The 57,671-nt window shown below is 59.8% G+C and carries 51 protein-coding genes and 2 pseudogenes (1 of these 53 running past the window's edge); 7 read left to right on the forward strand and 46 right to left on the reverse strand.

The features are described from left to right. Positions 1 to 8: 8 nt before the first annotated feature. The 10 genes from GGR00_RS26245 to GGR00_RS26290 form a co-directional block, all read right to left on the reverse strand. The gene (locus GGR00_RS26245) at positions 9 to 704 is read right to left on the reverse strand and encodes an urease subunit beta (RefSeq protein WP_055976000.1); all 696 of its coding nucleotides are present in this window, start codon (positions 702 to 704) and stop codon (positions 9 to 11) included. Between the two features lie 12 nt (positions 705 to 716). Next, entirely contained in the window at positions 717 to 1,400 is a 684-nt protein-coding gene (locus GGR00_RS26250) for an urease accessory protein UreF (RefSeq protein ID WP_184702307.1), read from the reverse strand. Continuing rightward, the gene (ureE, locus tag GGR00_RS26255; protein WP_184702309.1) at positions 1,397 to 1,849 is read right to left on the reverse strand and encodes an urease accessory protein UreE; all 453 of its coding nucleotides are present in this window, start codon (positions 1,847 to 1,849) and stop codon (positions 1,397 to 1,399) included. The genes GGR00_RS26250 and ureE overlap by 4 nt, the downstream gene beginning before the upstream one ends. 50 nt (positions 1,850 to 1,899) lie before the next feature. Further along, positions 1,900 to 2,595, reverse strand: coding sequence for an urea ABC transporter ATP-binding subunit UrtE (urtE, locus tag GGR00_RS26260; protein ID WP_055975991.1), 696 nt, complete (start codon positions 2,593 to 2,595; stop codon positions 1,900 to 1,902). Continuing rightward, the gene (gene urtD, locus GGR00_RS26265) at positions 2,588 to 3,382 is read right to left on the reverse strand and encodes an urea ABC transporter ATP-binding protein UrtD (protein WP_184702311.1); all 795 of its coding nucleotides are present in this window, start codon (positions 3,380 to 3,382) and stop codon (positions 2,588 to 2,590) included. The genes urtE and urtD overlap by 8 nt, the downstream gene beginning before the upstream one ends. Positions 3,383 to 3,385: 3 nt before the next feature. Next, positions 3,386 to 4,543: an urea ABC transporter permease subunit UrtC gene (gene urtC / locus GGR00_RS26270; protein ID WP_184702313.1), complete on the reverse strand. Its 1,158-nt coding sequence runs from the start codon at positions 4,541 to 4,543 to the stop codon at positions 3,386 to 3,388. A 25-nt stretch (positions 4,544 to 4,568) separates the two neighbouring features. Further along, complete coding sequence (urtB, locus tag GGR00_RS26275) at positions 4,569 to 5,459, reverse strand: urea ABC transporter permease subunit UrtB (protein WP_055975988.1); 891 nt, start codon at positions 5,457 to 5,459, stop codon at positions 4,569 to 4,571. 74 nt (positions 5,460 to 5,533) lie between these two features. Next, complete coding sequence (locus GGR00_RS26280) at positions 5,534 to 6,781, reverse strand: transporter substrate-binding domain-containing protein (RefSeq protein WP_184702315.1); 1,248 nt, start codon at positions 6,779 to 6,781, stop codon at positions 5,534 to 5,536. Positions 6,782 to 7,281: 500 nt separating this feature from the next. Then, on the reverse strand, positions 7,282 to 7,890 hold the full coding sequence (locus GGR00_RS26285) for an ANTAR domain-containing protein (RefSeq protein ID WP_184702317.1): 609 nt from the start codon (positions 7,888 to 7,890) through the stop codon (positions 7,282 to 7,284). 13 nt (positions 7,891 to 7,903) lie between these two features. Beyond that, positions 7,904 to 9,058: a transporter substrate-binding domain-containing protein gene (locus GGR00_RS26290; protein ID WP_184702319.1), complete on the reverse strand. Its 1,155-nt coding sequence runs from the start codon at positions 9,056 to 9,058 to the stop codon at positions 7,904 to 7,906. A 1,460-nt stretch (positions 9,059 to 10,518) separates the two neighbouring features. Between GGR00_RS26290 and GGR00_RS28405 the strand changes: the two genes are divergently transcribed. Continuing rightward, a complete protein-coding gene (locus GGR00_RS28405; RefSeq protein WP_377863510.1) occupies positions 10,519 to 11,208 on the forward strand; it encodes a sce7726 family protein in 690 nt (229 codons plus the stop codon). Here the strand turns inward: GGR00_RS28405 and GGR00_RS28730 are convergent. The 10 genes and pseudogenes from GGR00_RS28730 to GGR00_RS26340 all read right to left on the reverse strand — a co-directional run. Continuing rightward, positions 11,149 to 12,078 (reverse strand): annotated as a pseudogene (locus tag GGR00_RS28730) (beta family protein); the annotation flags it as partial. The gene GGR00_RS28405 and the pseudogene GGR00_RS28730 sit on opposite strands and share 60 nt — an antisense overlap. A 543-nt stretch (positions 12,079 to 12,621) precedes the next feature. After that, on the reverse strand, positions 12,622 to 13,650 hold the full coding sequence (locus GGR00_RS26300; RefSeq protein ID WP_184702323.1) for an amidohydrolase family protein: 1,029 nt from the start codon (positions 13,648 to 13,650) through the stop codon (positions 12,622 to 12,624). A gap of 75 nt (positions 13,651 to 13,725) precedes the next feature. Continuing rightward, positions 13,726 to 14,724 carry a Bug family tripartite tricarboxylate transporter substrate binding protein gene (locus GGR00_RS26305; RefSeq protein ID WP_184702325.1) on the reverse strand — a complete coding sequence of 333 codons (999 nt, stop codon included), beginning with the start codon at positions 14,722 to 14,724 and terminating at the stop codon, positions 13,726 to 13,728. Between the two features lie 76 nt (positions 14,725 to 14,800). After that, the gene (locus GGR00_RS26310; protein ID WP_184702327.1) at positions 14,801 to 16,312 is read right to left on the reverse strand and encodes a tripartite tricarboxylate transporter permease; all 1,512 of its coding nucleotides are present in this window, start codon (positions 16,310 to 16,312) and stop codon (positions 14,801 to 14,803) included. Beyond that, on the reverse strand, positions 16,312 to 16,785 hold the full coding sequence (locus GGR00_RS26315) for a tripartite tricarboxylate transporter TctB family protein (RefSeq protein ID WP_184702330.1): 474 nt from the start codon (positions 16,783 to 16,785) through the stop codon (positions 16,312 to 16,314). Before GGR00_RS26315 ends, GGR00_RS26310 begins: the two co-directional genes overlap by 1 nt. 65 nt (positions 16,786 to 16,850) lie before the next feature. Further along, positions 16,851 to 17,852 (reverse strand): aldo/keto reductase, encoded by a 1,002-nt coding sequence (locus GGR00_RS26320; RefSeq protein WP_184702392.1) that lies wholly within the window; start codon positions 17,850 to 17,852, stop codon positions 16,851 to 16,853. 13 nt (positions 17,853 to 17,865) lie between these two features. Next, positions 17,866 to 18,597 carry a 4-carboxy-4-hydroxy-2-oxoadipate aldolase/oxaloacetate decarboxylase gene (locus GGR00_RS26325; RefSeq protein ID WP_184702332.1) on the reverse strand — a complete coding sequence of 244 codons (732 nt, stop codon included), beginning with the start codon at positions 18,595 to 18,597 and terminating at the stop codon, positions 17,866 to 17,868. Between the two features lie 27 nt (positions 18,598 to 18,624). Beyond that, positions 18,625 to 19,500, reverse strand: a complete 876-nt coding sequence (locus GGR00_RS26330; RefSeq protein ID WP_184702334.1) for a hypothetical protein — start codon at positions 19,498 to 19,500, stop codon at positions 18,625 to 18,627. An 11-nt stretch (positions 19,501 to 19,511) separates the two neighbouring features. After that, the gene (locus GGR00_RS26335) at positions 19,512 to 20,354 is read right to left on the reverse strand and encodes an amidohydrolase family protein (RefSeq protein ID WP_184702336.1); all 843 of its coding nucleotides are present in this window, start codon (positions 20,352 to 20,354) and stop codon (positions 19,512 to 19,514) included. Positions 20,355 to 20,392: 38 nt separating this feature from the next. Further along, a complete protein-coding gene (locus GGR00_RS26340) occupies positions 20,393 to 21,367 on the reverse strand; it encodes an ABC transporter substrate-binding protein (RefSeq protein ID WP_184702338.1) in 975 nt (324 codons plus the stop codon). A gap of 189 nt (positions 21,368 to 21,556) precedes the next feature. On the opposite strand from GGR00_RS26340, the gene GGR00_RS26345 reads away from it, so the two are divergent. Then, on the forward strand, positions 21,557 to 22,468 hold the full coding sequence (locus GGR00_RS26345; protein WP_184702340.1) for a LysR family transcriptional regulator: 912 nt from the start codon (positions 21,557 to 21,559) through the stop codon (positions 22,466 to 22,468). A gap of 30 nt (positions 22,469 to 22,498) precedes the next feature. Here the strand turns inward: GGR00_RS26345 and GGR00_RS26350 are convergent, their stop codons facing one another. The 9 genes from GGR00_RS26350 to GGR00_RS26390 form a co-directional block, all read right to left on the reverse strand. Next, the gene (locus tag GGR00_RS26350; protein WP_184702342.1) at positions 22,499 to 22,711 is read right to left on the reverse strand and encodes a hypothetical protein; all 213 of its coding nucleotides are present in this window, start codon (positions 22,709 to 22,711) and stop codon (positions 22,499 to 22,501) included. A 430-nt stretch (positions 22,712 to 23,141) separates the two neighbouring features. Continuing rightward, complete coding sequence (locus GGR00_RS26355) at positions 23,142 to 23,957, reverse strand: maleate cis-trans isomerase family protein (RefSeq protein ID WP_184702344.1); 816 nt, start codon at positions 23,955 to 23,957, stop codon at positions 23,142 to 23,144. A 33-nt stretch (positions 23,958 to 23,990) separates the two neighbouring features. Then, on the reverse strand, positions 23,991 to 24,746 hold the full coding sequence (locus GGR00_RS26360; RefSeq protein ID WP_184702346.1) for an ABC transporter ATP-binding protein: 756 nt from the start codon (positions 24,744 to 24,746) through the stop codon (positions 23,991 to 23,993). Further along, positions 24,743 to 25,504: an ABC transporter ATP-binding protein gene (locus tag GGR00_RS26365; RefSeq protein ID WP_184702347.1), complete on the reverse strand. Its 762-nt coding sequence runs from the start codon at positions 25,502 to 25,504 to the stop codon at positions 24,743 to 24,745. The genes GGR00_RS26360 and GGR00_RS26365 overlap by 4 nt, the downstream gene beginning before the upstream one ends. Further along, positions 25,497 to 26,390 (reverse strand): ABC transporter permease subunit, encoded by an 894-nt coding sequence (locus GGR00_RS26370; RefSeq protein ID WP_184702349.1) that lies wholly within the window; start codon positions 26,388 to 26,390, stop codon positions 25,497 to 25,499. Before GGR00_RS26370 ends, GGR00_RS26365 begins: the two co-directional genes overlap by 8 nt. After that, positions 26,383 to 27,276: a branched-chain amino acid ABC transporter permease gene (locus GGR00_RS26375; protein WP_184702351.1), complete on the reverse strand. Its 894-nt coding sequence runs from the start codon at positions 27,274 to 27,276 to the stop codon at positions 26,383 to 26,385. Before GGR00_RS26375 ends, GGR00_RS26370 begins: the two co-directional genes overlap by 8 nt. Positions 27,277 to 27,377: 101 nt before the next feature. Then, positions 27,378 to 28,469: an ABC transporter substrate-binding protein gene (locus GGR00_RS26380; protein ID WP_246441670.1), complete on the reverse strand. Its 1,092-nt coding sequence runs from the start codon at positions 28,467 to 28,469 to the stop codon at positions 27,378 to 27,380. A 292-nt stretch (positions 28,470 to 28,761) separates the two neighbouring features. Then, the gene (locus tag GGR00_RS26385) at positions 28,762 to 32,241 is read right to left on the reverse strand and encodes an indolepyruvate ferredoxin oxidoreductase family protein (RefSeq protein ID WP_184702355.1); all 3,480 of its coding nucleotides are present in this window, start codon (positions 32,239 to 32,241) and stop codon (positions 28,762 to 28,764) included. 204 nt (positions 32,242 to 32,445) lie between these two features. Next, positions 32,446 to 33,150, reverse strand: a complete 705-nt coding sequence (locus GGR00_RS26390; protein WP_184702357.1) for an FCD domain-containing protein — start codon at positions 33,148 to 33,150, stop codon at positions 32,446 to 32,448. 164 nt (positions 33,151 to 33,314) lie between these two features. Here GGR00_RS26390 and GGR00_RS26395 point away from each other — a divergent pair, with 164 nt between their 5' ends. Both GGR00_RS26395 and GGR00_RS26400 read left to right on the forward strand, forming a co-directional pair. After that, on the forward strand, positions 33,315 to 33,668 hold the full coding sequence (locus tag GGR00_RS26395) for a RidA family protein (RefSeq protein ID WP_184702360.1): 354 nt from the start codon (positions 33,315 to 33,317) through the stop codon (positions 33,666 to 33,668). A 30-nt stretch (positions 33,669 to 33,698) separates the two neighbouring features. After that, on the forward strand, positions 33,699 to 34,949 hold the full coding sequence (locus GGR00_RS26400) for a D-amino acid dehydrogenase (RefSeq protein WP_184702362.1): 1,251 nt from the start codon (positions 33,699 to 33,701) through the stop codon (positions 34,947 to 34,949). Positions 34,950 to 35,010: 61 nt separating this feature from the next. Here GGR00_RS26400 and GGR00_RS26405 read toward each other — a convergent pair whose 3' ends face one another. Genes GGR00_RS26405 through GGR00_RS26415 form a run of 3 tightly spaced genes read right to left on the reverse strand, consistent with a single transcriptional unit; the run spans position 35,011 to position 38,026 of the window. After that, positions 35,011 to 36,051 carry a phosphotransferase family protein gene (locus GGR00_RS26405; protein WP_184702364.1) on the reverse strand — a complete coding sequence of 347 codons (1,041 nt, stop codon included), beginning with the start codon at positions 36,049 to 36,051 and terminating at the stop codon, positions 35,011 to 35,013. Next, the gene (locus tag GGR00_RS26410; protein ID WP_184702366.1) at positions 36,051 to 37,268 is read right to left on the reverse strand and encodes an acyl-CoA dehydrogenase family protein; all 1,218 of its coding nucleotides are present in this window, start codon (positions 37,266 to 37,268) and stop codon (positions 36,051 to 36,053) included. The genes GGR00_RS26405 and GGR00_RS26410 overlap by 1 nt, the downstream gene beginning before the upstream one ends. Before the next feature lie 8 nt (positions 37,269 to 37,276). Further along, entirely contained in the window at positions 37,277 to 38,026 is a 750-nt protein-coding gene (locus GGR00_RS26415; RefSeq protein WP_184702368.1) for an SDR family NAD(P)-dependent oxidoreductase, read from the reverse strand. Between the two features lie 128 nt (positions 38,027 to 38,154). Here GGR00_RS26415 and GGR00_RS26420 point away from each other — a divergent pair, with 128 nt between their 5' ends. Next, positions 38,155 to 38,847 (forward strand): TetR/AcrR family transcriptional regulator, encoded by a 693-nt coding sequence (locus GGR00_RS26420; RefSeq protein ID WP_184702370.1) that lies wholly within the window; start codon positions 38,155 to 38,157, stop codon positions 38,845 to 38,847. 706 nt (positions 38,848 to 39,553) lie between these two features. Here GGR00_RS26420 and GGR00_RS26425 read toward each other — a convergent pair. The 9 genes and pseudogenes from GGR00_RS26425 to GGR00_RS26465 form a co-directional block, all read right to left on the reverse strand. Then, entirely contained in the window at positions 39,554 to 39,973 is a 420-nt protein-coding gene (locus GGR00_RS26425) for a hypothetical protein (RefSeq protein ID WP_184702372.1), read from the reverse strand. A gap of 57 nt (positions 39,974 to 40,030) precedes the next feature. Continuing rightward, complete coding sequence (locus tag GGR00_RS26430; protein ID WP_184702374.1) at positions 40,031 to 40,285, reverse strand: DUF982 domain-containing protein; 255 nt, start codon at positions 40,283 to 40,285, stop codon at positions 40,031 to 40,033. 73 nt (positions 40,286 to 40,358) lie between these two features. Beyond that, positions 40,359 to 41,252 carry an MEDS domain-containing protein gene (locus GGR00_RS28635; protein WP_343065651.1) on the reverse strand — a complete coding sequence of 298 codons (894 nt, stop codon included), beginning with the start codon at positions 41,250 to 41,252 and terminating at the stop codon, positions 40,359 to 40,361. Between the two features lie 1,158 nt (positions 41,253 to 42,410). Beyond that, entirely contained in the window at positions 42,411 to 42,869 is a 459-nt protein-coding gene (locus tag GGR00_RS26440; protein WP_184702376.1) for an SRPBCC family protein, read from the reverse strand. A 37-nt stretch (positions 42,870 to 42,906) separates the two neighbouring features. Next, positions 42,907 to 45,210: a xanthine dehydrogenase family protein molybdopterin-binding subunit gene (locus GGR00_RS26445; RefSeq protein WP_184702378.1), complete on the reverse strand. Its 2,304-nt coding sequence runs from the start codon at positions 45,208 to 45,210 to the stop codon at positions 42,907 to 42,909. Next, positions 45,194 to 45,700, reverse strand: a complete 507-nt coding sequence (locus GGR00_RS26450) for a (2Fe-2S)-binding protein (RefSeq protein WP_377863483.1) — start codon at positions 45,698 to 45,700, stop codon at positions 45,194 to 45,196. The genes GGR00_RS26445 and GGR00_RS26450 overlap by 17 nt, the downstream gene beginning before the upstream one ends. Further along, positions 45,697 to 46,608, reverse strand: a complete 912-nt coding sequence (locus GGR00_RS26455) for an FAD binding domain-containing protein (RefSeq protein WP_184702380.1) — start codon at positions 46,606 to 46,608, stop codon at positions 45,697 to 45,699. Before GGR00_RS26455 ends, GGR00_RS26450 begins: the two co-directional genes overlap by 4 nt. 97 nt (positions 46,609 to 46,705) lie before the next feature. Beyond that, entirely contained in the window at positions 46,706 to 47,686 is a 981-nt protein-coding gene (locus GGR00_RS26460; RefSeq protein WP_184702382.1) for an ABC transporter substrate-binding protein, read from the reverse strand. Positions 47,687 to 47,864: 178 nt separating this feature from the next. Then, positions 47,865 to 48,290 (reverse strand): annotated as a pseudogene (locus tag GGR00_RS26465) (Fic/DOC family N-terminal domain-containing protein); the annotation flags it as partial. Here GGR00_RS26465 and GGR00_RS26470 point away from each other — a divergent pair. Next, positions 48,291 to 48,542, forward strand: a complete 252-nt coding sequence (locus GGR00_RS26470) for a nucleotidyl transferase AbiEii/AbiGii toxin family protein (RefSeq protein ID WP_425488818.1) — start codon at positions 48,291 to 48,293, stop codon at positions 48,540 to 48,542. Positions 48,543 to 48,640: 98 nt separating this feature from the next. Here GGR00_RS26470 and GGR00_RS26475 read toward each other — a convergent pair whose 3' ends face one another. Then, complete coding sequence (locus tag GGR00_RS26475; protein ID WP_184702384.1) at positions 48,641 to 48,967, reverse strand: GYD domain-containing protein; 327 nt, start codon at positions 48,965 to 48,967, stop codon at positions 48,641 to 48,643. A gap of 503 nt (positions 48,968 to 49,470) precedes the next feature. On the opposite strand from GGR00_RS26475, the gene GGR00_RS26485 reads away from it, so the two are divergent. Beyond that, on the forward strand, positions 49,471 to 50,208 hold the full coding sequence (locus GGR00_RS26485; protein ID WP_343065652.1) for a copper chaperone: 738 nt from the start codon (positions 49,471 to 49,473) through the stop codon (positions 50,206 to 50,208). A gap of 474 nt (positions 50,209 to 50,682) precedes the next feature. Here GGR00_RS26485 and GGR00_RS26490 read toward each other — a convergent pair whose 3' ends face one another. From GGR00_RS26490 to gfa, 4 genes are all read right to left on the reverse strand, one after another. Then, the gene (locus GGR00_RS26490; protein WP_343065653.1) at positions 50,683 to 53,259 is read right to left on the reverse strand and encodes a putative bifunctional diguanylate cyclase/phosphodiesterase; all 2,577 of its coding nucleotides are present in this window, start codon (positions 53,257 to 53,259) and stop codon (positions 50,683 to 50,685) included. A gap of 1,782 nt (positions 53,260 to 55,041) precedes the next feature. Further along, positions 55,042 to 55,950, reverse strand: a complete 909-nt coding sequence (locus GGR00_RS26495) for an ankyrin repeat domain-containing protein (protein ID WP_281389322.1) — start codon at positions 55,948 to 55,950, stop codon at positions 55,042 to 55,044. Positions 55,951 to 56,395: 445 nt separating this feature from the next. Next, the gene (locus tag GGR00_RS26500; protein WP_055976281.1) at positions 56,396 to 57,382 is read right to left on the reverse strand and encodes an ABC transporter substrate-binding protein; all 987 of its coding nucleotides are present in this window, start codon (positions 57,380 to 57,382) and stop codon (positions 56,396 to 56,398) included. Positions 57,383 to 57,423: 41 nt separating this feature from the next. Then, positions 57,424 to 57,671: the 3' portion of an S-(hydroxymethyl)glutathione synthase gene (gene gfa, locus GGR00_RS26505; protein WP_184702390.1), read on the reverse strand. It continues 328 nt past the right edge of the window; 248 of the gene's 576 nt are visible here — the last part of the coding sequence; the start codon falls outside the window, past its right edge; the stop codon is at positions 57,424 to 57,426.

The following is a 57,671-nucleotide window of genomic DNA, read 5'->3' on the forward strand; positions in this document are numbered from 1 at the left end:
TTCCTCCCTCAGGCGCCGCGGAAGCCGCGGGCGCGGGCGTTTTCAAGCGCAGCGGCCTTCACCGCCGCATCGTCGGCCGAGCCATTCGACAACCCGTTGAGGCCAGACATATGCTGCTGACCGCCGAAGGTGGTCAGCGGCACGTCCTTCTCCTGCCCGGGCTCGAAGCGAACGGCGGTGCCCGCGGCAATGTCGAGGCGCATGCCGAAGGCCGCCGCGCGGTCGAAGTCGAGCGCCTTGTTGACCTCGAAGAAATGATAATGGCTGCCGATCTGCACCGGACGGTCACCGGTGTTGACAACCTTGAGCGTAAGCTTGCGGCGTCCGGCATTGAGTTCGATGTCACCCTCCTCGGCAACGATGGCGCCGGGTTCGACATCGTCTGCGGTCGCGCCGGCGGCCGGGCGCAGCGGTTCGTGCACGGTGACCAGCTTGGTGCCGTCGCGGAACGTCGCCTCGACCTGCAGCATCGGCAGCATTGCCGCGATCCCGGGCATGACGTCGGCCTGGGTCAGGATGGCCGAGCCGATCGACATCATCTCGGCGACCGATCGCCCTTCCCTGGCACCTTCGAGGATCTCGTCAGTGATGATCGCCACCGCCTCGGGATAGTTGAGCAACAGGCCCTTGGCCCGGCGCTTGCGCGCAAGTTCGGCCGCCGTGTAGATCGTCAGGCGCTCGAGTTCGGTCGGTGTCAGCAGCATGGTGTGAACTCCTCAATTCGAAAACAGGCGCTGGCCCGAAGCGCCGTGCAGGGCGACCGCGATCTCGCAGAGCGGCGTAAACGACCGCAGCGGCTCGTCGTCGCCGACCGGGGCGCGGGCTGCGGCCTCGATAGCAGGCAGGGCGCGCGCGACAACCTTCTGCGCGTCAATGGCACCGCTCACGCCGAGCCGCACCGCGGCAGTCGCCAGTGACGCCACCATCTGGTAGCCGCCGATCGCAACGGCACTCGCCTCATCGAGTTCCAGCGCCTGCCATGCCAGCCCTTGCACAACAGCCAGGTGGCCGCAGGCTTCGCCCTTGCGGACCATCGCGCGATAGGCGGCAGCGCCCCTCGTCCCAATCCGCTCATGTGTCGTCAGCAGCGCCATGCCGTTGCGGCGCGAGCCAGATCGCAGCCCCTCGACAAAGGTCGAGGCCTCGACCTCGCGATCGAGTTCGGCCAGCGCCTCAAGATCGCCCGCGAGTCGAAAAGCCCGCACCAACGCGACGCGATCAGCGGCGGCCCAGCGATGGCGGATCTGGATATCGACGAAGCCGGCAAAGTCGAAGGCGCCCAGTTTCCCGGCAAGCGTGGACGACGCCTCCAACCCCTGCGAAAAGGCAAAGCCGCCGGAGGGAAACTGCCCATCGGCATGTTGCAGGGCGACGAGTAATTGTGCCGATGGGATGCTCATTCGGCCTCCTCGGCCATCTCGACGCGGCCGCCGGAGATAAGCTGCTCGATGCGTGCGGCGTAAGCCGAGGCAGGACCGTCCTGCGCGACAAGCAGATCCTCGCCGTCGAAGCGCACCCGCCAGTGCAGATTGCCGGCGTGATAGCCGAGTTCGAGCGCATCGCTCGCCGAACGCGGCGTGAACCTGAGCCAGCGCTGCTCGCCGGCGCGCACGATCACGGCGCGATGGTGGTCGAGCACCAGCACCGCGCCGTCATGCAGCTTCTGGTCGCGCGGCAAGGTGATCGCCACCTCTTCGCCCTTGTCGGTCTTGGCCATCAGCCGTCGGCGGTCGAGATCACCTGCCGCTACCGTCACGAACTCCACCGCATGGTGGTGTTCGAGATGATGAATGGCCTCATGCAAGACCGGATCGTTGCGGCTGCCAAGCACACTTTCAACTCGGAGCATCTCAAAATCCTTTCTGCGCCTGACGTTCAGGCTGGCGGCGGCCTTCGCGGCTACAGGCCCATATGCTTGTGGATCAGCTCATTGCTGAGATTGGCGGTGTCACCCTCGGCAGCGATCTGCCCCTTCTCCAGAATGGCGAAGCGGTGTGCAGCGGTACGGGCGAAACGTATCTTCTGCTCGACCAGGATGATGGTCAGGCCATGATCCCGGTTGAGCGACACGATCGCCTCTTCGATATGCTCGACGATGTTGGGCTGGATGCCCTCCGTCGGTTCATCGAGAACCAGGATGCTCGGATCGGTGGCAAGCGCGCGGGCAATTGCCAGCTGCTGCTGCTGTCCGCCCGAAAGATTGGTGCCACGCCGGTTCAGGTGGTCCTTCAGGAACGGAAACAGCGTCCAAACCAGTGGCGGCACCGAGGTCTGGCCATCCGCCCGGGCGTTGCAGCCGAGCAGGATGTTGTCGAGCACGCTGAGCCCGGGCACGATCTCGCGCCCTTGCGGAACATAGCCGATGCCGCGCCGCGCCCGCTGGTAGGTGAGGTCGCCACTGATGTCGGCGCCTTCGAACTCGATGGTGCCTTTGGTGTTCACGGTGATGCCGAGCAGGCTGCGCAGCAGCGTCGTCTTGCCGACGCCATTGCGCCCCATGATGCAGAACACCTCGCCCTTGCGGATTTCAAGGTTGAGATCGTGGATGATGTGGCTGGTTCCGTAGAACGCATTGAGGTCTTTGAACTTAAGCATGGCTGAGCGTCGCCGATCCAAGATAGGCCTCGATCACTGCGGGATTGCCTTCGATCTCCTCCGCGGTTCCCTCGGCAAGGACAGCCCCCTGGTGCATCACGGTGATGGTCTCGCAAATGCGGCGAACGAAGGCCATGTCGTGCTCGATCACCAGCACCGTGTGGCTGCCCGCGAGATCGAGCAGCAGCTCCGCCGTCTTGTCGGTCTCGGCCGCCGTCATGCCGGCGGCGGGCTCGTCGAGCAGGATGATTTTTGGATCCTGGCTCAGCACCATCGCCAGTTCGAGCCATTGCAACTGGCCATGCGACAGTTCCGATGCCTTGCGCTTCAGCGAGCCGAGCAGGCCAGTCCGTTCGGCAACCGCGATCTCCTTGTCGTTTGGCCCTGGTTTCACCCGGTCGAACAGGTTCTGGAAGACGCGGACACGGCGGTTGCTCGCCACCTGCAGGTTTTCCAGTACCGTCATGTCCTTGAACACTGTCGGCGTCTGGAACTTGCGGCCGACGCCGCTGCGAGCGATCGCGGCTTCGCCTATGCCGGTGATATTGCGGTCGCGAAGCCAGATCTCGCCCTCGGAGGGCAGTGTCTTGCCGCACAGAAGGTCGAGCAAAGTCGACTTGCCGGCACCGTTGGCGCCGATGATCACCCTAAGCTCGCCGTCGGCGATCGACAGGTCGACGTCGCGCACGGCGGGAAATTCGTCGAACCGTACCGTCAGTTTCTGTGTCCGCAGGATCGGCACCGCCGACACGGTCTCCATCTTCGATGGCCTATGAACGGCATTCATCGGTCACGCCTCCCTTGCGGTCAGTTCGGTCTGGACGCGCTCGGACTTGTCGGAGCGTTCAGTCTTGCCGGAGGGCCTTGTCTCGCCGAGCCGCTCGGTCCTGCCGTTGCGTTCGATGAACGCCTTGAAGATTCCGGCGATGCCGTTCGGCATGAACAGCACGACGACGACGAAAAGCAGCCCCAGGATAATAGGCCACACCGGCTGGAAAGTCGCGCTTTCGCTGGCAAGCGAGCCGACGAAGTTGACGATCAGCGCGCCGATGCAGGCGCCAAGCAGCGACGCACGACCACCGGTCGCCGCCCAGATCACCATCGAGATACTGAGTGACGTCGCCATCAGCGACGGCGTGGCGAATTCCGATGTGAGCGTGAACAGCATCCCGGCCAGGCCGGCGACGCCGGCTGAAACGCAGAAGATGAAGAGCTTGAAGTTCTCGACATCGTAGCCGAGGTAGCGCGCGCGTGCCTCGTCCTCACGGATGGCCTTGAGCACCTGGCCGATACGTCCGGTCAGCATATAGCGGGCGAGCAGGATCACCGCGATCAGCGTGAAAGCGACGGCGTAATATGCGCTCGGACCATAGGGGTCGAACTCGAAGCCGCCGATCTCCAGCAGTGCCAGGTCGGCCAGACCATTGAAGCCGCCGGTCAGCGGCTGGTTGTTGATGATGAGCAATTGCCCGATAAGGGCGAAGGCCAGCGTGATGATGCTGACATAGACGCCCGTCGTACGCCGCTTGAACATGACGTAGCCGATGCCGGCCGCCAGGATGCACGGCACGACGATGCCCGCAATCATGCCAACCGCGACCGAGCGGAACGGGATCCATAGGAACGAGCCCGTGGTGACGCAGCAAAGGTCGCGAACCGCGTTCGGTTCCATGTTGAGCAGCATGAGCTGCGGCACCGGATTGTTTTCCGGAACGGCAAGCGTCAGCGACATCGCCAGCATGTAGGCGCCCATGCCGAAGAACAGCCCCTGGCCGAGGCTGAGGATGCCGGCATAGCCCCACGACATGCTGATGCCGATCGCGCAGATCGAATAGACCAGGTAGATCGCGACACGGTTGGTCCAGAAGCTGTTGAGCACCAGCGGAAGCGCGAGCACAACGGCGAAGAAGGCGATGTAGGCGATGATGGAAGCGGTGCGGTAAGTCATGCGCTCGTCCATGTTTCAGCCAAGCTCAGCGGCTCTTGGTGACGAAGAGGCCCTGAGGCTTGAAGAGGAGAATGAAGATGACGACGGCAAACAGGACTGTCCGTCCGTAGACGTCGTTTGCCCAGGTGGCGACAAAGCTCTGGACCTCGCCGAGAATGCCTGCCGAGGCAAAAGTGCCGAGCAGATGGCCGACACCGCCGGCGACCACGACGAGGAAGGCGTCGACGACATAGGGAGTGCCCATGTCGGGCGACACGGTCTTGAAGCCCGAGACCAGCACGCCGGCGATGCCTGCAAGCCCGGAGCCGTAGGCGAAGGCCAGCATGTTGACGCGCTTGTCGTTGATGCCGCAGGCGGCCGCCGTGTTGCGGGCGACCGAGACGGCACGCAGTTGGCTGCCGAAACGCGTCTTGTAGATGAGCAGCCAGGTGATGGCGCCCAGAGCCAGCGCGGCCACGAACACGAAGGCTCGATAGACCGGTATGTTGGCGCCGAAAACGCGGATGGCCTGTTGGAGTTCGGCGGGAACGGGCACGTTCTGCAGGTCCGAGCCGAGGCCATCGATCTCGACGCCGAACAACCCGAGCCCGAAGTGGATCCGGATGAGTTGCTGCAGGATGAGGGCGATGCCCCATGTCGCCAGCAAGGTATCGAGCAGCCGCCCGTACAGCCTGCGCACGACGGTGCGTTCGATGATCAGCCCGAATGTCGCCGTCACCAGGAATGCCAGCGGCAGGCAGAGATAAATGTTGATGCCGAGATGCTTGGTCGCCAGCACCGTGGTGTAGGCGCCGATCATCACCATCTCGCCATGGGCGAGGTTGATGACGCTCATGGTGCCGTAGATGATTGCCAGGCCAAGGGCGACCATGAACAAAATCGATGCGATGCTCAGTCCGATGACAAAAGTTTCCATGCCGCTTCCATCCGCGTTGGTCGGGGGTTCGTGCCGGCGTGAAAGTGCGCGCCGGCACTACTGGCAGTCGGGGACTAGAGCGTCGCTCCGCTTGTCGTGCAGACCCGCTTTTCGGCCGTCTCGCCGACACTGGAGTAAGGCAGCGGCACAAGCGGCTCGGCATACTGGTCGACGATGTCGAGCAGGCCGTCGGCACGTGTCTTGCCGATGCGCGGCGTCAGGTAGCTGTGCAAGTTGTCCGGGTCGATGGTGACCTTGCCCTGGGGCGCGGCGAAGGACAGGCCGCCGACATTGGCAACGATCGCCTCCGGGGCGAGGTCGCCCGCCTTTTCCGCAGCCATCGCCCACATGTTGACGCCGACATAAACCGCTTCCATCGCAGCGTGGGTCACGGCATCAGGGCCAGCATAGGCCTTAAAGGCCTCGACGAAGACCTTGTTCTCAGGCGTGTCGACGGTCTGGAAATAGGGCAGCGACACGTAGCTGCCGAGCGCATATTCGGGGCCCATCGCCTTGATCTCGACCTCCGTCGTGGTCGAGGCGCAGAGGGGCAGCTTGTCGAAATCGTAACCCTGGTTGCGCAGCTCGCGGTAGAACGCAACGATGGAGTCGCCTACCACGTTGGAGAAGATCACGTCCGCGCCGCTGGATCCGATCTTCGAGACCATCGACGCCCATTCGGTGTGCCCGAGCGGCAGGTATTCGTCGCCGACAACCTGCATGCCGATCTTTTCGCAGATTGTCTTTGACGTCTTGGCCATTCCGCGCGGGAAGGCATAGTCGGAGCCGACGATGAAGACCTTATTCTTGCCGAGGCTCTTTTGCAGCCACGGGAGGGAATTTTCCAGCTGCTGGTTGGGCACCGCAGAGCCGGCATAGAGCACGTTCTTGGAGCACTCCTCACCTTCGTACCAGGTCGGCCAGACGAGCAGGCCCTTGCGCCGCTCGACGACAGGCAGAACCGCCTTGCGGCTGGCAGTGGTGTAGCAGCCGAAGATCACGGGAACCTGGTCCTCGATCGTCAGCTTGCGCGCCTTTTCGCTGTAGATGCGCGGTTCGGACGCCGGATCCTCGATGATCGCGCGCAGCTTGCGGCCAAGGACGCCGCCCTTGGCGTTGATCTCGTCAATCGCCATCTGGGCGCACTGGTTCATCGACTTCTCGACGATCGCGGTGGTGCCCGTCAGTGAATACATGATCCCGACCGGGATCTCCTCCGCGGCCCAAGCCTTGTCGCCGAGGCGCAGGATCGCCGGAGCCGCAAGTCCAACAGCGGCCAGGCCCGATACCTTCAAAAATGTACGCCGATCATGGTTGTTCATTGTTCCTCCTGTCGCATCTTTGTGCGTTGGCTTTTTTGAAGCCGCCCCATTCGCGGCCACATACAAGATGTATTAGAAAAATATAATATGCAATACATCGCAACTATATTTTTCTTGTATACTTAGAAAGTAGGACACATTCTCAATATCCGCACTTTATAACGCGAAAAATACCAAAATAGTCAGAATGTTGATTTATAGATGCTTTCTATCTATTTCATCTCTCTCCTTGTCGCGCGGAAGGAACGACATAAGCAACCGGGGTGCTCGACTAGGTCAAAGCGACGCCGCGCACGCGTTCGCACGCGCTGCCCAATGAGCGTCAAGAAGTGCTGCAGTTAGAACCAAACGGCTGCCAACAGCCTTGTCGGAAGCCGAAAAACAAAAAAGCCCGCCAACTCCGTTCAGGAGTTTGCGGGCTACCTAGCCTCTGGTGCGGACCCCCTTGTCTCACACCGTACCGACGACCGAGGTTCACCCGGCGTCAATTAAGTTTCATACTAGTCACGCATCTCCTTAAACGTCAAGAGTTCATGTGCATTAATGATCGCACTCGCGAGATCGTCCATCGGAACGCGTTTTGCCATGGCTTGCCGGCGTATGTTCTCATAGGCGTCCTGCTCACTAAGCCCTTGCGTTTCCATCAGAATACTCTTCGCGCGCAGGATGCGGTTGTTGCCGGCCAGCTTCCGTTCCAGTTTACGGATCCGCTTGCTGGCGTTCTGCCGCTCGAGCCAGAGCGCGCGTGCAATCGTTAGATTGGTCAGCAGGCCGAACGGACGGATCGGCCGCTCGATGACCGCCAGTGCCCCGCATTCCAGCACCACCTGCAGCGTGCTCGGATCCTCGTAGGTGACCACCGCCAGCAACGCCGGATCGGACGGCTGCACCGGCCGGAACAGGCTCAGTATCTTGTCGCGGTTCTCCTGCTCGATCGAAACCAGCACTGCCACCGCCGAAGGGTTGATGGCGTCGGGCAAAGGCCAGGTCGTCTCGCAACTGCAGCCGATGCGCCTGAGATGCTCGACCAAGGCCAGCCCCTCCTGGTCCGGCGGGTGGATGACTTGGACGCGCAAGCCCTTCAGGTCTTGGAGTATCCTGGTTGGCACCGAAAACGATCCGCTATGCTTTGCGTTTCAGTTGATGGGGCTTGCTCATCCAATCATCGAATGATGCCGTGACGAAATAGGGATCCGGCCTAACCCGTGTTTCGGACTGCCAGATAACGTCGAACTTGCCCTCGGCGTTGACCCGACCGATGCGCGACCACAGCTCGGTATGGTGGTTGTCAGGATCGATGCGGATCCGCCCTTGCGGCGCATCGAATTCCAGCCCTGCGAGGTGCTTGGCCAGCGCCTCCGGCTCGTCTGAGCCAGCCAGTTCCAGCGCCTTGGCATAAAGATGGACCTGGAAATAGGCAGCCTCGGCGCCCGCTGTGACAGGAGCATTGGGGCCAAAGCGCTGCTTGTAAGCCGAAACAAACAGCCGCGCCTGCGGGGTGTCGAGCGTTTCAAAGAACGATGCCGAGGTCAGATGCCCTGCCGCAATCGACGGCGCCATCTCGGCGACCTCCGCTTCGGTTGTCGTCAGGCTGGCGATCGGCATCGTCGCGACGTCGAAACCGGCCTCCTTGTAGGCCTCGTAGAGCATGACCGCGCCGGTGCCGACCACCGTCGACACGACGATGTCCGGCTTCAGCTTGCCGATCTGCTTGATGACCCGATCGAAATCCTTGCGAACGGCTTCGACGGGCACGTAGAGTTCGTTGAGAATGGTGCCCTTGGCTCTAGTGACCAGGTCCATCACGACGCGGTTGTACTCGTAGGGGAACACATAGTTCGAGCCGACCAAGAGGAAACGCGTGCCGTAATTCTCGATCAGGTAGCGCGCTAGCTGGACGGCGTTCTGGTTCGATGAGGAACCGGTGTAGAAACAGCGCGTCGAATACTCGAACCCTTCATAGAAGGTCGGGTAGAACAGCATGCCGCGATAGGCTTCGATCTCAGGCAGGACGGCCTTTCGCGCGGACGACATGTAGCAGCCGAAGATGATCTTGATCCTGTCTTCGGCAAGCAGGCGAACCGCCAGATCCTGATACTTCTTGGCCGAACATTCCGGATCGTAAAAGACCGGCGTAATCTGGCGCCCGAGAACGCCGCCGGCCGCGTTGATCTCTTCGACTGCAAGGCGTGTCGCGTTCGATTCAGCCATCTCGGCCGCAGCGGTTACCCCGCTGCTGGAAAACAGGACGCCAATCCGCCAGTCACCATTCGCCATGCGCTATAAGCCACCTATTGAGCAGGTCGATATACTACCCGGTCATCGGCTCGAGCCGGGTGGAGTCTGCTTTGGGAAATTTGGGAAACGCCACTGTTTCCAGTCCCATAGAGATAACCTGACAGCTAGGGAAAGGCAACGCGAGCTCTGCGGTGCCGCCATTCAATCTACATTCGACAGACGGCAGGCCGTGCCCTCGCAATGGGCGGCGGTCGAGGAACCGCCCCGCCACTCGCAGGGCGGCCCTTGCCACGAACCGTCAGGCGTTGCCGGTGAGCATGTCGTAAAGCGCCAGTGTCACCACGTTGGTCGCCAGGACGAGGTCGTCGATCTTGAGCTTTTCGTCGGCGCGATGCGCATTACCCTCGAGCATCGTTCGCGGACCGGCGCCATGCGACGCCTGCGGCGAATATCTGGGTGTCTGGGACGAGCTTCTGGCAAGCACGGCTACTGGTCAGAGGTTGCCAGGTGTAAATTTACCGCGGTACACCTTGTCCGGCGTAATAGTCATCATAGCAATCCGGCGATTTACTCTGCTCACGCTCGTTACGGCGACCGGCGTGTTCAAAGCACGATGCTGAGCACATTTGGGGCATCACCGGCTTTGCTACGAAGTAAGACCTGCCGTGGGGGAAGACGGCAGGTCCAGAGCAGTAACGCGAACGGTTCGGGATCGTTGCTTGTGGCGCTCCCCCCAATTCGGGTTCCCGGAGCGTGCCAACATGGCGACTGGCAAACCCTTCGCAACAAACCTGGCAAGCAAACAGGCCTGACGTCGCGAAATCCGCCACACGCTGAGAGGGACACCACGCTGGAGACGGATCGGGAACCTGTAAGCCACGAACGAAACTCCTCGGATTTTGTTCCCAGGCCAAACGAGAGCCTGTCTTGCTTCCCCAGACGTCGGCTTATTCCCGCTACCAACAAATTCGATGCGCATCGACGATATTGCGTGCTCGCGGGCTCCAGGCGTGTCGATCGGCAGGCACTTCCGTGTGAACAGGGCCCCTCGCGAGCCCGCCCCCCTCAAGTCGAAACCGCAGCCACGCCCGCGCAGTGGCTTCGCGAATACAGCGATTCGGAACAACATCCGTCGCAGTTACAGCCAACTCTGGAGGCACTTCCACTCTCGTGCAGGCCTGACGTGGGCGAGCTTCCCCGCCCTGGCTGGGTTCTAGGCGCTGCCGCGCGCAGAACCAAGCCTGGTGATCGGGAAGCGAAATGCTGCCGTCCGCCTACGCAGAGTAGTTATCTATCGGACAAGACAGTTCCTGCCTCGAGGATGAGCGTTGGATAAGTTTCGCAAAACCGCCCGCGTTGAAGAACATCGCGACATCCCCGGCACAAAAGGACTGCAATACTAACTCACAGAAATAGGTCAGACTCATTGACCTAAATCCAGTATCGCATTAGGATAATACCGTTACGCTACTGAAATGACGCAGCAGACAGGAAGCGAAATGCGAGACGCTGATGTAAGGCAGGCGGTTAGACGCTACCTTACAAAACTGCACAATGGCAACGCAACCACGCGCATCGTTGAAGAGATGGGCGTGTGGTCAGGCTCGGTTCGTGTTGATCTTGCCGTCATCAATGGCGAACTATCGGGCTTTGAACTTAAGAGCGACAGCGATACGCTACAGCGTCTTCCAATGCAGGCTGATATCTATAGCCGTGTATTTGATCGGATGACGCTTGTCGTTGGGCGACGGCACGCGATCAAGGCGACTGACATAATTCCGAGTTGGTGGGGTATGATAGTCGCCGATGAGACGGACGTTGGTGTCGTTCTGGAGCACCATATGTGCGGCTCTCGGAATCCCTCTCCCGACCCAGTGTTGATCGCAGGTCTCCTCTGGAAAGAGGAGGCCCTCGCGGTGCTGGAGGAGCATGGGCTTGCTGTTGGCTGGCGAAGCAAACCAGCAAAAGCCATCCACCAGAGGCTTGCCGGCGAGTTATCCTTTTCCGACCTAAGCGACGAAGTTCGGCAAGCACTGAAGTCGAGAGTTGCGTGGTTAAGGCAACCTGTCAGCAACATGCGACATATGGCGATTGAGCAGCAAAGCCGCCCATTGGCCCCGCCCCCCTGCGCCGCCGGGGGTGACAGCATAATGCTGAATGCGCCCATCACCCCAACAGGGTGCCGCTAGACCACCAAACGCTGGGTCTGCCACCAGAGTCTGGGCGTGGCCTCTATATTGCGTTCCCATATCAATCCCGTTGGCGCCGCTAGTTCGGACGCCCTTGTGAATAACCCATATGTCGTCAATTGCATACCGAACACTTACTGTAGCATTGGCCATAGCGTATCCGGGCACCTCATCAAGCGAGGGGTGGACGTGGCCTGAATCGGAATAGTCGAGCTGAAAATGGACAAGATCTCTAACCAGTTGCCCTGTCTGCCAATCTAGGCGCTGGACATCATTGCGGCCCGGATTCAAAGGACCGTGATCTTTGGGCGCACTCCAAGAATGGAGGGCCACCGATCTCCAAGGATGATTATCCCTCATGGACGCATTTATCGTATGCGCAACATAATTTGCGTAAGGAATAGGGGGGTGTTCGGCAACTCCAGCAACATCAATGAGTACGTCGATTTCTTTTGGATTCCATGCGGGAACACTGGCCACCCAAGTCGCAAGATGTGGCAAATCAGCCAATGGTACATGCAGTACGAAACCTGGCCCATATGCGCCGACCAAGGCAGCAGCCGCTATGTTGTAAGCGGGCTGAGCCCGAAGCGATAAAGTCGGGATAGTGGGAACCCCACCAGCGCCAAGGCGATTGAATAGCGCAGTGTAGACAGCAGCGCTGCCTGTAACCGTGAAGTTGTGGATGCCCTCAAGAGCGATTTGAAAACCAGCAGCGCTAGCAATCATCTTTGGCAAAAAGGTAGTCGGAACTGCCCCGCCAAGTCTTATAAGAGGGAAAATTCGCGCTCTTGCTGCTGGCGACAAGTTCCCTAGTGCGTCGGCCTCACCGGCTTTAGTGCGGACAATAGGTATATAGCGGTATGGCATTAATGTCCCCCAAAGGATTTATTTGAGGAAGGCTAGCATTCAGCAACCAACTGGGGAAGCCGGGCCTGTTTGACGATATAATCGCCCTCGACGCGCGATTGGCATACATTATCGAGGACCAGCGGATCCTTGGCAGCCCATGGGACGAGACATCAAGCAAGTAAGCCGCCTGCGCGCCACCCACCGGCGAACCAAACTCGCCGCCCAGCAGCAGCACATCCGCAGTATCCATCTTCACGCAATGTGTGCGCCCGATGAAGCGCGGCGACTTCAACCACCGAGCGGCGGCGACACACGCGGTTCCTAATCGCGGCGGCGATCGCAGATGGGCGGGTACCTAGGAAGAAGGGTGCTTTCAGTCGGCTGTGCCATGCGTGACGGACCCATTCGGCACCCCGATTTATGGCGCCTGGACTGTGTCCGCATTCCCTCGATGAGCACGCTCCTGTAGCTGGCCTGCCGCTTCTCCCTCCAAACCGAAAGCTGCAGGCCTTTCGATAGCGTGACGGCGGCCAACTCCCTCAGGTCGCCGCTACCCCTAGACTAGTTCGAGCGCGCTGCGAGGTGCTTCTCGAGACGGGGATAGACCCGGCGCGCATTGCCTTCGAAGATCTTGTAGCGATCCTCGTCGGATAGGCCGGGCGCGGCCTCGATGAAGTGCTTGGTGTCGTCGTAGCTCCGGTCCGTCTCGGGATCGATGCCCCGGATAGCGCCAACCATTTCGGATGCGAAAAGGATGTTGTCGACCGGGATCACGCGGGTCAGCAGATCGATGCCCGCCTGATGATACACGCAGGTATCAAAGAACACGTTCTTCATCAGGTGTTCGTTCAGGTGGGGCTTGCGCATGTCCTGCGCGAGGCCGCGGTAGCGACCCCAGTGATACGGCACCGCGCCGCCGCCATGCGGAATCACGAAGCGGAGCGTCGGGAAGTCCTTAAACAGGTCGCCCTCGACGAACTGCATGAAAGCCGTCGTGTCGCCGTTGATGTAGTGAGCGCCGGTGAAGTGGAAGGCCGGGTTGCACGAGCAACTGACATGGACCATCGCCGGAACGTCGAGCTCGACCATCTTTTCGTAGATCGGATACCAAAAACGGTCGGTCAGCGGCGGCTCCTGCCAGTATCCGTCGCTTGGATCCGGGTTGAGGTTACAGCCGACGAAGCCAAGCTCCGTAACGCAACGCTCCAGCTCTTCCACGCAGTTGGCCGGGGAGACGCCAGGTGATTGCGGCAACTGGCAGACACCGACGAAATTCTTCGGGTACAGCGAGCAGACGCGATGAATTAGGCCGTTTGAAACGCGTGACCACGCCTCCGAAGTCTCCTTCGTGCCGATGTGGTGGGCCATGCCGGCCGCCTTCGGCGAGAAGATCGTAAGGTCGGTGCCGCGCTCGCGCTGCAGCTTAAGCTGCGCACCCTCGAGCGACTCGCGGATCTGGTCATCGCTGATGGCCAGGGCTTCCGAAGAAGGTGCTTTCGTCGAATCCTCGAGCGCTGCGATCTGCGCCTGACGAAAAATATCAAGTTCCTTGGGGGCGGTGGTGTAGTGGCCGTGACAATCGATGATCATGCTGTACTCGTTCGCTGGTCTTTCTGGAGGTGGCCAACGCGGCCGCGGGCCGCGTCGGATTGGGCGTTGCCGGCCCTATTGCTTGGCGACGCCTGCGTCTTCGATCACCGAAGCCCATTTCAGGACGTCAGCGCTCATGCGCTCGGCCAGCGCCTCAGGGGTGGTCGGCCGTGGTTCCATGCCGAAATCGGCCATCCGTGCGATAACTTCCGGGTTTGCCAGCGCTTCCGCCACTGCCTCGTTCAGTGCGGCGATGTGTTCCGCGGGGATCCCCTTCGGGCCCGCGAGCGCGTTCCAGCTCGTCACCGAGTACGGCTTGACGCCGGCTTCTTCGATCGTCGGAATGTCCGGCAGGTTCGAGGCGCGGTTCGATCCGGTCGTCGCCAGCGGAATTACCTGCTTGGCGTCGAGTGCGCTCTTCAGCCCGGCATAGATCTCGAAGCCGACATCCACATCGCCGCGGATGGTGGCGGTGACGAGGTCAGGCGAGCCCTTGAACGGGATCAGGCTGGCATCGATGCCGGCCACGTTCATGAAGAGCTCGGCGGACAGGTTCTGCGTCGAGCCGGTGTTAATCGAGCCGATGTTGAGCTTGCCGGGATTGGCCTTCGCGTAATCCAGGATATCCTGGGCCGACTTGAACTTGGAATTGGCGCCGGTGAACATCACCAGGCCGAACTCGGCGAACATCGACACCGGCTCGAAGTTTGCCTCCGGGTCGTACGGCAACTGCGTAAACAGCGACTTGGCGATCGCCTGGCCGTTGCCGATCAGCATCAGCGTGTAACCGTCATTGGCCGCGTTGAGCGCAGTCTGGATGCCCAGGATGCCGCCACCGCCTGGCTTGTTTTCGACGATGAACTGCTGGCCCAGCTTCTTGCCCATCTGTTCGGCAATCAGGCGGGTCGAAATGTCGGCCACGCCGCCTGGCGCATAAGACAGCACGATCGTCACCGGCTTGGCCGGGTAATCGGCGGCAATGCCGATATCGGCGCTGCCGGACACGAGAATGGCCGCGGCGGCGATTGCCAACGTGCATTCGGAAATCCTGCGTTTCAACGAGTTCCAGTTCATGAGCTTCTCCTCCAAATTGGCCAGTATTTCACCTGGCAGATCAGTTGTCCTACGACTGCAGGGTGCTTCCAGATGGCTAGTCGGTCTCCTCGAACACCTCGCTTCGCTTGCTCGCGATGGAGGGTCGGGTGACCACGAACAGAAAAATGCACGCGGTGATCAGCAGCCCCGCGCTGATGGGATGGGTGATGAAGACCATGGGGTCGCCGCGCGAAAGCATCATGGCGCGACGCAGATGCTCCTCCAGTAGGGGCCCAAGCACAAACCCGAGGAGCAGCGGCGCCGGCTCGCAGTCCAGCTTCGTCAGAATATAGCCAACGAAGCCGAGAGCCAGCAGCGCGAAGACATCGAACGTATTGGAGTTGATCGAGTAAACACCGATCGCCGAAAAAACCATGATCGCCGGGAACAGTACCTGGTACGGAATGGTCAGCAGGCGCACCCACAATCCGACTAATGGCAGGTTGAGGAGGAGCAGCATGACGTTGCCGACCCACATCGAGGCGATCAGGCCCCAGAACAGGTCAGGCCTTTCGGTCATGACGTTCGGACCCGGGATTATGCCCTGGATGATCATAGCGCCGACCATCATGGCCATCACCGCGTTGGACGGGATGCCCAGCGTCAGCATCGGAATAAAGGAGGTCTGCGCCCCGGCATTGTTGGCGGCCTCCGGTCCGGCGACGCCCTCGATCGCACCATGTCCGAAGCGTTCGGGCGTGGGCGAGATTTTCTTCTCCGCGGCATAGGAAGCAAAGGACGCCAGAAGAGCCCCTCCGCCGGGCAGCACGCCGAGGATGGACCCGATCGCCGTGCCGCGCAGGATCGGCGCCACGCTTGCCTTCAGTTCCGCGCGTGTCGGCATCACGCTGCCTATCTTTAGCGTCAGCACCTCGCGCCCGCGCTCATGTTCGAGGTTGCGCAGGATCTCGCTGACGCCGAAAAGTCCGACGGCCAGCGCGACGAAATTGATCCCGTCCGATAGCTCGAAATGGCCGAAAGTGTAGCGCTGCATCCCGGTGTAGAGGTCGGTGCCGACCATGCCGAGCAGCAGGCCAAGCACGATCATCGCCAGCGCCTTCAGGATGGACCCGTGGGCGAGTGCGATCGAGGCGACCAGGCCGAGGACGATGAGCGAGAAATATTCCGTCGGACCGAACTGCAATGCGACCATGGTCAGCGGCGGCGCCAACATTGCAATCACCAGCGTGGCGATCGTGCCGGCAACGAAGGATCCTATGGCCGCCGTGGCGAGGGCGGCGCCGGCCCGGCCGTTGCGCGCCATCTGATAGCCGTCGACCGCCGTCACGGCCGATGAGGCTTCGCCGGGCAGGTTGATCAGAATCGCCGTGGTCGATCCGCCATATTGCGCACCATAATAGATGCCGGCCAGCATGATCAGGGACGTCTCGGGGGAGAGCGAAAAGGTCAGCGGCAGCAGCATAGCGATGGTCGCCGTCGGGCCGACGCCGGGTAGCACGCCGACCAGCGTCCCCAGCAGCACGCCAATGAAGCAATAGAAAAGGTTGTAGGGCAGCAGGGCCGTCTGCAGCCCCAGCGCCAGATCCGAGAGCAGGTCGAAGCCCATCACCAGAACCTCACCCAGGGACCGAAGGTTGGTACAGCGAGATTGAGCCATTCTCCGAAGATCAGGGCGCACAGGATCGACAGAACGACGCCTGTGGCAATGGCCTGATACGCCGTGATGCGTACGCTGGCCAGCGATCCGATTATCGCCGCGAAGAACACGGCGGCGGCAATGCCGAGACCGTCAAGTGTCGTTGCGAAGAAGACCAGCGCGGCCGCCGTGAAAAAGGCGCCACGCCACGGGACAGCGCCAAACTGCGAGGATTCGCCACTGGCAATCCCGCGTAGAGCCATCACGACGCCGAGCACGACAAGCACGCTGCCGAGCATGATCGGGAAGTAGCCAGGTCCCATCCGTGTGCCGGTGCCTATCGGCAGGTTGAGATAGGCGATGATAGCGAATGCGAGACCGAGACCGGTGAAGATCAGGCCTGCAGTCACATCCTTTGCGTTTTGCGTCCAACGGGAGAGCATCTCTCCTCCTCTTGTTCTTCCACCTGGCAGCCCCGCACCCGTGGGGGCGACTCCCGTCGGGACAATTAGACGAGTACTTGTTTCAGCCAAGCCGCTCCGTTGTGGAAATTGGTGACCGCGCTGCCGGGTGGCACCAGGTCGTCACAGGCGTCCCGGATATCGGACGTCAGCGACATTTCGGTCATTGGCAAGGCTTCTCGCAGTTGACCGACTGTGCGCGGTCCGAAGATCGGCGCGGTGACGGCGCGCTGGTCCTTCACCCACAGCAGCGCGAGCTGTGCCGGGGTGATGCCCGCACCGCCCGCCAGCGCGGCCAGCTTCTGGCCGACTTCGACGCCGCGGTCGTTCACACGCCCCTGATAGAGGCCGCCCTTGCGGGCCGCGCGCGAATCGGCGGGAACGTTGGTTGCGCTGCTGTAGCGGCCGGCCAGCACGCCCTGGGCCATCGGCGCATAAGGGATGATGCCGATGCCATGCGCATCGCACAGCGGCGCCAACTCGTTCTCCACCCGGCGGTCGAGCAGGTTGTAGGGCGGCTGTTCGGAGACGAAGCGCGCGAGATTCTTTTTGTCGCTGATCATCAGGCCTTCCATGACCTTCCAGGCCGGATGGGTCGATGTGCCGATGTAGCGAACCTTACCCTGCCGGACGAGGTCATCCATCGCGCCCAGCGTTTCATCGAAGGGGATGTCGAAGACCGGACGGTGGAGCTGATAGAGATCGATATAGTCCGTGCCGAGGCGACGCAGCGCGTCCTCGCAGGCCCGGATGACGTGGAGCCGCGAGTTGCCGCGGTCGTTTGGCCCCGGGCCGATTGGAAAATGGCATTTGGTCGCGACGATGAATTCGTGGCGCTGACCAAGGTCGGCAATCGCACGCCCGAGCGCTCGTTCGCTCTCGCCGCCATTATAATTGCCCGCAGTGTCGAAGAAATTGACGCCGGCCTCATGGGCGACGCGGACGATTTCGCGTGCGTCTTCTTCCGGAGTGGCGTCCGCGAAGTTCATCGTGCCGATGCAGAGGGGCGATACCATCATCCCCGTACGGCCAAGCGATCTGTATTTCATTGTCGTCGAACCCTTAGGATTGCTTGCCGGGCGAGTTCTCGCGATCCGGGTAGCGAACCCCGAAACGTTCGAGCACCAGTCGCAGATTGACGACGTCGAGGCTGAGTTCGCCACGCGCAAAGCGTTCCCGCGCCTTCGCCTCGTTGTCTTCGCGCGCCTGGGCCGCCGCCACGACCATTTCGAGGCGCTCTTTCGGGATGACGACGACGCCGTCATCATCCGCCGCGATGACGTCGCCGGGCCTGACATTCACCTGGCCGCAGATGACCGGAACGTTCACCCAGCCGGGGTTGGACTTGGCCGTTCCCTGGCTGGAGATCGTGCGCGTCCAGATCGGGAAGTTCATTGCGCGCAGATCCCTGACATCGCGTGCGCCGGCGTCGATAATCACGCCCGCAAGACCTCGGGCTATGCACGATGTCGCCAGAAGGTCGCCGAACATGCCATGCGTCGATGGCGACAGCGTCGTCACGACCAGAACGTCGCCCGGCTGGCAGACCTCCAGCGCGGCGTGGATCATCAGGTTATCGCCGGTGTGGTCGAGCGACGTGACGGCCGGTCCGCAGATCGACAGGCCGGAGACAATCGGCTTAATCTCGTGCATGTAGCCACGCCGGCGATCCGCCTCGTGGATCGTCGACACGCCGAAGCGCGACAACTGCCTCACCAGTTCCGGATCCGACCGCTCGATCTTCTCGTACACGGCCGGCGCGTCGAAGAAGCCCTGTCCAACTTTGTCGCTCATGTCGTCCCCCAGTTCTGACCGAAGCGGCTATTCGCCGATTGCCTTGAGAATCCGCTCATCGAACAGCTCGTCGACGCTGTATCTGCGGGACACAACGCCCTGCTGGGCCGCATATTTCAGCACCAGATCAATCGACGGACGCACCGCCTCGACGCCGATGGGCGTGGGATCCGGGTCAACTTTCGGCGTGGCTGCCTTGCCGTCCTTCAGCATCCGATAGAAGTCGGAGACGGCGTCGAGGTTGTTCTCCACCATGTCGTCCGACACGACGACCATGTGATTGACAGGAACTACCTTGTTGTTGGCGTACCACTGGTCGCTGGCGGCTTTGGGGTCGTCGAACAGCCTGCGAACGCGCGGGTCGTCGCTCACGTCACCTAGCACCACGTCAAGTTCGCCGTCGAGCAGCATGTCGATGATGTTGCGCCCGGCAGGCGCCCGTTCGGTCGGATCGACATATTCTGCGACGTGCGGGTCTTCGAAGCTGATCCAGTGCGCAGCGTCGAGGTCCGCGCCGTAGTCGTTCTGCAGATGGCCGCGAAGCCAAGTGACGGTTGTTGTCGTGTAGGACCGCACGCCGACGCGCCGATTGGCGATGTCGCCCGGGCCGTTCAGGTTGAGCTTGGCATTGTAGACAGCGAAGGGCTGCTGGAACCGGCCTATCAGAACCGCCGGCAGCAGGTTGATCGGTTTGCCGTGCTCCTTGGCGAGCAGATAGGTGATGATTGCCATCTCGCAGACGTCGAACTTGCGCTCGCGGATCATCGGCTTGAACGCGTTGTGCGTCGGCTTGATCTCGGTGAAGCGCAGGTCGAACAGCGACGACGTGATCGTGCCGTCCTTGATGCCAAGCGTCTGGGCGTGATCGCCGATGACGATGTCAAAAGTTCTCTTGGTGGACATTGGTGCTGTTCCTAGGCAAGCGAAGGATAAAGCTCTGCGGCTGTCTTGCCGAAGATCCAGCTGCGATCCTCGTCCCCCAGGAAGCTGAGCGCCTTCTCGGCGTCTCCCAGAAGCGTCGGCAATGAGCCTTCCGAGGCCGGATAGTTCGATCCCCAGGCGATACGGTTCGCGCCGAACTTCTCGATCGCCTTGCCGAAGAAGGATTCAGCCGTTGCCTTGCCGGTCTTCACAGCCGCGACGCTGATCGGGGTCAGCTTGAGATAGACCTGCGGGTACTCTGCCAGGGAAAACATCGGGTCACCTGCCGCATAGGGTGCGCCCTCGGTGAGGTCGACCTGCATAAAATGATCCAGCAGAATCGGCACCTTTGGAAATCTCTCCAGAAGAAAGCGCACCATCGGGACGCCGACAACCAGCGCCTGAATGCAGATCGGCATTCCGATCTCGCTGGCATATTCCCAGGCCGGGAACGTTTTCGGATCGTTGAGCCAGGTCGACTGGGTTGGCATGGTGCTGCCGGTGGTGAACAGCCGCAGACCGGTGCAGCCACGTTCATGCCAGAACTGCAACTTCTCCACCGCGTCGTCGGCCAGGAGGTCAACCGAGCACACTCCCGTCAATCGGTCCGGAAACTGTGCGACCGTGTCGACGACGTAGGAATTGTCGTGACCATAGGTGGTCGAGGACTGCACGACGGCTGCTTTGTCGATTCCGGCCTCGTCCATGGCGGCGATGAGTTGCGCGCCGGTGAGAGAGCGGGCGCTCGACCAAGCCGAGCGCTTACCACCGAGAGGGTTCAGCGGGTATTTGTCCATATCGGGCGAAATGACGTGGGGGTGAATATCATATTTCATGGCAGGCTCAATGTGGTGAATTGTGGGACGGGCTTGGGTCAGATATCGACGAACAGCGTCTTCGCATCGGGCCGGTCGGCGATCAGCCGCTGCTGATAGGCGTAGTCGATCATTGCTTCGATCGACGCGCTGTTCGCGGCCATGCCATAGGGCAGCGGATCGCCGACCACCGGCATCAGCGAGCGATACCGAACGTCGTCGGCAGCATCGCCCTCCCCCGCCTCCAGCTTCTGGATGTACGGCGCCTTGGCGGCCGTGAAGGCGTCGAGCATGGCCTGCGCCAGCCAAGGATTGCGCTCCAGAATGTCGTCCTTGACCACAACCAAGCCGTGGATCGGATAGATCCCGGTGCGCTTGAACCAGCGCGCTTCCTCTTCGGCCGAATCGGGAATCATCTCCGGATAGGCATCTTCCGAAACGCCGCCCTTGTTCTCCCAACCGGAGGTCGGAGGGCCGGCGCGGCCGATGCCTGCCGGTCCGGTGAAACCGGCCTGCAATTCGCCATTCGCCATCATGCTGGCCAGGGACTTGCCCTGCTCCGCCTTGATCACATTCGGCGGCAGCTTCATCGTCGTGACGTGTTCCTCGTCATCGACAACCCACGTCACCTTCGACGGGTCGACACCGTATTCGTTCTGCAGAATGCCGCGAGTCCAGACACCGGTGGTGACCGAGTAGGCGCGGACGCCGACTTTCTTGCCTTCGAGATCCTTCGGCTGGGTGATGCCGGCGTCATTGCGATAGACGAAGCCGCCATGGTGGAAACGACGCATGAGGTAGATCGGCAGCGCTTTGAATGGCGCGCCGAGCGAGCGTGCGATCATATAGGTGGTCGGCGCGAGTTCGCACACGTCATAGGCGGTTTCACGGACCATCCGCCGGAAAGCGGCGATGATCGGCTCGACTTCGACAAAGTCCGGCGTCACACCCATGATCGGCACGGAGCCGTTCTTCAACAGCTTGGTATGGCCATAGTTGCCGAGCGCGATGGATAGCTTCAAATCGTTAGGCATCTGACTCCCTGACGCGCTTTTGTGGCGCTGTTCACTCTGCCTTCCGGCGCGGCCATCCAGCCGCCTCTCGTGGCGTCTTTACAAATGGGATTGTGGGGGCCGATATGTCCAATCCTATCTGCCATCAAGATCGATATGCAAAACGTATCGACCTTGGTGGTTGAGCCAACCTCCGATGGAGACATGGGCATGATCGATTTTCGGCTTTTCAGGCAGCTGTGGTATTTTCTCGCCCTGGCGGAGGAGCGGCATTTTGGCCGTGCGGCAAAACGGCTGGGCATTTCACAGCCACCGCTAACCCAGCAAATTCAGATACTTGAACAAACTCTTCGGGTGAGATTGTTCGAACGGTCGCGCAACCAGACCACTCTGACACCGCAAGGTCTGGCGATCCTGCCTGCCGTTCAGCGGCTTGCGGACCAGGCTGCGCGCCTTGAGTCGATCGTCCTCGACGCGAGACAGGGCAGCGTCGAGCAGGTGACCATCGGCGCGATCAACAGCGCCATCATCGGCATTCTGCCATCAGTGATCCGCGATGCCCGTGAATTGTTTCCGAAGGCCAACATCGCACTCACCGAACTTTACAGCGCCACCGCCTGGGCGCGGCTCAATTCCAAGGAGATCGATATTGCCTTCGGCCGCTATGACCGCGGCACCGACCAAGTCAAGGTCATCCAGTTGGGCCACAACCAGTTGGACGCGGCGATCCCCGCGCACCACCCGCTGGCCAAGAAGGACGCCGTCGGGTTGTACGATCTGAAGGACGACAATTGGGTAATGCTGAACAGGGAGGCGAGCCCGGCCTATTTCGACTCGGTCACGATGGCTTGCCGGACGCAAGGGTTCTCACCGCGGGTTTCGCATCACGTCAGTTCACAGCACTCGCAAATGGCTTTCGTCGTCTGCGGCTATGGCGTCGCGCTCGTGCCGCGCAACAACGCCATCACCTATCCCAGTGGAGTCGTGTTCAAGCCGCTGGTCGAACACCTGGAGATCGCGACGGCGTCCGTCGCCTGGATAGCCGAGACGCCGGTCATCAAGGCGATCATCGAACTGTCGCAAGGCAAGCGCATTCTGGACCATGAGTTGGCCAACGCGTAGCAGCCGCGACCGGACTTCCTTCCGCAAACGTTATACCGCGCTCAGGTTCCTGACCGGTCGGCCGGGCGTGAGCGCTTCGGCGGCGGAGGCTATGCCGCATGAGTCGGTGCTGTAGTGCCGGTGCAGTTCGGCGAGCGAGCCGGTCTGCCCAAAATGCTCCCGAGCGAACGAGTGGGGTTTCGATTCGCGATGAAAGCCGATCGTGGCTATCAATGACGTCGTCACCTTCACCAGTCGCGCCATCGCGGCGATGCCATCCTAGTAGGCCGCTCGCTGCACTTTGCCGGGCTGCGCATGAGCCGGTTCGCCAAGGCCTTCCCGCGGCAGAACTTCACTTACCGAAATCGCGCCCATGTACGGCTTCGTCGATCAAAGCCTTATGCCACGTCGGTTCGCCACCCCAGCGCATGACGTGCCACTCTTCACTGGACACCAATGCGCATCATGTGCCAGTCCGGTAGCGCGTGGCGGCCTTTGTCCACCTGTGAGCAGGATCGTCATAGAGGGCACGGCCTACGACTATGCACGTGCAAGGCCGGCGGCGGTGACGAAAGGATGCAGTCGTCACCTGTATGTAAGTAATGCCCGGTGATTTCACATCAGCGCACTTGGGCGACGGACTAATTCTCACCGACCAACAGCGCCTCAGGCTAGAGAGCGTCTGCTTCCGAAATCAGGCTGTGGGGATGATTGTGGAAGATAGCTGCGTACGATACAGCTTGCCGAGACCTTCGATCGGCTTGTCATAGCCGCCGAGGCGCAGCATGTGCCAGGCCATGGCATGGTTGCTTGAAGTCACCGGCTTGCCGAGTTTGGCCTCGACCCGTTCGGCAATTCGGGCGACACGCAGGCTGGTGCAGGACACAAACACCGCGTCACATTCTTCCGAGCCAACATCAAGGATGGCTTTTTCGATCGCTGCGGTGGTGATGCGGGCAACGAGATTGTCGTCCGGCTCGTTGAACGAGCCCATGACGGGGATATCAAGCCCGCGCGCCGTAAAGGCATCACGCAGCGAGTGGTTGATGGTGGCGATGTAGGGCGTGAGCAACGCGATTTTTTTGGCACCCATCGCCTTGAAGGCGGCGAGCGCCGCCGTCACCGGGTCGGTGACCTTCACATCAGGCATGACTTCCCTGACGCGCCTGGCAACCTGGGCCTCGCCGATTACCAGTGCGCCTGAGGTGCAGCCGAAACCGATGACGTCGAAGCGCACGTCGGGCAAAAGGCCGACGGTGCCGGGAATGTCGGCTTCCATCTTGCGCAGATTGTCGGGAGTGATCTCGACCGGCGAATGCAGCCGCGCCTCGTAGAGTGCTACGCCTTCAGGCAATGCAAATCGGAACTCGTCTTCGATGGTCTGGTCGGTTCGTAGCACCAGAAGGCCAAGATTGGCCGTCTGGCCAATGCCGTTGTCGGTATCGAACGGAATGTTTTCGATATTCGAAACGAGACCGGCCTGGCCGGCCGGCTGTGCAGCGATGGTCATGATTTGCCCTTCTATGTTTGGGGAGGTGCTGCGTCAGCTGACTGCCGCGAGCCGGGGATGGGGCTCGGCGGGCGGGGGCTCGCCGCCGAGGTAGAGATGGCGCATCGCAGGATCGGCCAGCAGGTCTGCTGCCCTGCCCTCAATCGCCACCTTGCCGAGTGACAGCACATAAGCCCGATCGGCAACACTGAGCGCTTCGAAAGCGTTCTGCTCGACCATGACGATGCACATGCCGGTGCGGTCGCGGATCGCGGCGATCGCGGCAAAAACCTCGTGCATCATCAGGGGTGACAGGCCCGCTGAGGGCTCGTCGAGCAGCAGCACCTTGGGGGTGGAGATAAGGGCGCGGGCCAGCGACAGGATTTGGCGTTCGCCACCCGACAAGGCTGAGGCCTTGCGTTCCTGCTTGGAGGCCAACGAAGGATATTGCGCCATCAACTCCGCATAACGCTCGTTGCGTTCGGGTACCGGCAGATGGCGGGCGCCAAGCAGGACATTGTCGGCAACTGTCAGCGTCGAAAACACATTGTCGGTCTGCGGCACGAAGCCCATGCGATGGTGCTTGACCTTGTCGTGCACGGCAACCGCACTGACATCGCGGCCTTCCATCTCGACCGCCCCGCCGCGCGGCCTGACAAAACCAGCGATACACTTCAGCAGCGTGGACTTGCCGCAGCCGTTGGGGCCGAGAATGGTGACGATCTCACCGCCAGAGGCGGTAAGGTCGATGCCTTGGAGGATATCGGGGCCATCTCCATAGCCGGCCCGCACATTGTTGACGCGGATCATGCCGACACCTTTTGCCTTGCCACAGACTTACCGAGATAGGCTTCGACGACGCGCTCGTTTTCGGTCAGCTCCCGCGGAGCGCAATCGGCGATGATTTCGCCTCGGTCGAGCACGATGCAGCGGCCGCACAGCTCGCGGATGAAATGCATGTCGTGTTCGACCACCAGCATGGCGACGCCGCGCTTGTTGAACGCCTTGAGCAGCTCGACCATGCGGCCGCGCAGCTGCGGATGAACACCCGCCGTCGGCTCGTCGAGGCACAGCAGCTTCGGTCTGGTGCGCAAGGCGACCGCGATGGAGAGCAGCTTCTTCTGCCCGCCCGACAGCGAGCTTGCCGGCAGGTGGGCAACGGGCGCAAGCGCGAACTGTTCGATCAGCTCGTCCGCGTTGGCGTCCTCGCTGCCCTTGCCGGTGAAGGAGTTGAGCAGCCCTGCCCCATCCCGCGATCCGGCGCGCAGCACCTCTCGCACCGTCATGCGGTGAGGCATCGACGGCAGCTGAAAGGTGCGTACCAGGCCATGTCGCGCGATTTTGTGCGAAGGCATTCCAGCGAGGCTTTTGCCGAGGAAAAGGATCTCGCCAGCATCAGGGCGCGAAAAGCCCGAGACGATGTTGAGCAGGGTCGACTTGCCCGAGCCGTTCGGCCCGAGTAGGCCGACTATCTCGTCAGCGCCAATGCAAAAGCGCACGTCGCTCAGCACCTTGTGGGCGCCGAAAGCCTTGGCGATATGCTCGGCGGTCAGGACAGCCTCAGCCATTTTGCTTGCCTCCGATACGTTCGGGGATCAGGCCCTGCGTGCGCCACATCAGGAAGACAAGCAGCCCGCCGCCAACGAGCGTCAGGCGCATGGCCGCGACATATTCCGATGGCAGGCCAAGCGCGTCTTTCACGAAGGGTACGAAGGCGAACAGGAATTGCATCAGGATCGCGCCGACGATGGCGCCGAGATGGTTTCCCGAGCCACCGATGATGACCATCGCCCAGATCAGGAAGGTCTCGGAGCTGACCAGCTGGTCGGGACCGACAAAGGTGATGTAGTGGGCGAAGACGAAGCCCGAGGCTGCGGCCAGGACGGCCGCGACCATCAGCGTCTGCGTCTTGAGCACGGCGAGATCGTAGCCGAGCGAGGCGGCCAGCTGCGGCTCCTCTCGCATCAGCTTGAGCGCAAGCCCGTAGCGGCTAGTGGTCAGACGCTGGCACAGCCACCAGGCAGCGATCAACAGGGCCACGCACAAGCCGAGCGTCATCAGCGGACCCATGGGGCGCGGCTTGTCGCCAAACAGCAGCGGGATGCCACTCACACCTTGCGCGCCGCCTGTCAGCCAGGCTTCGTTGTTGGCAAGGATGCGCAGCACTTCGGCGACCGCGAGCGTGGCTATGCCCCAATAGTCGGCACCGAGATTGCGGCCGAGGCGGGCAAAAGCAGCGGCGACAACGACGGCGAAGACGATACCGAGCGCGATACCGGCGACCGGGCCAAGCTGATGGGAGAAGGCGATAGCCGCGCCATAGGTGCCGCAGCCAAACAGAATCACCTGGCCGAAATTGACCAGCCCGGCGAAGCCGACCTGCAGATTGAGGCTGAGCGACAACAGCCCGTAAAGGCAGGCCATGATCGAAACATGGATGAGGAACTCAAACACGTTTCACCTCCGATACAAACAAGCCGTAGGGCTTGATCAGCAGCACGACGACAAGCAGCAGGAAGGACGCAGCGGTCGCGTATGCGGCGGGAATGAACAGCACGGACGCGCCGAACAGAGGGCCGAAATTGACATTGGTGACCATGGTCTCCGCTGCCGCGATGACGACTGCGCCGACGGCAGCACCAAGCGCATTGCCAAGCCCGCCGAGGATGGCGGCGGCAAACACCGGAAGCAGCATGTCGAGGCCGAGTTGGGCGCTCATCTCACCCTTGACCGACAAGCCGATACCGCCGAGTGCGGCCATCACGCCCGAGAGGAAGACGACGGTGTTGGTAACCTTGCGTGTGTCTATGCCGGTGGCGCTGGCAAGCACCGAATTGGTGGCGGTGGCGCGCATGCAGCGGCCAAGGTCGGTGCGGAAGAGGATGAGCGCGAAGACTATGATGGCGAGCGCACTGATACCCACCGACATCAGCTGGTGTTCGGTCAGCCGCGCACCTAAGAAACGCAGCGGCGGGTTGATCTCCAGCTCGAAGCGCTTGGGCCTAGGGCCTGCGGTGACGAGGAAGATCGCCGAAAACATCATGGAGAGCGCCAGCGAGCCGATCATGGCGATAGCCGAGCCGGCGCGCAGAAGCCGCTCGAAAACGATGACGTTGAGCACGACCGCGATGATGCCGACCAGCGCGCAGGCGGCGATTGCAGCGACCACAAGCGGCAGGCCAGCCATCTGCAGGCAGAGCGCCAGCAGTGCGCCGGTCGTCGCATATTGCACGAGTGCTACATTGGGAAAGCGGATCAGCGAATAGACGCTGCTCAACCCGATGGCGATCAACGCCAGGTCGACCGCGCGGATCAGGACGTCGACGACAAACTGGACCATGCTCTTTTCTCGTAAGGGGCTTCATCACACGCAGCTGCGCTGGTGCGGAAAGGCAGGCCGGACGCCAGTTCCGGCCTGCCGTGAGGACGAGGGTCGAGACCCTAGCGCTGCTGGACGCCGTCCTCGATCTTCAGCTTGAGATAAGGCTGCTTGGAGCGCTGGCGGTCGGCATCGAAAGTGATGTCGCCGGTGGCGCCCTTGTAGCCGTTGCCGATCTCCTTTAGCGCGGCACTGATCGCCTTGGGCTCGGCCGAGCCGGCTTTTTCGATGGCGGCAGCGGCCATCATCACTGCGTCATAGCCATAGCCGTTGAAGCTGGTCTTGAAGGGCTCTTTGTACTTGGCCTTGTAGGCTGCTTCATATGCTGCGCCATCGGGACCGATGTAGTTCAGGTCGAGGCCATACTGACCTTGTATGAATTTCGGGTCGGCGTCTGAGGTGCACATCGAAAGGTAGATGGCATACCAGGGCGTCGCGTTGATGCCGAGCTCGAAGGATTCGCGGTTGATCGTCGCGGCTTCCTTGCCATAGGCCGAGTAGACATAGACGTCGGGCTCGCTGCGCTCCATCTGCTGCAGTTCGCGGCGATAGGTTGTCTGGCCCTCAGTGTACATGACGGTGGTGACGACTTCGCCGCCAAGTGCCGCAAAGGCCTTCTGGAACTGTTCGGCGACGCCTTGGCCATAGGCGTTGTTCGGCACGATTACCGCCGCTTTCTTCCACTTGTTGTCGACCACGTCCTGTGCGGCGAAGCCGGAGGACACATTGTCGAGGCCGATCAGTGAGAACGAACCGTCGCCGAGGCCGCGGATCTTGCCGCTTGACGAGCCGATGTTGAGATGCACGCGGCCTTCCTGGACCAGATACTGTCCGACTGGAATGGTGATACCGGACGAGTATTCGCCGATCACCACCGGCACGTTGTCGACGGTGACAAGCTTCTTGGCTGCGTCGAGCGCGGACGGCGCACGGCCCCCGGAATCTTCGACGATGACGCGCAGCTTCTTGCCACCGAGCAGGCCGCCCTTTTCATTGATCTTGTCGACGGCAAGTTCGATGCCGCGGCGCTGGTCGTCACCGAGCGTCGCGCTCGCGCCCGACAGCGGCACCACGGCACCAAGAACGAGTTCCTGGGCCAATGCAGGCAGGCTGCTCAGCGCAAGGCAAGCGGCAGCCAATAGGGCTTTGTGCATTTTCATCTCCATTTGTTTCGCTATCGGCCGGGCCGCTACGTGGCGCCCGGTCCCCTCTTTATTGAAGGCATGTAGACACAGAATTTTTTATAAGTGAATACACATAATGATGCACTTGCTGTTTTATCTGCCGTACAGCTGAACAGCCCAGTTTTGCAGGCTTCCTGAGGGGAGATTTGTGTTGGCAAGGCAAAAGCGGACGACGCGCGTTCACGGCCTTGTTGGGACGCGTGAAGCATAGTGTGGTGACCCAACAAATCGCCCGATCTGACGAGATCGGGCTGACCGAAAACTACTCGGCTGCAATCGCCAGCGGGCGCTGGTGGAGGGCCTGTTCAAGCGATGCCCATTTGACGCGCGCCAGTTTGAGGTTGCGCTCCTTGACGTGTCCGTAGCCGCGGATTTCTTCGGGCACTTCGGCAATCGCGATGGCGGTTGCCAGCCTGTCGGGCGTCAGGACAACGAGCAGGCGTTCGATGCGGGCGCGGTATTCCACGATCAGCGCGCGTTCGGTGCGGCGTTCGACACTATGGCCGAACGGATCGAGTGCGGTGCCGCGCAGGGGCTTGAACTTCGCCAGCACGCTGAAGGCGCGCAGCATCCACGGGCCAAAGGTCATCTTGGCCGGCTCGCCGGTGTTGGGATCCTTTTTGGCTAAAAGCGGCGGCGACAAATGGAAGGTCAGCTTGCCCTTGCCGTCGAAAGTTTCGGCCAGCTGCTTGTAAAAGGTGCCTTCGGAATAAAGCCGCGCCACCTCGTATTCGTCCTTGTAGGCCATCAGCTTGAACAGGTAGCGGGCGACCGCATCGGAGAGCTTGCCTTCGGCACCGCTCACCGACTTTTCGCGGGCGCGCACCTTGTCTACGAAAGCGCGGTATTGACCTGCGTAGGCAGCATTTTGATAGGCGGTGAGGAACGCAACGCGTCGTGTCAACGCCTCGTCGAGCGACTGCGAGGCAACGCGATGGCCAAGCGGTGAGTTGGTCTGTGTTTTGGGCAGCAAGGCATCGACCGCCGCGCGGTCCGCTGCCGCAAGCCGGCCGAGGCGGAACGCGGTGCGGTTCATCTCGACCGCCGCACCGTTGAGCTCGAGCGCCCTGTCGATGCTGGCCGAGGCCAGCGGGATCAGTCCGCGCTGCCAGGCATAACCGACCATGAACAGGTTGGTTCCGATGGAGTCGCCGAGCAGCTGCGTTGCGATCTGGGTGGCCGCGATGGTTTCGACTTGGTCCGCGCCGGCGACATCCTTGACCACGCCGGCGAGACCGGTTCCCTGGACGCGGAAATTGGGGTCGCGGATGAAGGCACCTGTGATGGTCTCCTCCGAGTTCAGCACGACGTGCGTCCTGCCGCTGGCGATGGCGCCGAGGACTTCCTTGCCTGCCGCAACGACGAGGTCGCAGCCGAGAACGACATCCGCTGAACGCGACGAGATGCGTACCGCATGCAGGTCGTGTGGCGTAGGCGCAAAGCGCAGATGCGTCGTAACCGGCCCGCCTTTCTGCGCCATGCCGGCCATGTCGAGCGTCGAACACCCCTTGCCCTCGAGGTGAGCGGCCATGGCCAGGATCGCGCCGATGGTGATGACGCCGGTGCCCCCAACGCCGGTGACCAACACGTTCCACGATGTGGTGAGTTCAAACGGTGTTGGCTCGGCGATCGGCCGCGCGGCGATGGCCATCGGGTCAATGTTTTTGGGTCGGCGCGGCTTCACGCCCTCGACTGTCACGAAGGACGGGCAAAACCCCTTCACGCAGGAAAAATCCTCGTTGCAGGACGACTGGTCGATGCGGCGCTTGCGTCCGAATTCGGTATCGACAGGCGTCACCGACAGACAATTCGACTTCTTCGAGCAGTCGCCGCAGCCTTCACACACCAGTTCGTTGATGATGACGCGACGCTCGACGCGCGGCTTGGGATCGCGCTTACGGCGGCGGCGCTTTTCGGCAGCACAGGTCTGGTCGTAGACGATGCCCGATACGCCTTCAACCTCGCGCAATTCGCGTTGCACGGCGTCGAGTTCGTCGCGGTGGTGGATGGTGACATTGCCCGCGAACGGCTCTTGACCGTGGTATTTCTCGATGTCGTCGGAAACAACCGCAATACGCTCGACGCCCTCGGAACGAAGCTGGTGGGTAATGCGCTGCGGGTTGAGCGTTCCGTCATGGCGTTGCCCGCCAGTCATCGCCGTCGCGTCGTTGAACAGGATCTTGTAGGTGATGTTGACCTTGGCTGCGACTGCTGCTCGGATGGCGAGCAGGCCGGAGTGGAAATAGGTGCCGTCGCCAAGGTTCTGGAAGATGTGGCGCGTCGACACGAACGGCGCTTGGCCGATCCAGTTGGCCCCCTCCCCGCCCATATGCGTATAGGTCGCGGTGTTGCGGTCCATCGCCTGCGACATCCAGTGGCAGCCGATGCCGGCGAGCGCGCGGCTGCCTTCGGGCACGCGCGTCGAGGTGTTGTGCGGGCAGCCCGAGCAGAAATAAGGCGTGCGCTGGACATGCGCAAGGCTAGCAAGCTTGGCGCTGTCGATGTCGGACAGCTTGCCGATGCGCTCGATCAGATCCTTGTCGTCGATGAAAGGCAGGATGCGCGCGGCGATGGCACGGGCGATCTGGATCGCGGTGAGATCGTCATGCGCCGGCAAAACGATGCGGTTTTCGCCATCGCGCTTGCCGAAAATGCGCGGCCGCTGCTCGACCGGCATGTTGTAGAGTATATCCTTGACCTGACTTTCGATCAGCGGCCGCTTTTCCTCGACGATTAAAAGTTCTTCCAGTCCTGAAGCAAAGGCTACGATGCCCTCGGGCTCCAGCGGCCAGACCATGCCGACCTTGTAGACCGACAGGCCAAGTTCCATGGCGCGCTTTTCGGAAATGCCGAGTTCTTCGAGCGCCTGGCGCACATCGAGATAAGACTTGCCTGTGGTCACGATGCCAAGCCGACGGCGCGGGCCGCCGAGTGCTACGCGGTCGAAGCGGTTGGCGCGGGCAAAGGCGAGTGTCGCCGGCAGCTTGAGATTGTGCAGCCGTCGCTCCTGCTCCTGCGGGCTGTCGGGCCAGCGAATGCCCAGCCCGCCGACCGGCATCTCGAAGTCATCAGGCGTTTTGAAGGCGATACGGTCGCTGGAAACAACGATTGAGGCGGAGGAATCGACAGTCTCAGCGATCAGCTTAAGGGCGGTCCAGCAGCCGGAATAGCGCGACAGCGCCCAGCCATAGAGGCCGAAGTCGAGGATCTCCTGCACGCCTGCCGGGTTGAGCACTGGGATCATCGCGTCCATCAGAGCATATTCGCTCTGGTGCGAGGTGGTCGAGGATTTGCAGGTGTGGTCGTCGCCGGCGAGCAGCAACACGCCGCCATGCGGAGCCGAGCCAGCAAGGTTGCCATGGCGAAAGGCATCGCCCGAGCGATCGACGCCCGGGCCTTTGCCGTACCACATGGAGAAGACGCCCTGTTTGTTGGCCTTTTCCATCAGATTGATCTGCTGGGTGCCGAGGATGGCGGTCGCGGCGATGTCCTCGTTGAGCCCGGTCTGGAAACGGATCTCATTGGCCTCGGCAAACTTACGTGCCTGACCAAACGCCTGGTCGATGCCGCCCAGCGGCGAGCCGCGATAGCCGGTGACGAAGCCCGCCGTGTCGAGGCCGGCGGCACGGTCAATCCGGCGCTGGACCATCGGCAGGCGCACCAGCGCCTGGGTGCCGGTCACGAAGATGCGGCCGTCGTCCAGCAGATACTTATCGTCGAGCGAAACTGCCGGATTGGCCATCTGGATCTCCTGGGCGCGGATGTCCGTCCGGGCCGACCAGACGGAACTGACATGCGAGAGGGCAAAGCCAACTCTCATGTCAATCCATTACTGTATACACATTGATCTGTCAACACATCGCGAGCATCCTGGCCGCTCAAGAGCTGCAAGGTATCTGGGCTTACGCGCGGCCCGGTATCGCTCGAACGGAAAGTAATTGTGGCCCTAGTCGGGGCGGCGAAAGAATATGCGCGCCAAGCCTTCCTTGGTCACGTCAACGGCATGGGCCGAGCTCAACGTGATATGGCGTTCTATCAGTTCGCCACCCACATCGCCATCACGGCGCCTCAGGCATTCGATAATTGCCGCGTGCTCGTCGTAGGTCCCACTGCGGCGGCGGTTGCTCTCAAGATCAATGCGGCGAAAAAAACGGATCAGCGAATTGACCCCTTCGAGCGCGTTCAGCATGCGCCCGTTTTTGGACAAGGTGACGATGGCAATATGAAAAGCCTCGTCGGCCTCAGCCACTGCGGCCCAGTCGGTCGTCGGACCGAGATTGCTGTTGTTTTGCCAAATCGCGATAGTCTCGCCGATCTCGGCGTCAGTACCACGTTCGCAGGCTAGCCGGAACGCCGCTCGCTCAATCGCCGCGCGCAGTTCATACAGTTCCCGCACGCCCTCAGGCGTGATGTCGCGAGCATGAAAGCCGCGATTAGGCACAAAACTCATGAAGCCGTCACGGGCCAGCCGGTTGAGCGCCTCACGAACCGGTGTGCGCGACACGCCAAGCTTGGTCGCCAGTTCAACCTCGTTGACGCGCTCGCCTGGCTTGAAGCGGTACTCGACCGCCAGTTCCTTGACCGCGTCATAGACTTTTTCGACGCTGTCTGCGGCGCGTCCCGTCTTCTTCGGCTTGGCTGTCTTCTGCACCTGCGCTCCGTCTTCGGTCGGGCTGTCTGTTGGTTGAGTCCGCTTCGTGGGCTCGCTTTGGCGAACTAATGCCACGACAAAGTGCAGTCGACAATCCTCTTGTGGATACACTTGTGTCGACATATAGTGGCAACGTAATCGAACCGAACCTGGAGTATGAAACTATGAGCAACATCACCCGGATTGACGTTGGCCCGCGCATGAGCCAGGCAGTCGTGCACGGCAACACCGTCTATGTATCGGGGCAGGTCGCTCTCGATGCAGCCGGCGAAAGCGTCGCCGCCCAGACCAGGAACATTCTCGAGCGCATCGACGCCGTGCTGGCCAAGGCAGGTACTGACAAGACCAAGGTCCTGTCGGCTTCCATCTGGCTCGCCGATATCGCCGGCTTTGCCGAGATGAATGCCGTGTGGGATGCCTGGGTTGCCAAGGACAGCGCCCCTGCCCGAGCAACCGTCGAATCCAAGCTTGCCGCGCCGCAGTACACGGTCGAGATCGCCGTCATCGCCGCTCTTTGAGCAGCAACGGCATAATCACGGAGATTGAGGATGCGCGTTGCCGTGCTCGGCGCCGGTGTTGTCGGCGTCACCACCGCCTATGAACTTGCCCGCGACGGGCACGAGGTGACGGTCATCGACCGGCTTTCTGAAGCGGCGGGCGAAACCAGCTTTGCCAATGCCGGACTGGTCGCGCCCGGCCACGCCTATACCTGGTCGTCACCCAAGGCGCCGCGCATCCTGCTCCGCTCACTGTTCGACGACAGCCAAGCGCTGCGTTTCAAGCCCAGCTTGGACGTGCGTCTTTGGTCGTGGTCGTGGAAATTCCTGATGAATTGCACGGCCGAAAAGGCGCGCACCAACACCAAGCGCAAGGTGCGTCTGTGCCGCTATTCGCAGGAGCGCTTGGAGGGCATCGCCGCCGATACCGGGGTCGACTATCACGGCCTCGACGGCGGTCTGCTCTATCTCTACCGCAAGCCAGAATCCTTTGCCCGCGGCTCGGCCAACACGCGCATCCTGTCCGAGGAAGGGTTGGAACTGCGCGCCGTCTCCCCCGATGAAGCGGCTCGCATCGATCCGGCACTTGCTTCGGTGAAAGACAAGTTCGCGGGTGCTGTTTACTGCCCCTCCGACGGCAGTGGTGACGCGCGGGTTTTCACCCAGAACCTCGCGCGTCATTGTGCCGAAGAACTCGGCGTCAAATTCATGTTCGACGCCGAGGTCAGGGGTTTCGAGACAAGCGGCGACCGCATCGCCCGTGTCACCACCTCCAAAGGCTCGGTAGCCGCGGACGAATTCGTCCTCTGCCTCGGCGTCTTCGCGCCCGATTTTGCCCGCCGTCTCGGCGTGTCGCTGCCGGTCTATCCGATCAAGGGTTATTCGGTGACGATGCCGATCGAGGCCACTAATCTTCCGCCCACCGTCGGTGGCGTCGATGAGGACAATCTCGTCGCTTATGCCCGCTTCGGCGACCGGATGCGCGTGACAGCGACGGCCGAATTCGCCGGCTTCGACCGCTCGCACAAGCCCGAGGATTTCCGCCACATGCTGGCGGCCATTCGCGACATCTTCCCCAATGGCGCCGACTATGCCCGGCCGCAATATTGGGCTGGCCTCAGGCCGATGACACCGGAGGGCACCCCGATCTTCGGTCGTGGCGGACGCTTTGCCAACATGGTGTTCAATGTCGGCCACGGACATATGGGCTGGACCATGTCAGCGGGCTCGGCGCGCATCACCGCCGACATCGTCAAGAAGGCAAAACCCGGCTTCGATCCCGCCGGCATGCTGGTTCAGTAGCCGCAGCCAAGCCGAATGCAACAAAAGCCCGCGCAGGCGGGCTTTTTTGTTCAGCGTTGCCTCACCAGGGTCGGGCGCCGTCGATAATTTCCATGGCCCGCGCCGCAAAGCGCCCGGCCAGCGGCGCGACATCGGCTGCATCGGTCGAAGCCGCGTTGCCGGCACGTGCCCGGTCGGCGATGCCGACGAAGATCACGGCAAAGCGAAACAGCGAAAAGACCAGATGGAAACGTTCGAGCGCTGCGGTGGGTGCCGCATGGGCGGAATAATGGTCGAGGAATTCGCGCTGGCTCGGAATGCCAAGTGCCTGAATGTCAAGGCCAAGGATGCCGCCATATTCGTCCGGCGCTGAATGCCAGGTCATCGAGCAGAAGCCGAGATCGGCGAGCGGGTGGCCAAGCGTCGACAATTCCCAGTCAAGGATGCCGATTACCTCGGGCTTTTCGGGATGAAACAGCAGATTGCCGAGGCGGAAATCGCCATGCGCGATCGACACGCGACCATCGTCCGCCGGCATGTTCTGTGGCAGCCAGTCGGCGACAGCCTCAAGTGCCGGGATGCGGTCGCTCGGCGATTCCCTGAGTTGTCGTGTCCAGCGGCCGATCTGGCGCTCGAAATAGTTGCCGGGTTTGCCATAATCGCCGAGGCCGACATCGTCCGGTCGTACAGCATGGAGCTTGGCCATCGCCTCGGCCATGCCGAGATAGATGCCGCGCCGCCCCTCTGGCGACATGCCCGGTAAGGAGCAGTCATGGAAGACGCGGCCTTCGAGGCGCTCCATCAGATAAAACGGTGTGCCGAGCGGGATGTCGCCGTCGTGATAGAGCACCGGCCTTGGAACTGGCACATTGGTTGGCGCCAGTGCCTCGAGCACGCGGAACTCGCGGTCGATGGCATGCGCACCTCGCAGGATCGGCCCCGCCGGCTTCTTGCGCAACACCATGCGGCGGTCGCCGAAATCGACGAAATAGGTCGGGTTGGACTGGCCACCGCCAATCCGTTCAAGCGTCATCTTGCCCTTGCCGAAACGTTCCGTAAGGAAGCTCGCCAGTGCCGCCGGATCAAAGTCCGCGTTGACCTGCACCTTGCCGTCCCCAGCCATCAAGCCTTAGCCTCGTCTTCGACATTCCAGCGCCAGAAGTCCGAGCCTTCTTCATTGAGGAAGCGGTTCAGCACCATCTTGTGCACCTCGTCGGCGCCGTCGACCAGCCTCGCCTGGCGCGCGTAACGGTAGATCCATTCAAGGACGGTATCCTTGGAATAGCCGCGCGCGCCATTGATCTGGATCGCCACGTCGGCGGCGTCATGCAATACGTTTGCTACCTGTACCTTGGCCATCGACACTTCCTTGCGAGCAAACCCGCCGCGGTCGAGCTCCCATGCCGCCTTCATCACCAGCAAGCGACCGACCTCGATGCGCATGGCGAGGTCGCCGAGCTTGAGCTGGATGCTCTCACGGTCGGCAAGCCTGACACCGAAACCGTAGCGCTCGGCAGCATAGGCGCGCGCGATCTCGACGCAGCGCTTGGACAGGCCGAGCCAGCGCATGCAATGGGTCAGACGTGCGGGCGCGAGCCGCACCTGGGTGACCTTCATGCCCCTGCCCTCGCCGGCGAGCAGGTTTTCGGCAGGGATTTCGAGGCCATCGAATTCCAGCTCGCAATGACCGCCATGCTCTTCGGGGCCCATGATTTCGATGCGGCGCGTGATATGCCAGCCAGGCTGATCCTTATGGAACATCAGCGCCGACAGCCCATTGCGCGGATCATCGGAGGTGCGTGCGATCACGATGAAGTGGCTGGCGTCTTCCGCCCCTGTTATGAACCACTTGCGGCCAGTGACCACATATTTGTCGCCGCGCCTTTCGGCCCGCGTCAGCATCATCGACGGATCCGATCCACCGCCGGGATGCGGCTCGGTCATGGCGAATGCCGAGCGCACCTTGCCCTCGACAATGGGCTTCAGCCATTTTTCCTTTTGCTCCGGCGTGGCGAGCGCTTCCAGAACCATCATGTTGCCGTCGTCGGGTGCTGCCGAATTGAAGACGACCGGGCCGAAGATCGAGCGGTTCATCTCCTCGTAGCACACCGCCATGCCCATCTTGCCGAGGCCGGCACCGCCGGTCGCAGACTTGAGCTGCAGGCACCACAAGCCAGCGGCCCTTGCCTTGGCGCGAAGTGTTTCGAGCATCGGCAGGGCGATGTTGCCATGCTCGTCATAAGACGCCTTGTCGGCCTCCAATGGCAGGATCTCGCGTGCGACAAAATCGGCGATGCGGGCGCGGTAATCTTCAACGCGGGCGGGGATGTCGAAATTCATGGCGGCACTCACAAGGATGAAACGAGATGGCCACCATCGACTTCGATCGACGACCCAGTGATGTAGCTCCCGGCGTCGGACGCGAGCAAAAGCAGCGCGCCATCGAGCTCTTGCGGCTGGCCGAGACGGCGTTGCGGAATGCGCTTGATGAGCTCAAGTCCTGCGGCGGAGGTGAAAAACTCCCGATTGATGTCGGTCTCGATGTAGCCGGGGCACAGCGCGTTGACGCGTAGGCCATCGCGCGCCCACTCCAGTGCCAGCGCCTTGGTCAGATGGATCACCCCGGCCTTGGAAGCTGCATAGGCGCTCAGATTGCCGGCGACACGTTGGCCAAGGATCGACGCAATATTGACGATCGCCCCGCCCCGGCCCTTTGCCTTCATGCCTCGCGCCACCGCCTGGGAAACAACAAAGACGCCTTTGAGATTTGTGTCCAGCACACGGTCCCATTCGACTTCGCCAAGATCGAGCGCGCGGGACGCACCCGAAATGCCGGCATTGTTGATTAAAATGTCGAAGCAGTTACCCGACAGCGCCGCAGCCACCGAGGCGCTGTCAGTCACGTCCATTTGGATCGCGCGGGCATTGCCGCCGCTAGCAATGATCTTAGCGCAAGCATGTTCCAGCGCCCCACGGCGGCGCGCGGCGAGCGTAACTGCCACACCGTAGCTGGCAAGTTGCTCGGCGAAATGTTGGCCGAGGCCGCCGGAAGCGCCGGTGATGAGTGCGGACTTTCCCCTGAGGTCGTCGAACAGCATTTGCAATTGCCTTATTAAATCGATCGAGCGCTCGTTTTCTCTATTTGCTCGCTGGCTCTTTTGCAACAAGACTTTTGCTGATATTTCGGGATGACAATGCCGCGTCAACGCCGGCAGCAGGAGCCAGCTTGGACGTCGCAGGACAAAAGCAGTTAACGGGCGCACTCTCTACCGAGAAGTTGTGCGCACACATTCTCGAACGGCATCGCGACTCCATTCGTGTTCAGAAGCCGCATGTCGCGATAGCCAACCTCGCACGCATCATCGAGGCGACACTCAAGCTCTCGAACAAGCAGGGGTTCCATGCCACCAGCTTACGCGATCTGGCACAAGCGTCAGGTCTGAGCATGGGAGGGCTGTACTCCTACTTCGACAACAAGACGAAGCTGCTTTCGATGATCCTGGGCGAGGTCTCGTCAACGGTGAATGAGGTGCTGACTGCGGCGCCCAAAGAGATAGCCGACCGGCCACTTGAGCATCTAAAATGGCTGATCGAGACGCATATCCGTCTGACGGAAACAATGCAGCCATGGTTCGTATTTGCCTACATGGAAGCAAAGTCGTTTCCTGCAGCCGAACGTCGCATGGCGGTGGACAGCGAGGCGGCGACCGAAGAGATTTTTGCCGGTGTGCTGCGGCAAGGCGTGGCCAGCCGGCAATTCGCTGTCGCAAACGTCGAGCTGACAGCCTCGCTCATCAAGCCTCTGCTGCAGGACTGGTATGTAAAGCGAGCAAAGTACCGCAAGCGCGGCACCCGCATTGATGAGTATATCGAAGCTGTAACGGGCATTGTTGTCGCAGCGATACATGGAGCTGACTGAGGATCACCCTTTGTTGTCGCCAACGTGCGAACCCCGCATCCGATCTGACTAGGCATTGTCCCGCCCGCGGAGTGCTGCTCAGCGAGCAGAACGACTGACTAACAATGCGTCAACCGCCACTGCCCGATCCGGCAAGACAACAACTAGACTTAGGTCCCGTTCTGCTACATTTGCACCTGCTGCAAGGCCACAACCCCGAAAATCAATTCGACAAATCTATTTACGGGCGGCGCTCCGCGGACATCGTCAGAGCAGTAGGTAACGCCTGAGACTTGCGATCATCTCACCGATGTCGTCCCGGTCTACAGGAGGGGGGCCCGTGACGGTATCTTTCGCGGGTATGACCTGGCGATCAAGGAATCTTCGACAAATACCACCCGCAGACCACGGAGCCGCCGCAAATCGGCTGGGAAAGCGGCTCCCCAGACCGGCCCGTGTTCACCCTCACTAATGCCAGTCGCTGCCCGGGGGCCGGATTTCGGAACCGCGGAACTGGTTTCCGCGGCGACCGAGCAGCCCGCCCAACGGTTACTGCGAGCAAGTCTAGTCGGCCTGCCTGCGATCCTGTTCCCGGACCGGCCAATACACGCTACCTAACGCGAGTACGGCAGCCGCAAGACCGATCAAAGTTAGTGGTTGCAGCGTGGTGGCATCGTGTTGACCCGAGCCGGATCTTGCAATGCTCACCGCACGCGATTGATAGTAATTAGTACAGCTTCTTAAAAAGTTGCAAGATTTCGAACGGCAAGCTTTCTTGCTGCTTCTGACCGCCATTTGTCCCCGACAATGAGCCGAGAACGGAAATGAACTCTCCCTCCGTTATGATGCGGTCGACCTCGCTTGCTGTCTTTTCGTGGAAGAACTGACAATGGATGGTGTCGACAGACCTTCCGACAACGTAGCAGCCCGAGGTTTCCTCGTCGTCATTGAATCGCAGGTAGAAAAAATCGGGGATGGTTCTCATACCGCCGACACGAACTGATGCCCCCCCTCCGGAGAGTCGTATAAGTTGGAATTTCGCTCCGTGTATCTCGCGCACACCACGTGCTGGAAAAAGCAATTCCACTTCGCAGTCGACTGCTCTCCAGACCCATTTCGGATCGTTAGTCGCATCTTGTGAATACACGTTAGTCTTTCCGAGAAGTTACAAAGCTTTCGACCAGGGTGCGAGAACCATTGGCCATCACCGCTTGGTGACAACTAGGATGCCAACTTCTTTCGCAGCTTCCTCAAACGCTGATCGGGCGTGAAAAGTCTCTTCGGCACCTCGCAGAACAGCCAGACAAGCCTCGATCGCGGTGGCGAATTTTGGTCCAGTTCCTCGCGGCCACCGGAAGAGCAGGCACTCGGCTGCCTCCTGTGTGGAGGATACAGAGCGGATTTCGTTTATGGCGCCAAGCTGAACAAAAACCGGAAGGTCGAACGGTTCATCCTCCAACTAACAACCTCGCCTGCTGCAGAGCCCGTTGCTCGGGGGCCCAGTTTCCAATAATGATTAAAGCTGGAGCGCGTCATTCCCCGAGGACAATTCGGATGAGGTCAATCGTACTCCTCGCACCTACTTTCTTGAGTAGGTTGGCTCTATGAAACTCAACAGTGCGAGGAACAATTCCTAGCTGCCGAGCAATTTCCTTGCTGGAGTAGCCCCGTACGAGTTCAGCCAGTACTTCGCGCTCCCTTAATGTGAGCGTGTCATGACCCGGAAACGGCTTGGACCAGATATCGCCATTGAACTCTGCGACTTCTTGTCTTGTATGCTTGCGTCCGGGGGTCTCCAGGAATTCCCACCCGCCACACCGCCGGGTGATGGTAAACTGATGAGCGCGTGCTACGTCGAGCAGGTCAACGACCCTGCTTTCCGAGAGCGAATAGGTACATAGAACGACCATCTTCTGACCGGCGAGCGACCGATCCAGTTCGTGCTCATACTCCGTGAATTTCTGAAAATGGTTGGTGCCTATCCAGAATGCGTTCCCACTCACGCGCATCCCATCGTAGCCCTTGGCCAATGCGAGCCGGAGCTTGTGATGCCAGCCCCCAGTAATCCGCTGCAAATCGAACTCCCCGCCGCGCAGATACCAGTCTGTGCCTGGAATTAGCTCGATTTGCCCGGCAGCCAGGCGCTCATCAAGGTCGGGGACTGAACGACGCTGCGCATTCTTTGCGCCCGTTTCCGTAAGTGGATCAGAGATTGCCCATACGCAGAATTCGTTGCCTTCCAAACCTGCCTTAAGATATGGAACATTGGCGTCGAGCAGGTCCTGCTTTGTCTCGTAGAAAACACAGATGTGCGCACCCCAAGCGATTTCGCTTATGGAGACGATACCCGACTTGCGTAACGCTTGGGCCGGACCAAAAGCATCTCGCAGATCGTCTTGAATCCTGCGCGCAGGAGAAGATTTCATTTGGCTCACCAGTGGGTCCGGGCCAAAATTGGGGGACCCATCCACGTAGACGACCAGTTCCAGACGCGTAAACCTGACAATATCAACAGTAGAATGTTCGCCGACCGCTGCTAGTTCACGTGTCCTAAATCGACGGTTGTAGTTGCAGTCGCAGCCAACTGGTTGTTGCTGGCCTCCAGTGATGGCTGCGGTCAGAATTGTCAGATCGGTTCGCCTTTCCAGAAAAACGCTCGTCGGTGACGACAGTTCCCGTTGGCTCCCTGGCTGATTGCTTACGCGCTTCCCTCAATGGCCACCGCAGCCGCTCAAGTAGCCAACATGTGTGTGGAGACGTCATCCGCGGTTCGCTTGCGCCAATGACGCTTCTCACGCTCGGACCGATACGTCTGTTGGGGATTTGTCCATGACGCCGAGCGGCCCCGGGCCAACAAACTCTAACCAAAAAGAGCAGCCTTACCTTCAAGATTTCTTGTCGTCATGGATGTGGCTTGTACGGGCACGAGTGAGATCGGATACCGTTTTGCCAAGGTTATTGGGGCCCCTTCGACGAGGCTGACCAGTTCCACAGGAAGGAAAACGTGGAACGGGAGGCGCAATCTGGCCCTGGCTCTCCGCCATGGGCTACAATAGGTTTCGACCACGATAACTGAGCAGGGAGCAGCCGCACATCATGGCCTAGTACAATCAATTCTCGCGCCCGATAGTGCGGGGTTGCATGCCTCGATCCCCACGCGGCATCTGGGCAAATTCTCGAAGAACGTCCAAACTAAATCGTCGTAACAATACTCATGGCACCTCCTACAGCTCTAGCCCCGCGACTATAGCCGCAAGGCGGAAGAGAGACATCCACCGCATAAGAGCGGACTGGCTGTATTGGGAGCGGACGTCAGAAGTCTTACAGGTGACCGCATCGCGACCGTAAACTGCGAGGGACGCCTCCCCACCACTAGCAGACATCTATTGCTTCTGGGTTACCCACATTCGCGTGGACCACGGAAGCACTCGCGACGCAGTAGCCGTGCCCTAGTGCTAACCGGGGACGGCTGGACGCTCGACAGAGCGGTGCCTCATTTGGTTATGCATCCAACGTCGAGCGTTGGTCGTCAACAACCTCATGCTGACCGGACCGCTTGCTGGTAGTGAGGCCCGGTCAGGACTTCATGCCGGCACCGCTGCCTTTGAAACCACCTCAGACGCAAACCGCTCGAAAAACTCACCGGCAAGTTTTTTAGACGTGGAATCGATTAGCCTTGATCCCAATTGGGCCAATTTGCCCCCGATGTCTGCCTTCGCCGTATAGACCAACATAGTGCCGCCTTCAGCGTCCCTGAGATGAACGTCAGCGCCGCCTTTCGCAAAACCGGCAACACCGCCTTGCCCCTCTCCCACGATACTATAGCCCTCCATCGGAATGATATTGCTGAAAGTAACTTTGCCCGAAAAACTGGCCTTGATTGGTCCAATCCGAAGGACAGATTTAGCTGCTAAGGAACCGTCTTCCTGCTTTTCCAAAAATGTGCACCCAGGGATACAATCCTTCAGCACTGTTATATCATTCAACGCATTCCAAACGACCTCTCTGGGAGCAGGAATAAGTTGTTCTCCAGTCATGTCCATCGCAATTACCTCAAGTAGAGTGTTGGATTTCTGGTGGTCAGTGCGCTTCGCTTTCCTTGGACTGCTCCATCAATTGCCATACGGCACAGGGAGTGAGCGGCAGGCGGGTTGGTTGAACTCCAAAAGACGACAGCGCGTCGGCTATGGCATTCCCGATGACCGCAGCAACCGGCGCGATTGCATCTTCACCGACACCCTTCACGCCCATGGGGTTGCGATCGGTACGGGTCAGATCGAGAGAAATAGCGCGTATGTTCGGATAGTCCGTTGATGTCGGCAGCAGGTAATCTGCCAAGGAGCCGGTGAGAAACTGCGCGTTGTCATCGTAAGATAACTGCTCCAGAAAGACCCCCCCGAGTCCTTGCACGATGGCCCCTATTTTCTGGCCATGGACAAGAAGGGGATTTATCATCTTTCCGACATCTTCAACGGCGACGTATTCGATGACCTCTACATGGCCTGTTCGTATGTCGACGGCCACATGTGCTGCATGAGTTCCATAACCATATGGCTTCCGCTTTGTGCCAAAAGTGCCATCGGCCTCCGCAGTTTTGGGCAGCACACGGGCAAGATCTGCCAAAGCTATAGGGTCTTTGGCAGCAGTCACAAAAATCCCATTTCGATACTGGATGTTGTCGGCGTTGCACTCAAACAAGCTGGCAGCTTCTGCCTTGAGCAGAGATATTAGCTTTTCCGCTGCATCGGCAATCGCATTCCCACCCATGATTATTGAACGCGAATGAAAAGACCCAAACCCCTCATCGAGCAAGGTTGTGGACCCGTGATGGATGCTCACACTCTCAATTGGAACTTCCAGGGCATCGGCACAGATCTGCGAGAAACCAGTTTCTATCCCTTGGCCGAGGGCCGATGAGCCTATGAAAACAGATATGCGACCGTTTGGTTCAAGTCGGATTCGACAATTTTCTTTTGGCCCCGCGCCACTGCTGTCGATGAAACTGCCAAACCCTATCCCGTGATATCGGCCGTCGACTTCCCTGCCACGCAGAGCTGCCTTTTGTTCCCATCCTATTTCTGAGGCGCAGCGCCGAAGAACGGTGGGATGGTCGCCAAGATCGTATGAGGCGTCCTGCTCATAGGGGACCAGATTGCCCGTCGAGTATGGCAGTTGATCCGGCCTCAACAAATTGCGAAGACGGAAAGAGATCGGATCGATCCCCAGATCTCGTGCTGCGATATCAAACAGCCGTTCTCGCGCAAAACTGGACTCGAAACGACCGGGACCTCGGTAGCTCCCTGACGGCGTCTTGTTGGTCGCCAGCGAGAGGACATCGATGCTCAATGCGGAAATATCATAGGGCCCAGGCATAAACTGGGCAGCTCGGGACGCGAGGATCCCACCGGTTGTCCCGACATAGGCCCCCAGATCCGCAATGACTTGCCCACGGAGACCCAGGACCTTGCCCTGTGCATCGCACGCGACCTCGAGTTCACATTCGAACTCTCTGGAATGGTTTGTCGCCATCAAATGTTCGCGTCTGTCTTCGGACCATTTGATAGGTCGCTGTAGGTGACGTGCCGCAAAGGGTATCAAAAAGTCTTCTGGATAGAATTCCCCGCGAACGCCAAAACCACCGCCGACGTCTAACTCGATTAGATCTACGCTCTTATCGGGAAGACCCAGCATTCCGGCGAGAACATGACGATTGAAGAAAGGGACCTTTGCCGCGCCCCAAACCGACATGTGACCCTTGCTTTCGTTCCACTCCGCGACTAGGCCGCGCATCTCCATGGGGACAGCCGTATGCCGTTGAACGTAGAACGTTTCCTTCCGTTTATAGGGTGCGCGGGAAAAAACGCCGGCCGCGTCTCCACGGTCTATCGTGTATTGAAATGCTATGTTTGATCCCAAGTCCTCATGCATTGGTGCCTGGGCGCGAAGGCTGTCTCGTGAAGAGGCAATCGGCGCCAATTCGTCGATCTCAATCTGAATAAGTTCTGCTGCGTCTTCAGCGACAGCTTGGCTCTCGGCTATGATCACCGCCACAGGTTCGCCCACATAGCGAACTCTATCCTTCGCGATTACAGGTTGTTGAAAGGGTGTAGCCTCTTCAAACGCGGCGATGCGAAAAGGGATGCGAGGAATTTCGAGGCCGAGGTCGTTGGCGCTCAACACTGCAAGCACACCATGCAGTTCTTGGGCTGCAGTGGCATCAATAGCGAGCAGCCGCCCGTGCGCGACGGGACTGCGAACGATCACGGCACACGCCATGTTTGGCCTATGACAATCATCGACAAACGTACCGTTCCCCGTCAGTAGACGGAAGTCTTCAACACGTGGTAGCGGTTGACCGACGTAGCGGCTATTCTTCAATTGCATAGTGATCTCGGCTGGCTGCGGACAAGCGATCTCGTGCTTTTGCGATGGCCGTCACGATCGGGATGTACCCGGTACAGCGGCAAATATGACCTGAGAGGACCTCACGGATACGGTCGTTACTGGCCTCGGGCTCGGTGTTTAAAAGCGCTTGCGCACTCATGAGGATGCCAGGAGTGCAAAAACCGCATTGTAAGGCGTGGTTCGCCCGAAACTCTTCCTGGATTGCCGAAAGGCAGTCGTCACTTGCCAAACCTTCGACGGTTTCCACCAGACGATCTTCAGCTTGCACTGCCAGTACCAGGCACGACCTCACGGCTTCGCCGTCCATCATTACGGTGCATGCGCCGCAGACGCCATGTTCACAACCAACATGGGTGCCGGTAAATGAAAGGTCATGACGGAGGCAGTCAGCGAGACTCCTACGAGGTTCTACAGACACGTGAACTTCTCGTCCGTTGACCTTGAAGGCTATATCCATTGGCTGTTTCAACGGACTTCTCCTCGCTTGTCGAAGGCATCGGCAAGAGCACGTTCAACAAGCACTCCCAGCAATGCGCGCCGATACTCCGATGATGCCTGGATGTCCGACGGGGGATCGATCATGTCCAATTTGGCCGCCGCAGCACCAACCGCTGCAAACGTCTTCAGATCGGGCAACGCCCCATCCAACATCGATTGCAAAGGCGTAAGGTTAACCGGGCGATCGTCTACTCCAAACGCAACTACTCGTGGAGAGTCGATCCGACCTTGTTTTAGCTCAAAATGCACAGCAACGCCGGAAATCGCAAAATCTCCGCTGCGTCGAGCGAACTCTTTGAAGGACCAGCACCTGGTTTCGGGCCAACTCGGAAGATGGACGCGGGTGATTATCTCGTCTTCCGACAGATCAGTCGTTAGCATTCCGTGGAAGAAATCTGCGGCCGAGATTAGCCTTGACCCACCGGTTCCTTGGACTTGGATCTGGCCCTCGTGAATGAGGACGAGAGCAGGAAATTCAGCCGCAGGATCTGCGTGTGCCAAACTGCCCCCAATCGTTCCGCGATTGCGAATTTGATAGTGGGCGATGTGCTCCACTCCCGCGACCAGCAAGGGGTAGCTGCGACGAAGCTCGAGGTCCTTCTCGATGTCGACCCAGCGCAATCTGCTCCCCATGGTAAGGCCACGTTCGCTGCATTTTGCGGTGTTCAAATCTGGTATGCGACAAATATCGACCAAAGCAGCCGGGGCCAGTAGGCGAAAGGCTAGCATCGGCAAAAGGCTTTGTCCGCCAGAGATGATCTTGGCTTCACCTCCATAGTCTTCAAGCAGCTTTATGGCGGCTTCGATCGTATCTGGGCGGTGATACTCGAACGGGGCAGGCTTCACTCGTTTGACCTTTCTAGGGTCGTGTCCTGTCAACGCCCACGCCCTCACGTCGCCAAGCATTAACACTGAACGAAAGCGGTCAGCTCAGGGGATCTCGACCGGATCTCCTGAGCTCAGCGACCCCACGTCACTACTTTTGCAGCAGCGCGTTGGTATAGAATTCGGAAAGTGGTTTCTGTACGGCCGAGCTTCCCTCATCAAGAAGCTTCAAGGCGGCGGCAATCGACTTCTCGTCGACCCAGCCAACTGGGTGTTCGGCGCCGGCGGGAATAGAGGCAGACGTTGCTTCAATCTGCTTAAGAACAACCGCATCAGCTGGGCCATTCGGCCAAACAGCCTTCAGAGCAGTCACTGCCGTCTGGGGCTCGGTTCGTGTCTGTTCGATCGCAATTGCTGTGGAAGCAAGGAATTTCTTGAGAATGTCCGATTTGTTCGAGATCCCGTTGTCGCTTGCCACTACTGCCATGCCGGGTACATTCAGGCCATACTTGACTTGGTCGAGCACTGAGAAAGTCTTGCCAGTTTTCGCCTCAAGGATGGGGAGATCGTTGGTTTTATAGGCAGCAATTACGTCAATCTGATTGGTCAAGAACTGAGAGACGCGTGCCTGGACATCGATCTGCACTTTCTTGATTTTGCTGCAGTCGATATCGTTGATCTCGCAAAAGACGCCGAGATAAGTCGTTCCGGTTTCGCCGATGGGCGCTGCGATTGTCTTGCCTTCAAGATCCTTGGGCGTATTGAGCGGCTGCTCTGGATGCGACACCAGAACGGTTGGCGCTGCAGGTTGGTAAAGAGCTACGATCTTGATCGGCATGCCCTTCTGAATTGCGGATATTGCAAATATTCCAGGAAGAACAATCAGGTCGTCCTGACCTTGGATCAGTGATCCGAGCGCGGCCTGAGAACTCGCGCCTTCCCCAAAGGTGGTCGAAAGGCCGGCTTGCGAATACACGCCTTTTTCCTGGCCTAGGTAGAAGAAGCCGTATTCGCCTTTCAACTTATAGCTAAAGCGGACGTTCACGTCATCGGCCGCAAGAGTTTGACTCGCACTGAAGATTGCGTTGAGGCCTATGATCCCGACCGCAATTCGATTGATAAGGCGCTTCATGCGCTTGCTCCCCTTCGTTGCTGATATACCCAAGTGTGAATTGTCAGTATCAGTTCCCAGAACAGGGTAGCGTTATAATTTTGATCCCTATTCTTGATCTCAGTATGTGATCACACTACAGGCGTGTCAAGCACGAATGCTTACCTAGGGTCAGCACCACACCGCTCTAACGGGAGAGCTTCGTGCCGCCGCGACCGCTTTGCAGGAGCCGCGCGTGCATCTCGCGGATCAGGCGCAATGATAGCGGCAGCTCTTCCAGCCGCTCCACACCTCGCGAATGTCGTCGATCGGTTCCCGGTCTGCGCCTCGGTCTCGAAGCGCAGGAGATCGGTCAGTGTGCCTGCGCGCCTCCAATCTGGGACGACAGCACCGCCTCCTTACGCACGTACATGTAGAGGAAGAGTTCCTGGCGCGGCAGTAGCATGGTAATACCGTCCAGTCGCCCGAGCGCACGTTCGGCGAGGCTCAGCCGGTCGAGAAGTGCCAGCATGTCGATCTGCGGTTTCGGCGGTAGTGGCGGCGGAACGAAGGCGCGCACGATCTCACCCGCAACCGGGGTTTCGGCGTATCTGCCAAGGCGCTGATTAGGGTCAGAATCGCTCATGTGGGCATCGTCATCACCAAGCTCGTGGTTCGCAGCGATAGCGCGCAGGTCCTGCGAGGCAGCGTAGTCGAACCCGACTTACGTCCGGTCTCCTCTGGCGTCCAAGATGAGTTTGGTTTCGCGGAGATGCGGATCGTCTCCTTTCCGGATCTCTACGCCGGGAAGATCGTCGCCGCGTTCGACCGGCTGCATCAACGTGACCTCTTCGACGCGCGCGACCTCTTGGCGCGGGCACCAGACCTTACCTGCTAAAACGCATGCGGAAGGTTGTACCGCCACGCCGCGGCTTTGAGCAGACGTTGTTACGCTTGCCAACGGGTGTGATCGCGCCAGCGCAAATCCGTTTTTGGTCACGCCCCCGGTTGTCGGTAACCCACCGTTTTGGCGCGGGTGAGGGCTTCTAAAGTTTCCTCTACCGTGAGCAGCGGCGTTGTCTCAAATTTCGAAAGCGCGCCACCGCCCCCAATGGCAATGCACACGGCGGCCATCGAGACATTGTCGGGCGCTTCCCACAGATTATACCCGTCATGCTCGCCGAACGCGTACCAAAAGCCGTGCAGGTTCCCGCCAACGGATTCGATGTACTTGCGGGCGGCATCACGGCGGTCTTCCGGGTTCTGGACAAGTCGGGCCCAAGTTTCCGGCATGTAGCTGAAGCGTGTTAGGTAGAGTGTCACGGTGGGTTCCTCCGTTCCTGGCTAAAACATTCTACACCAAAATCGATGCGCGGCTGACCGCTTTGGGGCCGATACCGAAAGACCAGCTTTCGGGTTTGGTATTCAAGAGAGGACTTTCAGATCTCTGCGAGCAGCGTAGCTTCTAATACGGACAACTTGCGTCCTGGGCACCGGACGAATGAAATGGGCATCGCCGCGTCATTGCTGCGGCCATAAATTTCTGAGATCGTTCTTTGAGGCAGGTGCGCTCTTCGCCGCCACAAGCCGCCATTGATTTTGCGGAGCTGTCGACACTGGGAATAGATTCGGCTGCTCAAGAAGGAGCGCATCGATGGATGAATGCCGAATTGGAGATGTCTGGGTAACCAGAATTTTGGAGATGTGTGAGCCCTGCGCACACCGTCGGAATAGTTCCCCGACAGCACTGAGGAAGCAATCAACCACATCTCCATTGGCTCACACCTCGGTCGATATCCCCTGCTACCGGCCGCATTATTCTCCCCATTCAGAGCTATCTGGTTCGTACCAGGCACCACACCATTCTTGTCGATGGTTGCGTTGGCAACAATAAGTCCTGCAAGGACTTTGCGCACTGGCATGGCCGCCACGTCGGCACTTTTCTGGATCGATTGGCAACAGCCGGTGTTGTGCCGGAACAGATTGATTATGTCCTTCGTGCCCATCTTCATGCCGACCATTGCAGCTGGAATACGCGATTGGTGGAAGGGCGTTGGGTCCCAACATTTGCGAATGCCCGCTACGTCATACTCGTCTGGGCGGCGGCTGGCCTTCTCGTGTATGTCCTGGTCCAGTTCGGCAGCGAGCTTGCGGCGAGCCTCGATCCCCCTCAGCGGTCGAAATGGGCGCCGCTCGCGCTCGGTGCAACGCTTGGCATCGCCGGCCTCTACCAGTTCACATCCCTCAAGCACATTTGCCTCAGCCATTGCCGTTCACCCTTCGCGTTCGTTGCGCAGTACTGGCGCGACGGCCGGGCCGGCGCGCTTGAGATGAGGCTACGCCACGGTGTCTATTGCTTTGGGTGCTGCTGGGCGCTGTTTGCCGTGCTGGTTGCGGCCGGCGTCATGAGCGTCGCCTGGATGCTGCTTCTGACACTGGTCGTCTTCGTCGAAAAGCTGCAGCCGCATGGTCGCCGCTTCGAAAGTGCTTTGGGCATTGCGCTCGTGGGGCTCGGGATCGTCGTATCGCTCGGGGCGACTGAGATGCCTTGGATGAGTGGTTAGGGCCATCCCGCCGCGCCAAAGTCGCTCGCTTCCCAATCCGGCGCGAACTCGCCTCGCCGCGATAGTCCTTGGGAAACGCATCGCCATTATAGAAGGCGATCTGCATGGTGGATGAATGCGCCTGCAGCAGTATGTCTGGCGCAAGAACCTTTTCTTTGAGTCGGGACGCTCGCCCGCATAGGCCGGGTCTTCGTAGGCGCCGGGATAATACCACGGCCACCCATAGAACCCACCCTGCCGGAGGTGATGAAGTCTGGCACCAGGTTCGGACGTATGAACGTGCGGGACATTCGCTCGCGTCTGGGGGCTCGCCCATGTAGTCGTATCAACTCGCCAATCCGGCCGAGGCGGGAAAGTGGGAGCATCGGAACGACGACAATCTGCTGAAGACCCTTGGTGCGCGAAACAGATACATTGCGCCGCTTCGGCATCCGCTACGGATTAATTAGCTGTGCCTGAGTAGCATCCGAGATACTATCCTCGTCCCGGGAGGCGAGAGTCTCCTGTGGCCCGCCAGATCATGTCGGCGTCGACTTTTTCCAAGGCCGCCAATTCAGTCCCCCGCGCGGTTGGCCGGCCTATGAAAAACCCCTGCACCGCGTCGCATCCCAAGGTACGGATACAGTCGAATTCCTGGCGGGTCTCGATGCCTTCCGCCGTAACCTGCATCCCCATCGCAGCGGCGATGTCCACTACCGACTTTACGATGGCTATTGATTGTGGATTGGCGTCGATCCCCTTTACGAACGAGCGGTCGATTTTCACGCGGGTGAACGGGAAGGTCCTGAGATAGGAAAGCGAAGAATAGCCGACCCCGAAATCGTCGAGAGCAATCTTTACGCCCATGTTCCTTAGCGAATGGAGCAGCGCTAGGTTGCGCTCGCTGCCCTGCAGGAGCACTGATTCGGTGATCTCGAGTTCAAGACGCGGGGGAGCAACCCCACTCTTGGCAAGGGCCGCGCGCACGGTATGCTGCAACCCCTCGCCCCGGAACTGGCAGGGCGACAGGTTCACTGCCACGCTGATGCGGTCGGGCCAGTTTCCTGCAGACCTGAGCGCTTCGTCGAGGACCCACCCGCCAATGTCGGCTATGGCGCCGGTTTCCTCAATGACGGGTATGAATTCGTCAGGCGGAACCATCCCGCGCTCAGGGTGGCGCCAGCGGATCAAAGTCTCAAAGCCGCGGACACTGTTGTCGCGCAGGCTAAGGATCGGCTGGTAAACCGTCTCGAATTGATGTTTCGGGAGGGCCTTGGCGAGATCCGCCTTCAGGGACTGCATGCGCAGTAGTTCGACTTCCATTTCCTGCTCGAAGAAGTGGAACCTTCCGGGGTCGTGGGCCTTTGCGCTAAAGAGCGCGATGTCGGCCTTCTTGAAGACCTCGTCCGGGTCTCGGCCATTGTCCGGCGCGAGCGCTATGCCCATGCTCGCACGCATCTCGATGGGCCCGACCGATACCTCAAACGGGTCCGCTATCGCGACGACAACCCGCTCGGCGAAGGCCTCGGCCTCCTTCCGCCCTCCACCGACGATGACGGCGAACTCATCACCGCCGAGCCTCGCGACGAGGGCGTCGCCGGCGCAGCCAAGCATCCTCTCGCCAAAGCGGACAAGAACCTCGTCGCCTACAGGATGACCGTGCGTGTCGTTCACCTCCTTGAAGGTATCCAGGTCGAACACGATGACCGCCACGGATTCGGAGGCCACCTTCTCCCGCAGCCTCTCCCGAAATACGACACGGTTGTTCAGTCCTGTCAGCGAGTCCGTCATTGCGAGGCGGTGGATTTCTTCTCGGCTCCGCCGCCTTTCGGTAATGTCCCTGAAAAAAATGGTCAGCTTGTCGGTGGAGGGATAGGCGTGCACCTCGAGCCATTTGCCGAGTGCTAGCAGGCGGCCTTCCAATTGGACTGGTTCCTGAGTGTCCACAGCTCTCCGATAGGCTTGATGGAAAGCCCCGCCGACCTCCTCAGGAAACAGATCCCAAAGGTTCGCTCCAGGCTTTAGCCCGGCATGCCCCAGCAAGCTGGCCGCCCTGCCGTTCACGTAGGTTAGAATCCAATTGGGGTCTAGAACGATCACGCTGTCCGTCGTGCTTTCGAGAACGGAGGAGAGCTCTTCCCGACTTGCATGGGCAGCGATCTTAAGTTCGCGCTCGCCCCGAAGGACGAGGTGCTCCCGCACGCCGATAAGGAAAGGCAACGCGATGGCAGCCGTGCCTGACAGCCACAACATAGCGCCGACGCGTTCCTGCGTGGCCAGCCACGCTACAGCCACAATTCCGACTGCCAGCGCCGGAACTAGGGCCTCAGCGGCCCACCGCCGCCCGGCATTGGCTTCGACCGGGGCAGCGCGGAGCCTTGCTATGTGTTCGGTAGCCGCCCATGAGATCATGAGATAAGACGCCAGCCAAAGCGCATCGTATTCCATGCCAACGGTATAGCCCCCGTCCAGCTCCGACAGGCCGTAGAATAGGTCGGCTGATGCGTGAAGCGTTGCGGCAATCACTAGAAGGCGTGTGGCTGGGCGTCGCCTGGCAGAGGCATGGAGGGCTAGGCAAGTTAGGCCGAACGCCGCGGCGGCGAATCCACAAACAGGATACAGGAACGCGACGGCCTTCCCAAAACCGGGAAGCGGCGACGCTTCGAGGTGCCCACGGAACGCAATCAACAAAGCAAGAGAGACGGCGCTTGCGGCGATGGCAAAGTCGCAGACCTTGACTAGGCTGATGGCGCGCTCGCCTACCGTGTAGCGGAACATGCCAACCACGAAGAACAGGCAGGCAAACAGGTAAGCAGCGTCACCGGGACCGGGGAATGCGGCAAGGTTGGCGTTCCACACGATCGTCCCGGCGGCCCAGAGCAGGCAGCCCGCTGCAAGGTTTCCCCATGCTTGCCTATCTGTTCTCTGCGAGCGCATGCTCGCCCAAAGGCATAGCATGCCCGCTAGCGCGGGCGACAGGATCCATCCGGACATCGCCCAATGACCACGGGCGTCGGTGCCCATCTCCAACAGGTCAGGTCCCAATTGGAACGCTGCGGATGCGGCAATCACCAACAGCACTCCGGCGATGCTTCGTCCTACAGCGGCCATCGAGGTTAACCCTCCGGATCCGAGCCAGTTCCACGCCTTTGCAAGGGAGGTGAACAAGAGCTTAATAAGCAGGAGTCTGAACGGTGAAGCCTGCGACGGCCACAAGGGGCGAGGTCGTTCCGATCCAGGCACCCGTCAAACACATGGGTGAAAAACCAAGTTTCACGATGTGTACCTTCTGAGTTCGGCTCCGCACCTTTGACAACCACGCGACTGGAACCTGCCAACACGATCAGTATGAGCGTGTCACGCCGCCGCGGAGCCAGCATGATTCCACATGATTGTTACATTCATCGAATACGGATGCGCCTCAACGTTGACAAGACCCGGACTTTTAACCTCTTGTCTGCAGCCTCTTCTCAATTTCACAATATTCTTTTCTATTCAACAACATAGAAGTTCGCATTTCCATCGAATTGGCTGCATCATCCGGTAGTCTTCGGTCCTGATATGAATTGGTCATGTAAGAGATCCGTTCAGTTTCCAAGTCCGGTAATCCGCGTCCGACATGCGGCCTGTAGTTTAGTCAGGCGTTTGAAGGCTCGGGAGACGAGTTCTTTGCGGCCGTCGCGAAGACGGATGTCGAAAGCATCGTATTTAAGCGCCGCGCCAGTATTTACCACAACGGCCCGTCCTCAGATCGGATGAAAAAAAGACGTACATACATCACAGCCAAATTCGTGATGATCGGCTACGAGAGCAAGCGAGGTCCGGCCCCGTCGCTTCTACTGGACGAAGAAACAGAAGCCCGTCCGCGCTATGAAGGCCATCAAATAATTACGGTGCTGAACTTAAAGGGAAGTTTTCGCGAGATTTTTTCCGTGGTTTCAGCATCACTCAAGACCAATCGCCTTTCCGGTCGAGTTTCGTGCCGGTATGTCCTTCGTATCGTCAGCTCCCCATCGTCAGCATCTCCACACCCTCGCGAACAGGCGAATTTGAGGTTCATCGAACATCCTCCAACCACGGGTGATACACATGACTAAGAAGCCAAGCCGCGCACGTGTCCTGATGATGCCCTAACGCCGAAGCGGCTGGCGCCGATCCCTAAGGACATCTCCATCCTCGGCTTCAACGACCTCGACATCGCCAAATACTTTCGGCCGGCGCTCTGCCATGGGCGCGATCCGTTGATGTGCTCGTCGATGCGATTTCCGGAAAGCCGCTTGCGTGTACTGCTCCGCTACCGATCGAGTTCGTCACGAACAAAGTACTGGCACCGCGCCAAACACGCCTCGCGGTCGAATAAGGGTATAGCCCGGTCAAAGGCCAATACGGCTTGAACCCTCACTGTTAGGGCGGTGCTAGATTTTCTGGACAACCTCCCCCGTCTCTCGATGACCTGTCGATGTCGCATTGCCGACTGATCCACAGAGATCACGATGCCTCCTGGCTTTCGTGAGCTCTGCCCAATTCGATTGCGCGCCGAGTGTTCCATCGAATTTCTGACCGTCGCGTTCGGGGCCGCGAGCCGCCTGTCCGCAATCAGGGTGAGTTCAGCGAATAGCTGCCAATCGGTTGCGGACCTAATCGCATTACGAACATTCAATCGGTTCCCGCAAGCTGCCGTCGGCAAATTGCGCCACTCTTCGGGTACAGTCCGCAGCGCCTCGTCAAACGCATTTGACGGCCACCGCCGATCAGTACGCCTTGCCATAATAGTTGGTGCCGTAGGTAAAGCGACCGGACGCGACCACCCCGACAAGCATCGCCGTTTGATCTTAGGCTTGGCTCAGACAGGACTCAATTGTCGGGAAGCGGCAGCGGTGTGTCACTCAAGGTCCGCAGGTAAGCGATGAGGTCCGCTCGCTGCTCCTCGTCGTGCAGGCCCGGGAAAGTCATATCTGTCCCAGGCAATGTGAGCGCGGGGTTTGAGATAAAGAAATTCAGTTCCTCAAAGGTCCAATCGCCACCAGCGTCCTTTAGACTTGACGAATACTGGACATCGCTTTCCGATGCCTTTCGCCGTCCTACTATTCCCCACAGATTGGCTCGTCCGGGGACCTGGACCCCTGGCGCTGAAAGATGACAAGCGCCGCACGTTCTATCGAAAAGTTCTTTGCCCGATCCCGCGTTTGCCGATGCAAGTCGTGACGAAATTGGATCAATGGAAGGTCGTCCGGCGCCATGACTATGCAAGTAGGCCACGACATCGGCGTGACCACTAAGCTTGGCCAAATGTATGGGCGGACTTCCATTCGATGTCAGTGCATTCACATCTGCTCCAGCATCCACAAGATGGATGACACACTGAAGGCAGCCATTCTCAGCAGCCACGTGCAGCGGGGTCTGCGATTTCGCCAACTGGTTTGGATTTGCCCCACTATCGAGTAGCAGCTTCACGATGTCAGCGTGCCCGCCCTTATTGGCGGCGTAGAGTGGCGTTCTTTGCCAACTGACAGGCAGGTCAACATCTGCCCCGCGATTGATCAGAAGTTTTGCTAGCTCGGCATTTCCGTTTTCACAGGCGATATAAAGCGCCGTAACACCGTCAATTTCGTTGATGGCGGCGCCTTTGTCCAAGGCGGATGTCACCGCTGCGACATCGCCACTCCTGACAAGATCACCTAGGTTGCTCGCTTGGGCGGGCAGTGTGAGAAGCCAAAGGACCCATGTAGCCCTTACCACCCAAATGCGCCCTCGCTTGATCATTGTATCCTCCCTGACGAGAGTTCCATGACGGGCTTATCCTAGAACAAGGGCTTGCTGGCGACAACGCCCGCGCCGGCGGATGAGATTTGGGATACTTGGGTTGTGACCACTCCGGGGCCGGCAACGGACCGACCGCCTCCCGCAACGGGTGTGAGGAAGGGCCATTGCCGGAGTATGCCCTGAGGGAAGCATTCCTAACGGCGCCTGGGCGATACAATCCGGTCCACTACACAGCCGTTGTTGGCGGACGTAGAGCTATCACCCAGATCGGGCTCTCGGCGCTCTATGTGAAAGAGCATGCTCAGAAATCAGAACGACGCACAGCGGGCGTCGTTCTTGCAGCTTTCGGCGCTGCGGTCGCGGCTGGCTTCGGCACGCCAGTTGAGTGCGCCCAGTACTCCATACGGCTCCTGAGGAGCGAAGCAGCAAGACCCGCGAGCCTAGGCTAGCGTTCCGCCTCCAATAGAGAGTTCGTATAATATTCGGAGACGGCCTTCTTACTGGCGCCGGCCTCGGTGGAAAGTACCAAATCCTGTGCATCCGATATGACCTGGCCATCTATCCAGCCGTTGGGCTTCTCCTTGCCGTCCTGCAGAGTGAGTGAGGTTGCAATTACCGACTGCTTGATGAGATCTTCAGGGGGGGCCGCGCTCCAAGCCCTACGCAACGCGGCAGCAGCCTTCGATGGGTCCTCACGGGTCAAATCGATAGCGTCGCTTGTTGCCGCGAAGAAGCGCTTCAGCGTCTCGGAAGATTTGGTAACACTGTCGTTGCTTACTACGGCTGCAAGGCCTGGCACTGACAATCCGAATTTAGGCAGGTCGAGGACTGCAAACTTAATTCCACTTCGCTCTTCGATGAGTGGAAGATCGACGTTCGTGTAGACTGTAATCATATCAATCTTGTTTTGCAGGAACTGCGGTATCTTGACCTGAGGGTCCAATTGCACCTGATTTATCTTACTGCAATCGACCTCGTTCTTTTTGCAGAAAATACTCAGATAAGCTGTCGCAGTATCCCCCGTTGAGACGGCCAAAGATCGACCCTCCATGTCCTTTGGAGTAGCGACTGGCCGGTCAGGATGAGAAATGAAGGCAAATGGGGTTGTGGGCTGGTAGAGTGCTGCGATCTTGACTGGCACTCCCTTCTGTATTGCCGAAATGGCAAAAATCGCAGGAACGATCACCACGTCTTCGTTTCCCTGCACGAGCGAGCCAAGTGCGGCCTGAGCGCCTGCTCCTTCGCCCAACTGCACATCTAGTCCATGCTTTTCATAGACCCCTTGATCCTTGCCTAGATAGAAAAAGGCGTACTCTCCCTTCAACTTCCAGCTAAAGCGCACTTTTACCAGGTCATTTGCCGAACTGGAGTTCGATGCCAAAGCCGTTCCGAGGGCAACAAGCGCAATGGCTATTTTCTTGGCTATTTGCATTTTCGTTCCTCCCATTTCCCGATTCTCACTTTGAGAACTCCTTACCTCGTCAGCATGCCGGTCTTTCGCGCGGTCCAAGCAGCGAGGTAGTCCATCAGTGCCGGCGACAGGCAGTCATAGGGCTCGAGCCCCAGTTCCATTAGCCTTGCACGCACACCATCCATCTCGGACGGATCCACACCTGCCTCGATGATCGACGAGACGAACGCCGAAAAGCCCGGCTCTGCCCAGCCATTCTCCTGGAACCGTTCAGGGTGTATAAAATCCAGGCCCTTAAAGGCGTGATCGC

The organism is Aminobacter aganoensis (genome assembly GCF_014206975.1).
Lineage (GTDB): Bacteria > Pseudomonadota > Alphaproteobacteria > Rhizobiales > Rhizobiaceae > Aminobacter > Aminobacter aganoensis.

What these genes read in the sequence shown, in the direction of transcription:
- GGR00_RS26245 (WP_055976000.1), bottom strand. Translation starts at nt 704, where the DNA reads ATGCTGCTGACACCGACCGAACTCGAGCGCCTGACGATCTACACGGCG.
- GGR00_RS26250 (WP_184702307.1), bottom strand. Translation starts at nt 1,400, where the DNA reads ATGAGCATCCCATCGGCACAATTACTCGTCGCCCTGCAACATGCCGAT.
- ureE (WP_184702309.1), bottom strand. Translation starts at nt 1,849, where the DNA reads ATGCTCCGAGTTGAAAGTGTGCTTGGCAGCCGCAACGATCCGGTCTTG.
- urtE (WP_055975991.1), bottom strand. Translation starts at nt 2,595, where the DNA reads ATGCTTAAGTTCAAAGACCTCAATGCGTTCTACGGAACCAGCCACATC.
- urtD (WP_184702311.1), bottom strand. Translation starts at nt 3,382, where the DNA reads ATGAATGCCGTTCATAGGCCATCGAAGATGGAGACCGTGTCGGCGGTG.
- urtC (WP_184702313.1), bottom strand. Translation starts at nt 4,543, where the DNA reads ATGACTTACCGCACCGCTTCCATCATCGCCTACATCGCCTTCTTCGCC.
- urtB (WP_055975988.1), bottom strand. Translation starts at nt 5,459, where the DNA reads ATGGAAACTTTTGTCATCGGACTGAGCATCGCATCGATTTTGTTCATG.
- GGR00_RS26280 (WP_184702315.1), bottom strand. Translation starts at nt 6,781, where the DNA reads ATGAACAACCATGATCGGCGTACATTTTTGAAGGTATCGGGCCTGGCC.
- GGR00_RS26290 (WP_184702319.1), bottom strand. Translation starts at nt 9,058, where the DNA reads ATGGCGAATGGTGACTGGCGGATTGGCGTCCTGTTTTCCAGCAGCGGG.
- GGR00_RS28405 (WP_377863510.1), top strand. Translation starts at nt 10,519, where the DNA reads ATGCGAGACGCTGATGTAAGGCAGGCGGTTAGACGCTACCTTACAAAA.
- GGR00_RS26300 (WP_184702323.1), bottom strand. Translation starts at nt 13,650, where the DNA reads ATGATCATCGATTGTCACGGCCACTACACCACCGCCCCCAAGGAACTT.
- GGR00_RS26305 (WP_184702325.1), bottom strand. Translation starts at nt 14,724, where the DNA reads ATGAACTGGAACTCGTTGAAACGCAGGATTTCCGAATGCACGTTGGCA.
- GGR00_RS26310 (WP_184702327.1), bottom strand. Translation starts at nt 16,312, where the DNA reads ATGGGCTTCGACCTGCTCTCGGATCTGGCGCTGGGGCTGCAGACGGCC.
- GGR00_RS26315 (WP_184702330.1), bottom strand. Translation starts at nt 16,785, where the DNA reads ATGCTCTCCCGTTGGACGCAAAACGCAAAGGATGTGACTGCAGGCCTG.
- GGR00_RS26320 (WP_184702392.1), bottom strand. Translation starts at nt 17,852, where the DNA reads ATGAAATACAGATCGCTTGGCCGTACGGGGATGATGGTATCGCCCCTC.
- GGR00_RS26325 (WP_184702332.1), bottom strand. Translation starts at nt 18,597, where the DNA reads ATGAGCGACAAAGTTGGACAGGGCTTCTTCGACGCGCCGGCCGTGTAC.
- GGR00_RS26330 (WP_184702334.1), bottom strand. Translation starts at nt 19,500, where the DNA reads ATGTCCACCAAGAGAACTTTTGACATCGTCATCGGCGATCACGCCCAG.
- GGR00_RS26335 (WP_184702336.1), bottom strand. Translation starts at nt 20,354, where the DNA reads ATGAAATATGATATTCACCCCCACGTCATTTCGCCCGATATGGACAAA.
- GGR00_RS26340 (WP_184702338.1), bottom strand. Translation starts at nt 21,367, where the DNA reads ATGCCTAACGATTTGAAGCTATCCATCGCGCTCGGCAACTATGGCCAT.
- GGR00_RS26345 (WP_184702340.1), top strand. Translation starts at nt 21,557, where the DNA reads ATGATCGATTTTCGGCTTTTCAGGCAGCTGTGGTATTTTCTCGCCCTG.
- GGR00_RS26350 (WP_184702342.1), bottom strand. Translation starts at nt 22,711, where the DNA reads ATGGCGCGACTGGTGAAGGTGACGACGTCATTGATAGCCACGATCGGC.
- GGR00_RS26355 (WP_184702344.1), bottom strand. Translation starts at nt 23,957, where the DNA reads ATGACCATCGCTGCACAGCCGGCCGGCCAGGCCGGTCTCGTTTCGAAT.
- GGR00_RS26360 (WP_184702346.1), bottom strand. Translation starts at nt 24,746, where the DNA reads ATGATCCGCGTCAACAATGTGCGGGCCGGCTATGGAGATGGCCCCGAT.
- GGR00_RS26365 (WP_184702347.1), bottom strand. Translation starts at nt 25,504, where the DNA reads ATGGCTGAGGCTGTCCTGACCGCCGAGCATATCGCCAAGGCTTTCGGC.
- GGR00_RS26375 (WP_184702351.1), bottom strand. Translation starts at nt 27,276, where the DNA reads ATGGTCCAGTTTGTCGTCGACGTCCTGATCCGCGCGGTCGACCTGGCG.
- GGR00_RS26380 (WP_246441670.1), bottom strand. Translation starts at nt 28,469, where the DNA reads ATGCACAAAGCCCTATTGGCTGCCGCTTGCCTTGCGCTGAGCAGCCTG.
- GGR00_RS26385 (WP_184702355.1), bottom strand. Translation starts at nt 32,241, where the DNA reads ATGGCCAATCCGGCAGTTTCGCTCGACGATAAGTATCTGCTGGACGAC.
- GGR00_RS26395 (WP_184702360.1), top strand. Translation starts at nt 33,315, where the DNA reads ATGAGCAACATCACCCGGATTGACGTTGGCCCGCGCATGAGCCAGGCA.
- GGR00_RS26400 (WP_184702362.1), top strand. Translation starts at nt 33,699, where the DNA reads ATGCGCGTTGCCGTGCTCGGCGCCGGTGTTGTCGGCGTCACCACCGCC.
- GGR00_RS26405 (WP_184702364.1), bottom strand. Translation starts at nt 36,051, where the DNA reads ATGGCTGGGGACGGCAAGGTGCAGGTCAACGCGGACTTTGATCCGGCG.
- GGR00_RS26410 (WP_184702366.1), bottom strand. Translation starts at nt 37,268, where the DNA reads ATGAATTTCGACATCCCCGCCCGCGTTGAAGATTACCGCGCCCGCATC.
- GGR00_RS26415 (WP_184702368.1), bottom strand. Translation starts at nt 38,026, where the DNA reads ATGCTGTTCGACGACCTCAGGGGAAAGTCCGCACTCATCACCGGCGCT.
- GGR00_RS28635 (WP_343065651.1), bottom strand. Translation starts at nt 41,252, where the DNA reads ATGAAATCTTCTCCTGCGCGCAGGATTCAAGACGATCTGCGAGATGCT.
- GGR00_RS26440 (WP_184702376.1), bottom strand. Translation starts at nt 42,869, where the DNA reads ATGGACATGACTGGAGAACAACTTATTCCTGCTCCCAGAGAGGTCGTT.
- GGR00_RS26445 (WP_184702378.1), bottom strand. Translation starts at nt 45,210, where the DNA reads ATGCAATTGAAGAATAGCCGCTACGTCGGTCAACCGCTACCACGTGTT.
- GGR00_RS26460 (WP_184702382.1), bottom strand. Translation starts at nt 47,686, where the DNA reads ATGAAGCGCCTTATCAATCGAATTGCGGTCGGGATCATAGGCCTCAAC.
- GGR00_RS26495 (WP_281389322.1), bottom strand. Translation starts at nt 55,950, where the DNA reads ATGATCAAGCGAGGGCGCATTTGGGTGGTAAGGGCTACATGGGTCCTT.
- GGR00_RS26500 (WP_055976281.1), bottom strand. Translation starts at nt 57,382, where the DNA reads ATGCAAATAGCCAAGAAAATAGCCATTGCGCTTGTTGCCCTCGGAACG.